The organism is Pseudomonas sp. RIT409, from assembly GCF_003052515.2.
GTDB lineage: Bacteria > Pseudomonadota > Gammaproteobacteria > Pseudomonadales > Pseudomonadaceae > Aquipseudomonas.
Map to the genome: position 1 here is coordinate 1 of NZ_QARE02000009.1, position 57,671 is coordinate 57,671.

At 61.3% G+C, this 57,671-nt stretch carries 46 protein-coding genes and 1 pseudogene (1 of these 47 running past the window's edge); 31 read left to right on the forward strand and 16 right to left on the reverse strand.

Going from position 1 to position 57,671, the window contains the following annotated elements; genetic code table 11:
- The 13 genes from DBP26_RS12995 to DBP26_RS13055 form a co-directional block, all read left to right on the forward strand.
- Positions 1–486: energy transducer TonB (locus DBP26_RS12995; RefSeq protein WP_146752951.1), on the forward strand; the 486-nt coding region annotated here is incomplete at its 5' end.
- Between the two features lie 47 nt (positions 487–533).
- Entirely contained in the window at positions 534–1,241 is a 708-nt protein-coding gene (locus tag DBP26_RS13000; protein WP_108238146.1) for a MotA/TolQ/ExbB proton channel family protein, read from the forward strand.
- The gene (locus DBP26_RS13005) at positions 1,241–1,642 is read left to right on the forward strand and encodes a biopolymer transporter ExbD (protein WP_108238145.1); all 402 of its coding nucleotides are present in this window, start codon (positions 1,241–1,243) and stop codon (positions 1,640–1,642) included. The genes DBP26_RS13000 and DBP26_RS13005 overlap by 1 nt, the downstream gene beginning before the upstream one ends.
- Positions 1,643–1,837: 195 nt before the next feature.
- Positions 1,838–4,573, forward strand: coding sequence for a TonB-dependent receptor (locus DBP26_RS13010; RefSeq protein ID WP_177411052.1), 2,736 nt, complete (start codon positions 1,838–1,840; stop codon positions 4,571–4,573).
- A 143-nt stretch (positions 4,574–4,716) separates the two neighbouring features.
- Positions 4,717–6,678 carry an extracellular solute-binding protein gene (locus DBP26_RS13015; protein WP_108238144.1) on the forward strand — a complete coding sequence of 654 codons (1,962 nt, stop codon included), beginning with the start codon at positions 4,717–4,719 and terminating at the stop codon, positions 6,676–6,678.
- A gap of 1 nt (position 6,679) precedes the next feature.
- Positions 6,680–7,750 (forward strand): microcin C ABC transporter permease YejB, encoded by a 1,071-nt coding sequence (gene yejB / locus DBP26_RS13020; protein ID WP_108238143.1) that lies wholly within the window; start codon positions 6,680–6,682, stop codon positions 7,748–7,750.
- The gene (locus DBP26_RS13025) at positions 7,750–8,772 is read left to right on the forward strand and encodes an ABC transporter permease (RefSeq protein ID WP_108238142.1); all 1,023 of its coding nucleotides are present in this window, start codon (positions 7,750–7,752) and stop codon (positions 8,770–8,772) included. Before yejB ends, DBP26_RS13025 begins: the two co-directional genes overlap by 1 nt.
- Positions 8,773–8,783: 11 nt before the next feature.
- Positions 8,784–10,400 (forward strand): ABC transporter ATP-binding protein, encoded by a 1,617-nt coding sequence (locus DBP26_RS13030; RefSeq protein ID WP_108238141.1) that lies wholly within the window; start codon positions 8,784–8,786, stop codon positions 10,398–10,400.
- 223 nt (positions 10,401–10,623) lie between these two features.
- The gene (mexE, locus tag DBP26_RS13035; RefSeq protein WP_108238140.1) at positions 10,624–11,865 is read left to right on the forward strand and encodes a multidrug efflux RND transporter periplasmic adaptor subunit MexE; all 1,242 of its coding nucleotides are present in this window, start codon (positions 10,624–10,626) and stop codon (positions 11,863–11,865) included.
- A 12-nt stretch (positions 11,866–11,877) separates the two neighbouring features.
- On the forward strand, positions 11,878–15,069 hold the full coding sequence (locus tag DBP26_RS13040; protein ID WP_108238139.1) for an efflux RND transporter permease subunit: 3,192 nt from the start codon (positions 11,878–11,880) through the stop codon (positions 15,067–15,069).
- Positions 15,069–16,466 carry a TolC family protein gene (locus DBP26_RS13045; RefSeq protein ID WP_108238138.1) on the forward strand — a complete coding sequence of 466 codons (1,398 nt, stop codon included), beginning with the start codon at positions 15,069–15,071 and terminating at the stop codon, positions 16,464–16,466. Before DBP26_RS13040 ends, DBP26_RS13045 begins: the two co-directional genes overlap by 1 nt.
- 143 nt (positions 16,467–16,609) lie before the next feature.
- The gene (locus tag DBP26_RS13050) at positions 16,610–17,707 is read left to right on the forward strand and encodes a tetratricopeptide repeat protein (RefSeq protein ID WP_108238137.1); all 1,098 of its coding nucleotides are present in this window, start codon (positions 16,610–16,612) and stop codon (positions 17,705–17,707) included.
- Between the two features lie 371 nt (positions 17,708–18,078).
- Positions 18,079–18,444 carry a histone-like nucleoid-structuring protein, MvaT/MvaU family gene (locus DBP26_RS13055; RefSeq protein ID WP_108238136.1) on the forward strand — a complete coding sequence of 122 codons (366 nt, stop codon included), beginning with the start codon at positions 18,079–18,081 and terminating at the stop codon, positions 18,442–18,444.
- Between the two features lie 436 nt (positions 18,445–18,880).
- Here the strand turns inward: DBP26_RS13055 and DBP26_RS13060 are convergent, their stop codons facing one another.
- Entirely contained in the window at positions 18,881–19,369 is a 489-nt protein-coding gene (locus DBP26_RS13060; protein WP_108238135.1) for a DUF4946 domain-containing protein, read from the reverse strand.
- 196 nt (positions 19,370–19,565) lie between these two features.
- On the opposite strand from DBP26_RS13060, the gene gloA reads away from it, so the two are divergent.
- Complete coding sequence (gene gloA, locus DBP26_RS13065; RefSeq protein WP_108238134.1) at positions 19,566–20,093, forward strand: lactoylglutathione lyase; 528 nt, start codon at positions 19,566–19,568, stop codon at positions 20,091–20,093.
- Between the two features lie 166 nt (positions 20,094–20,259).
- Here gloA and ahpF read toward each other — a convergent pair whose 3' ends face one another.
- Together ahpF and ahpC are read right to left on the reverse strand one after the other, a co-directional pair.
- Positions 20,260–21,822 (reverse strand): alkyl hydroperoxide reductase subunit F, encoded by a 1,563-nt coding sequence (gene ahpF, locus DBP26_RS13070; protein WP_108238133.1) that lies wholly within the window; start codon positions 21,820–21,822, stop codon positions 20,260–20,262.
- A gap of 141 nt (positions 21,823–21,963) precedes the next feature.
- Positions 21,964–22,527, reverse strand: coding sequence for an alkyl hydroperoxide reductase subunit C (ahpC, locus tag DBP26_RS13075; RefSeq protein ID WP_108238132.1), 564 nt, complete (start codon positions 22,525–22,527; stop codon positions 21,964–21,966).
- Between the two features lie 378 nt (positions 22,528–22,905).
- Here ahpC and DBP26_RS13080 point away from each other — a divergent pair, with 378 nt between their 5' ends.
- Positions 22,906–23,589 (forward strand): DNA-binding protein, encoded by a 684-nt coding sequence (locus tag DBP26_RS13080; protein ID WP_256601491.1) that lies wholly within the window; start codon positions 22,906–22,908, stop codon positions 23,587–23,589.
- On the opposite strand, the gene DBP26_RS27485 is transcribed toward DBP26_RS13080, so the two are convergent.
- The 4 genes and pseudogenes from DBP26_RS27485 to galU form a co-directional block, all read right to left on the reverse strand.
- Positions 23,580–24,011, reverse strand: a complete 432-nt coding sequence (locus DBP26_RS27485) for a response regulator (RefSeq protein ID WP_349254551.1) — start codon at positions 24,009–24,011, stop codon at positions 23,580–23,582. The two genes, DBP26_RS13080 and DBP26_RS27485, sit on opposite strands and share 10 nt — an antisense overlap.
- A gap of 12 nt (positions 24,012–24,023) precedes the next feature.
- Positions 24,024–25,292 (reverse strand): annotated as a pseudogene (locus tag DBP26_RS13085) (ATP-binding protein); the annotation flags it as partial.
- 87 nt (positions 25,293–25,379) lie between these two features.
- On the reverse strand, positions 25,380–26,735 hold the full coding sequence (gene gorA / locus DBP26_RS13090) for a glutathione-disulfide reductase (protein ID WP_108238130.1): 1,356 nt from the start codon (positions 26,733–26,735) through the stop codon (positions 25,380–25,382).
- 138 nt (positions 26,736–26,873) lie between these two features.
- Positions 26,874–27,716: a UTP--glucose-1-phosphate uridylyltransferase GalU gene (gene galU / locus DBP26_RS13095; RefSeq protein WP_108238129.1), complete on the reverse strand. Its 843-nt coding sequence runs from the start codon at positions 27,714–27,716 to the stop codon at positions 26,874–26,876.
- A gap of 356 nt (positions 27,717–28,072) precedes the next feature.
- Between galU and DBP26_RS13100 the strand changes: the two genes are divergently transcribed.
- The gene (locus tag DBP26_RS13100; protein WP_108238128.1) at positions 28,073–28,258 is read left to right on the forward strand and encodes a hypothetical protein; all 186 of its coding nucleotides are present in this window, start codon (positions 28,073–28,075) and stop codon (positions 28,256–28,258) included.
- A gap of 148 nt (positions 28,259–28,406) precedes the next feature.
- A complete protein-coding gene (locus tag DBP26_RS13105) occupies positions 28,407–28,688 on the forward strand; it encodes a hypothetical protein (protein WP_108238127.1) in 282 nt (93 codons plus the stop codon).
- Positions 28,689–28,698: 10 nt separating this feature from the next.
- Here the strand turns inward: DBP26_RS13105 and DBP26_RS13110 are convergent, their stop codons facing one another.
- Positions 28,699–29,055, reverse strand: coding sequence for a hypothetical protein (locus tag DBP26_RS13110; RefSeq protein ID WP_108238126.1), 357 nt, complete (start codon positions 29,053–29,055; stop codon positions 28,699–28,701).
- Positions 29,056–29,223: 168 nt separating this feature from the next.
- On the opposite strand from DBP26_RS13110, the gene DBP26_RS13115 reads away from it, so the two are divergent.
- From DBP26_RS13115 to alkB, 3 genes are all read left to right on the forward strand, one after another.
- Positions 29,224–29,529 (forward strand): DUF1883 domain-containing protein, encoded by a 306-nt coding sequence (locus DBP26_RS13115; RefSeq protein WP_108238125.1) that lies wholly within the window; start codon positions 29,224–29,226, stop codon positions 29,527–29,529.
- Positions 29,530–29,601: 72 nt separating this feature from the next.
- Positions 29,602–29,781 carry a hypothetical protein gene (locus DBP26_RS13120; RefSeq protein WP_108238124.1) on the forward strand — a complete coding sequence of 60 codons (180 nt, stop codon included), beginning with the start codon at positions 29,602–29,604 and terminating at the stop codon, positions 29,779–29,781.
- 18 nt (positions 29,782–29,799) lie between these two features.
- The gene (alkB, locus tag DBP26_RS13125; RefSeq protein WP_108238159.1) at positions 29,800–30,477 is read left to right on the forward strand and encodes a DNA oxidative demethylase AlkB; all 678 of its coding nucleotides are present in this window, start codon (positions 29,800–29,802) and stop codon (positions 30,475–30,477) included.
- A gap of 15 nt (positions 30,478–30,492) precedes the next feature.
- On the opposite strand, the gene DBP26_RS13130 is transcribed toward alkB, so the two are convergent.
- Genes DBP26_RS13130 through gnd form a run of 4 tightly spaced genes read right to left on the reverse strand, consistent with a single transcriptional unit; the run spans position 30,493 to position 35,666 of the window.
- Positions 30,493–32,304 carry a glycoside hydrolase family 15 protein gene (locus DBP26_RS13130; RefSeq protein ID WP_108238123.1) on the reverse strand — a complete coding sequence of 604 codons (1,812 nt, stop codon included), beginning with the start codon at positions 32,302–32,304 and terminating at the stop codon, positions 30,493–30,495.
- A 28-nt stretch (positions 32,305–32,332) separates the two neighbouring features.
- Positions 32,333–33,139 (reverse strand): HAD family hydrolase, encoded by an 807-nt coding sequence (locus DBP26_RS13135; RefSeq protein ID WP_108238122.1) that lies wholly within the window; start codon positions 33,137–33,139, stop codon positions 32,333–32,335.
- A gap of 8 nt (positions 33,140–33,147) precedes the next feature.
- Positions 33,148–34,671 (reverse strand): glucose-6-phosphate dehydrogenase, encoded by a 1,524-nt coding sequence (gene zwf, locus DBP26_RS13140; protein WP_108238121.1) that lies wholly within the window; start codon positions 34,669–34,671, stop codon positions 33,148–33,150.
- 17 nt (positions 34,672–34,688) lie between these two features.
- Positions 34,689–35,666, reverse strand: coding sequence for a phosphogluconate dehydrogenase (NAD(+)-dependent, decarboxylating) (gene gnd / locus DBP26_RS13145; protein ID WP_108238120.1), 978 nt, complete (start codon positions 35,664–35,666; stop codon positions 34,689–34,691).
- Positions 35,667–35,980: 314 nt separating this feature from the next.
- Between gnd and DBP26_RS13150 the strand changes: the two genes are divergently transcribed.
- The gene (locus tag DBP26_RS13150) at positions 35,981–36,154 is read left to right on the forward strand and encodes a DUF6026 family protein (RefSeq protein ID WP_108238119.1); all 174 of its coding nucleotides are present in this window, start codon (positions 35,981–35,983) and stop codon (positions 36,152–36,154) included.
- 326 nt (positions 36,155–36,480) lie between these two features.
- The gene (locus DBP26_RS13155; RefSeq protein WP_108238118.1) at positions 36,481–38,226 is read left to right on the forward strand and encodes a phosphoethanolamine transferase CptA; all 1,746 of its coding nucleotides are present in this window, start codon (positions 36,481–36,483) and stop codon (positions 38,224–38,226) included.
- Positions 38,227–38,399: 173 nt separating this feature from the next.
- Here DBP26_RS13155 and DBP26_RS13160 read toward each other — a convergent pair whose 3' ends face one another.
- Together DBP26_RS13160 and DBP26_RS13165 are read right to left on the reverse strand one after the other, a co-directional pair.
- Positions 38,400–39,947 (reverse strand): TerC family protein, encoded by a 1,548-nt coding sequence (locus DBP26_RS13160; protein WP_108238117.1) that lies wholly within the window; start codon positions 39,945–39,947, stop codon positions 38,400–38,402.
- 375 nt (positions 39,948–40,322) lie between these two features.
- Positions 40,323–40,814: a GNAT family N-acetyltransferase gene (locus tag DBP26_RS13165; RefSeq protein WP_108238116.1), complete on the reverse strand. Its 492-nt coding sequence runs from the start codon at positions 40,812–40,814 to the stop codon at positions 40,323–40,325.
- Positions 40,815–41,415: 601 nt separating this feature from the next.
- Between DBP26_RS13165 and glgA the strand changes: the two genes are divergently transcribed.
- The 8 genes from glgA (at position 41,416) to DBP26_RS13205 (ending at position 54,942) form a co-directional block, all read left to right on the forward strand.
- The gene (gene glgA, locus DBP26_RS13170; protein ID WP_108238115.1) at positions 41,416–43,002 is read left to right on the forward strand and encodes a glycogen synthase GlgA; all 1,587 of its coding nucleotides are present in this window, start codon (positions 41,416–41,418) and stop codon (positions 43,000–43,002) included.
- A gap of 27 nt (positions 43,003–43,029) precedes the next feature.
- Positions 43,030–44,841 carry a malto-oligosyltrehalose trehalohydrolase gene (treZ, locus tag DBP26_RS13175; protein WP_108238114.1) on the forward strand — a complete coding sequence of 604 codons (1,812 nt, stop codon included), beginning with the start codon at positions 43,030–43,032 and terminating at the stop codon, positions 44,839–44,841.
- Positions 44,834–46,903, forward strand: a complete 2,070-nt coding sequence (gene malQ / locus DBP26_RS13180) for a 4-alpha-glucanotransferase (RefSeq protein ID WP_108238113.1) — start codon at positions 44,834–44,836, stop codon at positions 46,901–46,903. The genes treZ and malQ overlap by 8 nt, the downstream gene beginning before the upstream one ends.
- A gap of 8 nt (positions 46,904–46,911) precedes the next feature.
- Positions 46,912–49,695, forward strand: coding sequence for a malto-oligosyltrehalose synthase (locus tag DBP26_RS13185; protein ID WP_108238112.1), 2,784 nt, complete (start codon positions 46,912–46,914; stop codon positions 49,693–49,695).
- 17 nt (positions 49,696–49,712) lie between these two features.
- Positions 49,713–50,120, forward strand: coding sequence for a DUF2934 domain-containing protein (locus tag DBP26_RS13190; RefSeq protein WP_108238111.1), 408 nt, complete (start codon positions 49,713–49,715; stop codon positions 50,118–50,120).
- 186 nt (positions 50,121–50,306) lie between these two features.
- Positions 50,307–52,496 carry a glycogen debranching protein GlgX gene (glgX, locus tag DBP26_RS13195; RefSeq protein ID WP_108238110.1) on the forward strand — a complete coding sequence of 730 codons (2,190 nt, stop codon included), beginning with the start codon at positions 50,307–50,309 and terminating at the stop codon, positions 52,494–52,496.
- Between the two features lie 208 nt (positions 52,497–52,704).
- Positions 52,705–53,679: a GlxA family transcriptional regulator gene (locus DBP26_RS13200; RefSeq protein ID WP_256601484.1), complete on the forward strand. Its 975-nt coding sequence runs from the start codon at positions 52,705–52,707 to the stop codon at positions 53,677–53,679.
- Positions 53,680–53,943: 264 nt separating this feature from the next.
- Entirely contained in the window at positions 53,944–54,942 is a 999-nt protein-coding gene (locus DBP26_RS13205) for an alpha/beta hydrolase (RefSeq protein WP_347881570.1), read from the forward strand.
- Positions 54,943–55,034: 92 nt separating this feature from the next.
- On the opposite strand, the gene DBP26_RS13210 is transcribed toward DBP26_RS13205, so the two are convergent.
- Positions 55,035–55,223 (reverse strand): hypothetical protein, encoded by a 189-nt coding sequence (locus DBP26_RS13210; protein ID WP_108238157.1) that lies wholly within the window; start codon positions 55,221–55,223, stop codon positions 55,035–55,037.
- 211 nt (positions 55,224–55,434) lie between these two features.
- Between DBP26_RS13210 and DBP26_RS13215 the strand changes: the two genes are divergently transcribed.
- Complete coding sequence (locus DBP26_RS13215) at positions 55,435–57,252, forward strand: monovalent cation:proton antiporter-2 (CPA2) family protein (RefSeq protein WP_108238108.1); 1,818 nt, start codon at positions 55,435–55,437, stop codon at positions 57,250–57,252.
- Positions 57,253–57,322: 70 nt separating this feature from the next.
- On the opposite strand, the gene DBP26_RS13220 is transcribed toward DBP26_RS13215, so the two are convergent.
- Positions 57,323–57,671, reverse strand: partial view of a LysR substrate-binding domain-containing protein gene (locus DBP26_RS13220; protein ID WP_108238107.1) — the end only. The gene runs 527 nt beyond the window's last position; 349 of the gene's 876 nt are visible here — the last part of the coding sequence; its start codon lies beyond the right edge, outside the window; it ends in the stop codon at positions 57,323–57,325.

Consider the following 57,671-nt stretch of genomic DNA (forward strand, 5'->3'; position numbering starts at 1 on the left):
CCTGACGCCGTCAAGCCCCCGCCCAAGCCGGTGGAAAAGCCCAAGGTGGAGAAGCCCAAACCGGTCAAGAAGCCGGAACCGGTGAAAAAACCGACGCCGCCCGCGCCGCCCACACCGCCAGCGCCTAGCACGCCAGCGCCACCGACGCCGGCACCGACACCTGCGCCAGCAGCGCCCGCGGCACCTCCTGCGCCGGTGAAGGAGTCGGCGGCGATCTCCGGGCTGGCAAGCCTGGGCAACCCTCCGCCGGAATACCCGGGGGCGGCTTTGCGCAAAGGCATGGAAGGCCGGGTCATCCTGCGCATCAAGGTGCTGCCGAACGGCCGAGCCGGGTCGGTGGAAGTGACCAAATCCAGTGGCAAACAGGTGCTCGACGATGCTGCCGTGGAAGCGGTGCGCAACTGGAAATTCATCCCGGCCAAGCGTGGCGATACGCCCATCGAGGGCTACGCGACCCAGACCATCGATTTCAAGTTGCCGGAATGACCCGGCGAACCAACAGACAACCTTTATAGAGTGGGTAAGGTGCAACCATGAACGAATCGCTTTCTTCCATGATCGTCCCCGGCGTGCTGTGGGCCCTGGTGCTGTTCAGCGTCCTGAGCTGGGCCATGTTGCTGATCAAATCCGCGCAATACATGCGGCAGAAAACCCAGAACCGGCAGTTCAGCAAAGTCTTCTGGACAGCGCCTGACCTGATGACCGCCGCCGAACATGCCAGCCAATACCCGGGCTCCCTGGCACGTATTGCCAACAGTGGGTTCGAGGCCATGTCGGTGGAAGACAACCCGCGCACCACCCAACAACTGGCCCATACCATCAACCGCGCCGACCGCCTGGAGCGCAATCTGCGCCAACAGATCCAGAAGGAACGCCGTGCCCTGGAAGCGGGCCAGGCCATCCTTGCCAGTATCGGCAGCACCGCGCCGTTCATCGGCCTGTTCGGTACCGTGTGGGGCATCATGGAAGCGCTGCAAAGCATCGGTGCCAGCGGCTCGGCCAGTCTGGAAACGGTGGCTGGTCCCATTGGCCATGCGCTGATCGCCACTGCGGTGGGCATCGCGGCGGCCGTACCGGCGGTGCTGATCTACAACTTCTTCCTGCGCCGCCTCAAGGCTGCCGTCGCCGACATGGATGACTTCGCCCACGACTTCGATGCCCTGGCTCAGCGCAGCGCCTTTGCCGTCAACCGCCAGCCCATCGCGCAGAAGAACGGCCAAGCCGTTCGGGAGGCGAGCTGATGTCGTTCTCCACCCAAGACAGCGATGAAGTGCTCAGCGAAATGAACGTCACCCCGCTGGTGGACGTGATGCTGGTGCTGCTGGTGGTGTTCATCGTCACCGCCCCGCTGATGACCAATGCCATCAAGGTCAACCTGCCGAAAACCGACGCCGTGGCCCCTGCCGAAAAGAAAGACCCGGTGGTGGTCAGTGTCGATCAGGACGGCAAGTTCTACCTCGCCAAGTCCGAGATCGCACCGGGGTCTCTGGAAGTCAGCCTCAAGGACGTCAAGGCCAAGGACCCGGACGTCCGCGTGCAGTTGCAGGCAGACACCAGCGTCAACTATGGCCAGGTGGCGAAAGCCATGGCGTCGATCGAGCGCTCGGGGATCACGAAGATTTCCGTGATGACTTCCAAATGACGCACCCATAGACAAGCGGGGCCGCATCTGACGCGCCCTGCTCACCCTACTCCCAATGTAATGGCCGTCCGTGGCGATGCCACGGAGGGGAGCGGCTTGCTTGAAAAAAGGAATTCCCGACCGCCACGACCGCGTCGGAGCAACGAGGGCTCACAAGGCCATTTCAATCACAACTGGAATAAGTCGGAAATTACCATGCTGATGAGTTTTCCCGGTTTTACCCTCAAGCCTTTGGTTTTGGCCGTGCGGCGCCAGCCTCGAGCACTCATCTGTGCCTTGGCGGTGGGCATCAGTCCGGCGTACGCCGCCGAGAGCACAGAGAGCAGCGTCGAAGCCGCGCCCGCCAGCGAAGCGGCGGTTCCGGCCGCGGCTGCCGCCGTCCCGGCCACGACACAGTTGAAACGTGTAGAGGTGACGGGTTCTGCGATACGCCGTGCGGATGCCGAGACGGCCGTGCCGGTCACGATTCTGCGGGCCGATGAACTGAAAAAACAGGGCGTGACCACCACTGAGCAGTTGGTCTCACGCATCACCGGCAGCCAGTCGCTGTACAACAGCTCGGGCTCGGTGGGGGCTTCGACCGGCGGCGCGTCCTATGCGGACATGCGCGGCATCGGCGCCAACAAAACCCTCGTGCTGCTCAACGGGCGTCGGCTGGCCAACAACGCCCTGTCCGGGGTCGGCACGCCCAATGGCAGCGCCATTGACTTGAACATGATTCCGTTCGCCGCGATCGACCGTGTGGAAGTGCTGCGCGACGGTGCTTCGGCCCTGTATGGGACTGACGCGATCGGCGGCGTGATCAACTTCATCACCAAGAAGTCCCTCACCGACGGCACCCTCAGCCTGGGTGGCGACACCCCGACCGCCAGCGGTGGTGGCGCCAGCAAAGACACCAGCGCCAGCTGGGGTTTCGGTGACCTGGACGAAGACCGCTTCAACGTGATGGGCGTGTTCAATTACAGCAAACAGCAGAATCTGGACGCCAACGATCGCTCCTTCGCCAAGGATTACGTGCCCGGCCGTGGCCTCAACCAGACCTCAGGCACCGCCTTCCCCGGCAACTACTACCAGAACGGCAACTCGGCCAATCCCCTGGGCCCGAACTGCGTAGGCCCCAGCCTGGTGGGCGTTGACGGTATCTGCCGATTCAGCACCCGCGAATACATCGACCTGATCCCGGAAACCGAGAAGACGTCGTTCTTCGGTCGCGCCACCGGCAAGCTGGCCGAGGATCACAACGTCAGCCTGGAGTACTTCTGGGCGCGCAACAACAACGCCACCAACATTGGCCCGGCTCCATTGACCGGCCTGAGCGTCGATCCGTCCTCGCCCTACTACCCCGGCAACGGCATCACACCCGGCCCGACCAACTTCGCTCTGGACCCGACCCAGCCGGTGGACACGGCCTGGCGGGAAACGGCGGCCGGGCCGCGGGGCAACAAAGACCAGAACACCAGCCAGCGCTTGCTGCTGACCTTCGACGGCAACGTCGGCGGTTGGGACTACAACCTCGGTGCTTCCTACAACCAGAACAAGGTCTTGTCTTCGGTGACCTCCGGCTATGTCAGCGACTCCGCCCTCAGGTCAGGCCTGGCCAGCGGCCTGCTGAACCCGTTCGGACCACAATCGGCCGCGGGGCAGCAGTTCATCAATGACAACACCTACCACGGCCAGTACTCCAGCGCGGTGGGCCGCGTCTATGGCTTCGACGGCAAGGTCAGCCGAGAAATCGGTGACTGGTTCGGCGCAGGTCAGGCCGGTCTGGCGCTGGGCGGTGAATACCGCAAGGAAAAACTGCATCAGGATTACGAGGCATTCGTCGATGACATCAGCAGCCTGGGCCTCGACTCGGCAGGCAGTGTGTCGGGGGATCGCAGTGTCAAGGCCGAGTACGCCGAGCTCAACGTGCCGGTGCTCGACAGCCTCGAGCTGAGCGCCGCCGTCCGCCACGACAAATACAGCGACTTTGGCAGCACCACGAACCCCAAATACTCGTTCCGCTTCCAGCCATTCAAGGAGCTGGTGATGCGCGGCGCGTACAGCGAAGGTTTTCGTGCACCGTCGTTGTATGAACTGTATGCCCCGCAAAGCCTGAGTTACAGCCAGGGTTACTACGACGATCCGGTGCTGTGCGCCGGGGGCACCGTGCAGCCCGGCGGCCAAGCCGGTCGCGACTGTAATCAGCAGTTCCTCAATTTGAGTGGCGGCAACCAGAACCTGTCGCCGGAAAAAGCCCGCAACGTGACCTTGGGCTTTGTTTATCAACCGACCAACAGCCTGTCCATGGGGCTGGATTTCTGGTGGATCCACATTTCCAACCAGATCCAGTCGTTCCCGGAATCCACGGTGTTCGATCAGGCCGATCTGTACGGCGACCGCATCATCCGCAATGCCGACGGTTCGATTGCCAATATCGTCACCGGCAACGCCAACCTGGGCATCGTCAAGACCAACGGTGTGGACGTAACACTGGACTACCGCTTCCCGAACACCCCTTACGGGCAATTCGGTCTCGGCCTGACCGGCACTTACGTCGATCGCTATGACTTCCAGAACATCATCGACGGCCCCTACACCGACAAGGTGGGCGACTTTCAGGGTGATGGGGTGATCGCGCGCTGGAAACACGTCCTGATCGGCACCTGGAACCTGGGCGACAGCCGCGCCTCGCTGACCAACCGCTTCACCACGGGCTACAACGACTATGACCGGTCCGCCAACGACCGTGTCCCGTCGTATTCGGTCTGGGACCTCTCGGTAGGCCACACCTTCGAGAAAGTGCTGGATATCGACGCTGGGGTGAGAAACCTGTTCGATCGCGATCCACCGTTCAGTAACCAGGCCTACAACTTCCAGTCCGGCTATGACCCGCGCTACGCCGACCCACTGGGACGCACGCTGTTCGCCCGCGCCACGTACCACTTCTGAGCCCTGCCCTGACGCGCGTCGCTCCCGCGCGTGAGGGGCAGTTCTGCGAAATCGCGCCCCCGGCCCACAGGTCTCATCCACCTTCCCCGGCCGGGGGATTTTTTCTCAGGCTCAGGTTCCCGTACACCAAGGACTGTCCGACCATGTGCGTCCCTCCTCTTTCATCGCGACGCCTGCTTTGCGGCATCGCGTTGCTGTACACCGTCGCGTTTTTCGCTTCCTTCCTGTGTGACGTGCCGCTGGCCATCGCCACCCCGTCCCATGCCTTGACCGTGTACGGCGAAGCGCCGAAATACCCGGCGGATTTCAGCCATTTCGACTACGTCGACCCCTATGCACCCAAAGGCGGGTCACTGAGCCGCTCGGCCGAGGAAATCGGTCAGTTCAACTACCTCTCGCCCTACGTCGATCAGGGCATTTCCGTCAGCCAGATCGACAGTTGGGTGTATTCGCCGCTGGCTTACCGCTCGCTGGACGAGCCGTACACCGTCTATGGGCTGGTGGCCGAAAAATTGGAGCGCGATCCGAACAACCTCTGGGTCCGGTTCTACCTCAACCCCAAGGCGCGCTTCGATGACGGTACGCCGATCACGGCCGAGGACGTGCGGTTCACTTACCAGACTCTGATGACCCAGGGCAGCTTCAGCTACCGCCCCCTGTACGCCGACGTCAAGGACGTGGTGATCGAGGCGCCCGACCAGGTGCGGTTCGACTTCAAGAACAACCTCAACCGCACCCTCGCGCTGGACCTGGCGAGCATGCGGGTACTGCCCGAGCACTGGTGGAAAACCCGGGACTTCACCAAGGGCGGCGGGTTCGAACCCCCCTTGGGCAGCGGGCCCTATCGGGTCTCGCGGGTGGATGCAGGACGCAGTGTGAGCTTCCAGCGGGTGAACGACTGGTGGGCGAAGGATCTGCCCGTCAGCCGTGGGTTGTACAATTTTGACACCCTGACCGTGAATTTCTATGGGGACATCGACGTCGCCCGGCAACTGGTACAGGCCGGCAGTTTCGACTTTAACCGCGAGTATTCTTCCGCCGGCTACGTGGTCGGCTATTCCGCCCCGACGCTGCAGGATGGTCGTTTGCAGAAGACCATCTTGGCGCAGTCGCGCCCGGTCGCCGGGCAGGGCTTCGTGTTCAACCTCGACAGGCCGATGTTTCAGGATCGCCGGGTGCGCGAAGCCCTGGCGATGCTGTGGGATTTCGAATGGATCAACGGCCAGATCATGCGCAACTTCTATGTGCGCGAAGAAAGCTATTTTCCCAAAAGCGAGCTGGCGGCCACCGAATTGCCGGACCCGCAGGAATTGAAGATTCTCGAACCCCTGCGCGGGCAGATTCCGGACGAAGTCTTCACTCAGGTCTGGCACGCGCCGAAGACCGACGGCAGCGGCTACATTCGCGACAAACAGCTCAAGGCGCTGAAGCTGCTGGCGCAGGCCGGATGGCTGCCCAAAAACAACCGATTGGTCAATGCGGCCGGGCAACCGCTGACGTTCACCTTTCTCGACGGCCAAGGCGGTTTCGACCGATTGGTCCTGCCTTACAAGCGAGTGCTGGCGCAGATCGGCATCACGCTGAACTTTCGCCGAGTCGATTCGGCGCAGTACATGAACCGGCTCAACGCTCGCGATTACGACATGATCGTGGTCACCCTCCCCAACACCGGCAATCCGATCCTCTCGCCCGGACGTGAGCTGTACAACCTGTTCGGCTCGCAGAGCGCCAGACAGGTGGGCAGCTCCAACGCGATGGTGCTGCGCGACCCGGCCGTGGACGCCCTGATCGATGGGCTGGTGGCCGCCAATAGCCGCAACGACATGGTTCACTACGCGCGGGCGCTGGACCGCGTGCTGCTCTGGGGCTTCTACATGATTCCGAATTACTATTCACGCGGCATCCCGGTGGTGTACGCCAATCGTTTTGGGCAACCGAAAGTCGCCCCGACCTACGACGTGGGGCTGGACACCTGGTGGCAGGTCAGCCCCGTACCGCTGACCGATCAGCAGATGGCCGAGCGCACGGCACCGCAGACCAGCGCATCGGTCCATGCGCCGCGCGCTGCACAGGTGGCGGCGCCGTCCACGTCGGGAGCGCACTGAAATGCTGGCCTATGCGATGCGGCGCCTGGCGCTGATCCTCCCCACCCTGTTGTGCATTCTGGTGGTCAATTTTCTTATCGTGCAGGCGGCGCCGGGCGGTCCGGTCGAACAGGCCATCGCACGGGTACAAGGTCTCGGCGCGGCCGCGGGCGTGGGCGGCGGTGCAGGCGAGATTGCCGCCACCGGCAATGTCAGCCGCAGCGCCCAAGGGCTGGATCCGGCTTTGGTGGAGGCCATCAAGCATCAGTATGGCTTCGACAAGCCGCTGCATGAGCGCTTATGGCTGATGCTCACGCACTACGCTCGACTGGACTTCGGCGACAGCTTTTTCCGGGGCACCACCGTCACTGGCCTGATTGCGCAGAAACTGCCCGTGACCCTGTCCCTGGGCCTGTGGGCCACGCTGATCACCTACCTCGTCTCGATTCCGTTGGGCATTCAGAAGGCGGTGCACCACGGCAGCCGGTTCGACGTCTGGAGCAGCAGCCTGATCATCATTGGCTACGCGGTGCCTGCGTTCCTCTTCGCCATCGTGCTGATCGTGCTGTTCGCCGGTGGCAGTTACTGGAGCTGGTTCCCGGCGCAGGGGCTGTTTTCCGACGACTTCGACCGCCTGTCGATGATGGGCCAGGTACGGGATTACCTGTGGCATCTGGTGCTGCCCGTCAGCGCGCTGGTCATCGGCGGGTTCGCGACCCTGACCCTGCTGACCAAGAACAGCTTTCTCAACGAAATCAGCCGCCAATACGTGGTCACCGCTCGCGCCAAAGGCCTGAGTGAACGCCGGGTGCTTTACGGTCACGTGTTTCGCAATGCGATGTTGCTGGTCGTGGCGGGCATCCCCCAGGCGCTGATCGAGGTGTTTTTCGCCGGCTCCCTGCTGATCGAAACCATCTTCGGGCTCGACGGGATCGGCCGCATGAGCTACGAGGCCGCCGTGTCACGGGACTACCCGGTGGTCTTCGGCACGCTGTTTCTGTTCACTCTGTTCGGCCTGTTGATCAAGCTGGTGGGCGACCTGTGCTACACGCTGGTCGACCCGCGCATCGACTTCTCCGCGAGGAACGCCTGATGTTCGAGTTTTCACCGCAAAGCAAACGACGCATGGCCCTGTTCAAGGCCAACCGGCGAGGCTGGTGGTCGTTGTGGATTTTCGCGGCACTGCTGTCGGTCTGCCTGTGCGGCGAACTGATTGCCAATGACCGCCCGCTGATCGTCAGCTACCAGGGCAACCTCTATTACCCGACGCTGCATCAGTACCTGGAAACCGATTTCGGTGGCGAACTGCCGTTCGAGCCGGACTACAGCAGTGATTACGTGCGCAAACTGATCGCCGACAAAGGCGGCTGGATGCTGTTCGCGCCGATTCCGTTCAGTGATGACACGGTCAACTACGACCTCAGGCAACCCTCCCCCAGCCCCCCCAGCGCACGCAACTGGCTGGGCACCGACGATCAGGCCCGGGACGTGATGGCCCGGGTGCTGTTCGGCACGCGAGTGTCCATTCTGTTCGCACTGGCGTTGACCTTGATCAGCACGGTGATCGGCGTACTGGCCGGCGCTGTGCAGGGCTACTACGGAGGGCTGGCGGACTTGATCGGCCAGCGTCTGCAGGAGATCTGGTCCGGCCTGCCGGTGCTGTACTTGTTGATCATCCTGTCAGGGTTCGTGGAGCCGAATTTCGGTTGGCTGCTCGGCATCATGGCCTTGTTTTCCTGGCTGGCGCTGGTGGATGTGGTGCGTGCCGAGTTCCTGCGAGGGCGCAACCTGGAATACGTCAAAGCCGCGCGGGCGCTGGGCCTGACCGACAGCGCGCTGATGCTGCGGCACATTCTGCCCAACGCGATGACCAGCACCCTGACCTACCTGCCATTCATCGTGACAGGCGCGATAGCCACGCTGACCGCACTGGATTTTCTTGGCTTCGGCATGCCCGCAGGCAGCGCGTCGCTGGGCGAATTGATCGGTCAAGCCAAACGCAATCTGCAGGCGCCTTGGCTGGGGCTGACCGCCTTCTGCGCGCTGGCACTGATCCTGACCTTGCTGGTGTTCATCGGCGAAGCCTGCCGTGACGCCTTTGATCCGCGAACCTGAGGCCCGATGCGATGGACGAACAACAGTCTGAAACCCTGATCGACATCCGCCAGCTGCGGGTCGCCTTCAACGGCGTTGAAGTGGTGCACGGCATCGACCTGAGCATCCGGCGCGGCGAGTGCCTGGCGTTGGTGGGTGAATCCGGCTCTGGTAAATCCGTGACGGCACATTCGATCCTGCGCTTGCTGCCGGCAAAGACAGTCAGCACCCAAGGCCACATTCGTTACAACGGTGTCGACCTGCTGCACGCCACCGACGGGCAATTGCGCGCACTGCGCGGCAACCGTATTGCAATGATCTTCCAGGAACCCATGTCCTCGCTCAATCCGCTGCACACGGTGGCCAAACAGATCGGCGAAATCCTCGCCATGCACAAGGGCCTCAAAGGCAAGGCGGCCCATGAACGAACGCTGGAGCTGCTTGAGCTGGTAGGGATTCAGCAGCCGCTCAAGCGGCTCAAGGCCTACCCGCACCAGTTGTCCGGCGGCCAGCGCCAGCGGGTGATGATCGCCATGGCGCTGGCCAACGAGCCGGATCTGTTGATCGCTGACGAACCCACCACCGCGCTGGACGTCACTGTGCAGGTAAAGATCCTCGAGCTGCTCAAGTCCCTTCAGGTGCGGTTGGGCATGTCGTTGCTGTTGATCAGCCATGACCTCAACCTGGTGCGTCGCATCGCCCAGCGCGTGTGCGTCATGCGTAGCGGGGAAATCGTCGAGCAGGCCGACTGCCAGACCCTGTTCAGCCAACCGCAGCACCCTTACAGCCGATTGCTGATCGATGCCGAGCCCGACGGTGAACCGGTGGCCAGCGAGCACCCGCACACGCTGCTCTCCGTCGACGCGCTGAAGGTGTGGTTCGCTCTGCCGAAATCGGTGTTCAGCCGCGAACGCCATTACATCAAGGCCGTGGACGGCGTGAGTTTCGATCTACTCAAGGGCACGACACTGGGAATCGTGGGCGAGTCCGGCTCGGGCAAGTCGACGCTGGGCCAGGCGATCCTGCGCCTGATCGATTCCGAGGGCAGCATCCGTTTCGCCAACAAGGAACTGAGCCTGCACAGCCAGCACCTGATGCGCCCGCTGCGCAAGCGGATGCAGGTGGTGTTTCAAGACCCGTTCGGCAGCCTGAGCCCGCGCATGACAGTGCAGCAAATCATCGCCGAAGGCCTGTTGACCCACGACGTGGGCACGCCTCTCGAACGCGAGCAGACAGTGATCCGCGTGCTGCGGGAAGTGGGGCTCGACCCGGAGACCCGCCACCGCTACCCCCATGAGTTCTCCGGCGGTCAGCGCCAACGGATATCGATCGCCCGCGCCTTGGTGCTGGAACCTGACCTGATCCTGCTGGACGAACCCACCTCGGCGCTGGACCGCACCGTACAAAAGCAGATCATCGCGCTGTTGCGCGACTTGCAAGTCCGGCACGGCCTGACGTACCTGTTCATCAGTCACGACTTGGCGGTGGTGCATGCGCTCGCCCATCAGTTGATCGTGATCAAGGACGGCAAAGTGGTCGAGCAAGGGCCGTCCCGGGAGGTGTTCGCCGGGCCACGACATCCCTATACTCAGGCGCTGCTGAAGGCCTCGGGCCTGGTGTTCGCTCCCCCTTCGCCATCGGCTCACTGATCCGTCAAATACAGCAAAAACCCGTCATGGGTATGACGTTTGGTGAGGGGATTCGCGGATCGGTGGGAGAAAATTCCCCTTGGCCCGCTGAAAGCCGCGTCCCAGAGCCTTCGAGGTCGGACATATCATTCACACTGATATTTACCTTCGCCGTATTCGATTCGTGCAATAGAACCCCCGGGAACAGAATCCGCCAATCTCAATAACATCGGCGGATTTTCCCATGGTTCAGTCACTTACTCCTCTGCGCTACCCCCTTGCCGCGTTGGCGCTGGTGGTGCTCAGTGCTTGCGGCAAAGGCCCTGAAACGGCAGCCCAGGCTCCGGCGGCGGCCAAGGTCAATGTGGCCAAGGTGCTTGAGCAGCCTGTCAACGAATGGGACGAGGTCACGGCCCGGCTGGAAGCCCCGGAAACCGTGCAGGTTCGTCCGCGCGTCTCCGGCCAGATCGACTCGGTGGCGTTCACCGACGGTGAACTGGTGAAGAAAGGCGACCTGCTGTTCCAGATCGACCCTCGCCCGTTCGAAGCGGAAGTCCATCGCCTCGAGGCGCAGCTGCAACAGGCCAAGGCAGCGTCGGTGCGCAGCAACAACGAAGCGCAACGTGGCGAGCGTCTGCGCACCAACAACGCGATCTCCGCCGAACTGGCTGACTCGCGGACCACCACCGCCCAGGAATCCAAAGCCGCGGTCGCCGCCATTCAGGCACAACTGGACCTGGCCCGACTGAACCTGAGCTTCACCCGCGTCACCGCGCCGATCACGGGCCGCGTCAGCCGCGCGGAAATCACCGCAGGCAACATCGTCACCGCCGACCAGTCGATCCTCACCAGCCTGGTCTCCACCGATAAGGTCTACGCCTACTTCGACGCAGACGAGCGCGTGTTCCTGAAGTACAACCAATTGGCCCGCGACGGCAAACGCAGCGCAACCACGCCGGTGTACATGGGCCTTTCCAATGAGGTCGAAAACCCGCACCTGGGCCAGATGAACTTCGTCGATAACCAGGTCAACCCGCGCACCGGTACCATCCGTGGTCGCGCCGTGTTCGACAACAGCAAGGGCGAATACACCCCCGGCCTCTATGCTCGCTTGAAACTGGTGGGCAGTGGCACCTACAACGCCACCCTGATCAAGGACGAAGCGGTCGGCACCGACCTGGGCAAGAAGTTCGTGTTGGTGGTGGACAAGGACAACAAGGCGACGTACCGCAATGTTGAGCTGGGGCCGAAACTCGAAGGCTTGCGCATCGTACGCAGCGGCCTCGCCAAAGACGACCGCATCATCGTCAGCGGCTTGCAACGCGTTCGTCCCGGCTCGCCGATCGATCCGCAAGACACGCCAATGGCCAGCCCCGAGACCCTCGCGGCCCTGCAGCAACAACGCCAAGCACTCGAAGCCAGCAACCAGCCTCAGGCCCAGAAGAAACTGGACGCCAAGGTTGCCGCTGCTGCGTCACGCGGTTAAGGGACTTACTTCATGAATTTTTCCAAATTCTTCATCACGCGACCGATCTTCGCAGCGGTGCTTTCACTGCTGATCCTGATCGGCGGCGCCATCTCGCTGTTCCAGCTACCGATCAGCGAATACCCGGAAGTCGTGCCGCCGACCGTGGTCGTGCGCGCCAACTTCCCCGGCGCAAACCCCAAGGTCATCGGCGAAACCGTTGCCGCTCCGCTGGAGCAGGCCATCACCGGGGTCGAGAACATGCTCTACATGTCCTCGCAAGCCACCGCCGATGGCAAACTGACCCTGACCATCACCTTTGCGCTGGGCACCAATCTGGATACCGCGCAGGTCCAGGTGCAGAACCGTGTCACGCGAACCGAACCGAAGCTGCCTGAAGAGGTGACGCGCATCGGTATTACCGTGGACAAGGCCTCGCCCGACCTGACCATGGTGGTCCACCTGACCTCGCCCGACCAGCGTTACGACATGCTCTACCTCTCCAACTACGCCGTGCTCAACATCAAGGATGAGCTGGCCCGTCTGAACGGTGTGGGTGACGTGCAATTGTTCGGTATGGGTGACTACTCGCTGCGTATCTGGCTGGACCCGAACAAGACCGCATCGCGCAACATCACCGCCACCGACGTGGTCAACGCCATTCGCGAGCAGAACCGCCAGGTCGCTGCCGGTCAACTGGGCGCACCGCCCTCGCCGAGCGCCACCAGCTTCCAGATGTCGATCAACACCCAGGGCCGCCTGGTCACTGAAGAAGAGTTTGAAAACATCATCGTTCGCTCAGGCGAAAACGGCGAAATCACCCGCGTCAAAGACATTGCCCGTGTCGAGCTGGGCTCCAGCCAATACGCGCTGCGTTCGTTGCTGAACAATCAGCCGGCGGTAGCCATTCCGATCTTTCAACGCCCGGGCTCCAACGCCATCGACATTTCCAACGAAGTGCGCGAGGAAATGGAGCTGCTCAAGAAGAGCTTCCCCGAAGGCATGGACTACAGCATCGTCTATGACCCGACCATCTTCGTGCGCGGCTCCATCGAAGCGGTGGTGCACACGCTGTTCGAAGCGCTGATCCTGGTGGTCCTGGTGGTGATCCTGTTCCTGCAGACCTGGCGTGCCTCGATCATTCCGCTGGCTGCTGTGCCGGTGTCGCTGATCGGTACCTTCGCGGTCATGCACCTGTTCGGTTTCTCGCTCAACGCGCTGTCGTTGTTCGGTCTGGTACTGGCCATCGGTATCGTCGTGGACGACGCCATCGTCGTGGTGGAGAACGTCGAGCGGAACATCGAACTCGGCCATAAGCCGATGGAAGCCACGCAGATCGCCATGCGCGAAGTGACCGGCCCCATCATCGCGACGGCCCTGGTGCTGTGTGCGGTGTTCGTACCGGCGGCGTTCATCTCCGGCCTCACGGGGCAGTTCTACAAGCAGTTCGCGTTGACCATCGCCATCTCGACGGTGATCTCGGCCTTCAACTCGCTGACCCTTTCCCCGGCATTGGCGGCCGTGTTGCTCAAGGGCCACGACGAACCGAAGGACGGCTTCTCGCGCTTCCTCGACAAGCTGCTGGGCGGTTGGCTGTTCGGTCCGTTCAACCGCGTGTTCGTGAAAGCCAGTAACCGCTATGTGGGTGCCGTGGGCCGCGTGATTCGTGTCAGCGGTGTCGCGCTGCTGGTTTATGCGGGCCTGATCGTGATGACCTGGCTGGGCTTCTCGACCACACCGACCGGTTTCGTGCCGCAGCAGGACAAGCAGTACCTGGTCGCCTTTGCGCAACTGCCGGATGCCGCGAGCCTGGACCGCACCGAAGACGTGATCAAGCGCATGTCGGACATCGCCCTCAAGCAACCGGGCGTGGAAAGCGCGGTCGCCTTCCCGGGTCTGTCGATCAACGGCTTCACCAACAGTCCCAACTCCGGCATCGTGTTCGTGACCCTCAAGCCGTTCGACGAACGCACAGCCGCCGATGAATCCGCCGGAGCCATCGCCGGGGCGCTGAACGGCAAGTACGCCGCGATTCAGGAAGCCTACATGGCGATCTTCCCGCCGCCGCCGGTACAGGGCCTGGGCACGATCGGCGGTTTCCGCCTGCAGATCGAAGACCGCGGCAACCTGGGCTATGACGAGCTCTATAAAGAGACGATGAACGTCATCGCCAAGAGCCGCAGCGTGCCGGAGCTGGCAGCGCTGTTCACCAGTTACACCGTGAACGTGCCCCAAGTCGATGCCGCGATCGACCGGGAAAAGGCGAAGACCCACGGCGTGGCCATCAGCGACATTTTCGACACCCTGCAGGTGTACCTCGGTTCGCTGTATGCCAACGACTTCAACCGTTTCGGTCGGACCTATCAGGTCAACGTTCAGGCTGAGCAGCAGTTCCGTCAGGACGCCGAGCAGATCGGCCAACTGAAAGTGCGCAACAACCTGGGGGAGATGATTCCGCTGGCAACCCTGCTCAAGGTCACCAACAGCTCGGGGCCTGACCGGGTCATGCACTACAACGGCTTCATCACCGCCGAGATCAACGGCGCCGCCGGGCCCGGCTACAGCTCGGGCCAAGCGGAAGCGGCCATGAACAAGCTGCTCAAGCAAGAGCTGCCCAACGGCATGACCTACGAGTGGACCGACCTGACCTACCAACAGATCCTGTCGGGCAACACCGCCCTGCTGGTGTTCCCGCTCTGCGTGTTGCTGGCGTTCTTGGTGCTGGCGGCGCTGTATGAAAGCTGGAGCCTGCCGCTGGCCGTCATCCTGATCGTGCCGATGACCCTGCTGTCCGCCATCGCCGGCGTGATCATTGCCGGCAGCGACAACAACATCTTCACCCAGATCGGCCTGATCGTACTGGTGGGCCTGGCGTGCAAGAACGCGATCCTCATCGTCGAGTTCGCCAAGGACGAGCAGGAAAAAGGCAAGACCCCGCTGGAGGCGGTCCTTGAGGCCTGCCGCCTGCGTCTGCGCCCGATCCTGATGACCTCCTTCGCGTTCATCATGGGCGTCGTCCCGCTGGTGCTGTCCAGCGGCGCAGGTGCCGAGATGCGTCATGCCATGGGCGTGGCGGTGTTCTCCGGGATGCTTGGCGTGACCTTCTTCGGTCTGCTGTTGACCCCTGTGTTTTATGTGCTGATTCGTAACTACGTTGGACGCAAAGAGGCGCGTAAGGCAGCCAAGGCTCAACGCGTTCAAAACATCGCCCCGGAGGCTCATTGATGAAGGCTGCAAAACTCTTCCTGCCGAGCCTGTTGGTCCTGGCGCTGGCGGCATGTGCCGTCGGCCCCGACTACAAGACGCCGGATACCGCGGCGGCCAATATTCAGGCCGCCGCACAGGGCAACTACGACCGCGGCCGCACCGAAACCATCTGGTGGCAGCAGTTCGAAGACCCGACGCTGAACAAACTGGTGGCCCAATCGCTGCAAGGCAACCGAGAGCTGCGCGTGGCGTTCGCCCGCCTGAAGGCCGCTCGTGCCATTCGCGACGACATCAGCAACGACGCCATGCCGGTGGTCACCAGCCGTGCCAGCAGCGAGGTCGGTCGAGCTCAGGTCCCTGGAGAAACCGAGCACCGGGTCAACCAGGAGCGCTATGACCTGGGCCTGGACATGGCCTGGGAAATCGACCTGTTCGGCCGTATCCAGCGCGAGCTGGAAGCCAGTGAGGCCGATCAGCAGGTGGCCGAAGCCAACCTCTATCAATTGCAGGTGACCATGATCGCCGAACTGGTGGACGCTTATGGCCAGTTGCGTGGCGCTCAATTGCGCGAGGACATCGCCAGGGCCAACCTGAAGAACCAGCAGGAATCCCGTGGCGTCACCGCTCAATTGCGCGACGAAGGCGTGGGCAACGAGCTGGACGTGGTACGTGCCGATGCACGGCTGGCCGCCGTGGAAGCGACCATCCCTCAACTGCAGGCCGAGCAGGCGCGCGAACGTAACCGTATCGCCACCTTGCTGGGCGAGCGTGCGGATGCCATGACCATCGACCTGAGCCCGGCAAAACTGCCGGCGATCTCCAAGGCGCTGCCCATCGGGGATCCGACGAAACTCCTGGAAAACCGCCCTGACGTGCGCAGTGCGGAGCGTCAGTTGGCCGCGCAAACCGCACGCATCGGCGTGCAGACCGCCGACCTGTTTCCACGGGTCAGCCTCAGCGGCTTCCTTGGCTTCACCGCCAGCCGTGGTTCGCAGATCGGCTCCAGTGCCGCGCAAGCCTGGGGCCTGGGCCCGAGCATCACTTGGGCGGCGTTTGACCTGGGCAGCGTAAAAGCGCGCATTCGTGGCGCCAACGCGGATGCCGAAGGCGCACTGGCCAACTACGAGCAGCAGGTCTTGCTGGCGCTGGAAGAAACCGAAAACGCGTTCAGTGACTACGACAAGCGTCAGCAGCGCCTGGTGTCGCTGGTACGTCAGAGCGAGTCCAGCCGCAAGGCAGCGGATCTCGCCAACATCCAGTACCGCGAAGGCACGGCGGACTTCCTGGTGCTGTTGGATGCCGAGCGCGAGCGTCTGGCCGCCGAGGACAGCCAGGCCCTGGCCGAGATCGAGCTGTACCGCGGCATCGTCGCGATCTACAAAGCGTTGGGCGGTGGCTGGCAGCCCAACGCCTGATCGCCGACACCTGACGCCAAGGAACGCGATCCGTTAGCCCGCAGAGCCTCGGACTCGCAAGGTCCGAGGCTTTTTATTGCCCCGGCGTTTGACACTCGCCATCGACTCCCCGAAGCTGATTGTTCGCCGCCACGGAAACCCTTATGCCAAAAGCGCCTCTTCCGCCCTCACCTGCCGCAGTCAAAGCACGCCGTCGCTGGATCGTCGGCATCGCCGCGACGGTGGCCGTGATGGTCATCGGGCTGGCGCTGTTGGTGCGCAATTGGCATGCGCCGCCGGCCCCGCCCGTGGTCAATCACAGCTATGCCGAAGCGCTGGAACAAGCGCACGATGGCAAACCCGGCGCCGCCCGAGTGCTCTACCAACAGTTGAGCCGCACCGACCTGTCGGACATACGCCGCGCCGGCCTGCTGGCTGAGCTGGTGAATTACCCCAGTACTCAGGCGCTGAAGATTCTCGACGGCGACCTCAAGCGTTCCGTGCCGCTGGTTCAACAGGCAGCCATCGACACCGTGGCGGCGCTGGTCCCCGAGGCACAGCGCAGCGTATTGATCGGCCCGCTGCTCGAGGACCCCGACGCGAATGTGCGTTACAGCGCCGTTCGCGCGCTGCTGGGTCTGACCCCGGATGATGTCGGTTTGTATTACGGAACGTTGCAGGACGCCGCCACCGATTACGCGCACTTCCTGGCCGCGCAACCGCCCAGTGGTCAAAGCCAGACACAATTGGCCCGGCTGTACATCAACCAGGGCGACATGCCCAAGGCGTTCGACGCGTTGGCCCTGGCACTGAAACTGGAGCCAGACAACGTCCAGGCGGAACTGGCGCTCATCGAGTTGCTGGATCAGCAAGGGCAAAGCGACCGCTCACGCCAGCAACTGGCGCAATGGCTGGAACGGCACCCTCAGTCCTCCCTGCTGCAGCACGCCCTTGGACGCTGGTTGTTGCGTCACCAGCAGCATGAGTACGCACTGCTGGCCCTGGCCAAGGCCGTGGAGCTGGAACCTGAGAACAATGACTATCGCTACGACCTGGCGGTCGCCTTGCACGACCTGCAGCAACTGGAACCGGCGCAGCGACAACTTGAGGACATTCTGCAGCGCCAGCCGGCCAACCGCCGTGCGCGAATTCTACTGATTCGTTATTGGAAAGAGTCCGGGCAACTGCAGAAAGTCCAAGTGCTGCTCGCCGAGCTCGAACAGTTGAATCCTGACGATCCTGCGCTGCAACAGGGCTTGTAAACTGCGCGTGTCACCGTCCGGGGAATTGCGATAGTTTCCCCTGACGACATAGTTCAGGAAATTACTTACACGCCTACTGTCCCGCCTCGACTTATTTTTTCGATCGGATTATCGCGTTGAAGAAGTTTCATATAACAAATGCGCTGCGCCTGTTTTCCAACTCGAAAAAAACGTGCATTATTTGCCCGTAGCGACTTACAACTACCTCGCCACCCATGAGCCGCTGACAACACCCTCTTAGTTTCTTCACGGGTGACAACGCCTAGGCCGGGTAGTCATTAAATGAGCACAAGACCTGCGTCGGCTCCCCGATCACGTCTATGTTGCTTGCGTTGGGCTGACAACAGCCAATTACCGCCGGAGTACTATTTTTGTCCAGACTTGCCGAGTTTCGCGCCGCAGAAAAAGCCCTTCAGGAACAGCTGGCTCAGCTGGAAAACCTGAAGAACGATGCCGGACTGAAGAAGGAGATCGAATTCGAGCAGAAGCTTCAGGCGCTCATGAGCACCTATGACAAGAGCCTGCGTGACATCATCGCTATCCTTGACCCGAATCCTTCAGCTGCGCTGGCCGCGGCCCCTGCCGGTCCGAAGCGTCGTCGGGCCCGGGTGGTCAAGGTTTATCACAACCCGCACACAGGCGAACTGATCGAAACCAAGGGTGGCAATCACCGCGGTCTGAAAGCCTGGAAAGAGCAATACGGCGTCGAAGCTGTCGACTCCTGGTTGCGCGGCTGATCGCTCCCTGTCAATGCGTTATAAAACAGCCCCGGACTTCGGGGCTTTTTTATTAGCGCAATAACTGAGTGAAGAATGATCATTAGCGTTTGGTTTATCCCGCCCTCCCGGTAATGAACGTTGCGGTCCGTCGTGAATGAATATCGTCTTCACCGGGTCAATTTGCCGACTGCCACTCACGCCATCATCCCTCTCGATATCTGCACAATGCAATAATCGCCAGGTGATTATTAATCTGGACGATACACACGAGGCCTTTGAAGCCATGCTCAGGCACATGAAGCAAAGATTTCCAGCGCTCCCCGCCCGTACATTGCCGACCGAAGGGAATCCACCTTCACGTTTTTTTCACACGCGTTTCTACAGGATGAAGACTGCTAATGGAAGAGCACCCCATGCCCGCTTCGGCGGGCTTCTTCTTGCCTGAAATTCGGCGTCAAGGGGACACATCCAAGCGCAGGCTGTCCCGAATACGCATCACCTCATCTCGGTTCGCCGCATAACCTTCCTTTGAACCGGCATACGACAACGACCACGCCAGCGCCTTGCTGGCCGCCGCGACCAGGGTCTGAGTCATGACGTGGACGCCGTTCTGGGTAATGGTGCACGTCGTCTCCGCGGCCGGGACCTCACCCAATGTGCTGGTCTTCATCTGCGTACAGACGCTCTGGAACCCGCCATGGACGAAATTGACCTGTACGGCCTTGCGCATCTCCAGGAGCACCCCCTGAACATTGACCTCATGACCTGGCTGCAGACGGGTCTGTGTCAGCTCCACGACCATCGCCGGATCGCCGTTGGCATCATGCTTGACCGCCCTCTGACGCATCTGCACAGCGGCATCCGTCTGAGGCAGTGCTTCGACCTCCCAGTCACTCGGCCAGATGATGAGCGTATCGGCCGCCCAGGCGCTGCCAAGCGCCATTGATAAAAAGAAACCCACAGAAAGGTAAATGCGCAACCTGAACACCTGACCGATGACCGAACCTGAGTGACGGAAAGTGTGAGCCACCGCGCCCGCCGTCACAAGGGCTGCGGCAATGGCGCCGCACTTTCGGGTTTGGCTCTGGCGCTGTGTCCCGTATCATTGTGCAACATTTACTGCCCCCTTCGGAGTGACCATGAGTCTGCACGAACTGAACACCTTCCCCGGCGTCACGGCCCAGCCAGACGCGGCCACCGCACAATTCGTGTTCAACCACACCATGCTGCGTGTCAAAGACATCACTGCATCGCTGGACTTCTACACACGCGTACTGGGCTTCAGCCTGGTCGAAAAGCGTGACTTCCCTGAAGCGGAATTCAGCCTGTACTTCCTGGCGCTGGTCGACAAGGCGCAGATTCCAGAAGACGCTGCCGCTCGCACCGTCTGGATGAAGGGCATTCCCGGCATTCTTGAACTGACCCATAACCACGGCACCGAAAAGGATCCGGCCTTCAGCTATCACAACGGCAACACCGACCCGCGCGGTTTCGGCCACATCTGCGTTTCGGTGCCGGACGTTCACGCCGCCTGCGCACGCTTTGAGGCATTAGGCGTGGATTTCCAAAAGCGCCTGACCGATGGCCGGATGAAAAGCCTGGCCTTCATCAAGGATCCGGATGGCTATTGGGTCGAAATCATCCAGCCAACGCCGGTCGCTGATTAAGGAGCTCTTGTAGGAGCGCGCTTGCCCGCGACTACGTTGTCACTGCGACAACGAGGTGGCTGACACACTGCTGTCGCGGGCAAGCGCGCTCCTTACAGGGCGGCAGCGGGTAAAAAAAAACCTCATGATCACTCATGAGGTTTTTTTAACGCTGTCGCGACGGCTATCACGCCGGCGCGCTGGTGCGGATCAGGTGATCGAAGGCACTGAGGGAAGCCTTGGCGCCCTCGCCCACCGCGATCACGATCTGCTTGTACGGCACGGTCGTCACGTCACCGGCAGCGAAGACACCCGGGATCGAGGTCTCACCGCGGTTGTCGACCACGATCTCACCCCGTGGCGACAGCTCGATGGTGCCTTTGAGCCATTCTGTATTCGGCAACAGGCCGATCTGCACGAAGATGCCTTCCAGCTCGACCGTGATCTCCTCGCCTGTGACGCGGTTCTTGTAGCGCAGGCCATTGACCTTCTGACCGTCGCCGGTGACTTCGGTGGTCAGGGCGCTGGTCAGCACCGTCACGTTCGGCAGGCTGTGCAGCTTGCGCTGCAGCACGGCATCGGCGCGCAGCGAACTGTCGAATTCCAGCAGCGTGACGTGGGACACGATCCCCGCCAAGTCGATGGCAGCCTCGACGCCCGAGTTACCGCCGCCGATCACGGCCACACGCTTGCCCTTGAACAGCGGACCGTCGCAGTGCGGGCAATACGCCACGCCTTTATTCCGATACTGCTGCTCGCCCGGCACGTTCATTTCGCGCCAGCGGGCGCCAGTCGCCAGAATGACGGTCTTGCCCTTCAGCACGCCGCCGCTGGCGAATTTCACCTGATGCAGCGCGCCGTTCTCGCCAGGGATCAACTGATCGCCGCGTTGCAGGTTGATGATGTCAACCTCGTACTCTTTGACGTGCTCCTCAAGGGCCACCGCGAGTTTCGGCCCTTCCGTATGCTGCACGGAGATGAAGTTCTCGATCGCCATGGTGTCCAGTACCTGACCGCCGAAGCGCTCGGCCGCGACAGCGGTACGGATGCCTTTGCGGGCAGCATAAATCGCCGCCGCCGCGCCGGCCGGGCCACCGCCGACCACCAGAACGTCGAAGGCGTCTTTGGCGTTCAGTTTCTCGGCCTGACGGTGACCGGCACTGGTGTCGATTTTCGCCAGGATTTCATCCAGGCCCATACGACCTTGACCGAACAGCTCACCATTGAGGTAGATGCTGGGCACCGACATGATCTGGCGGTCGGTGACTTCCTGCTGGAACAGGCTGCCTTCGATGGCCACGTGTTCGACGTTCGGATTGAGCACGGCCAGCAGGTTCAGCGCCTGGACCACGTCCGGGCAGTTCTGACAGGTCAGCGAGAAATAAGTCTCGAACTTGAACGCACCGGTCAGCGAACGCGCCTGCTCGATGGTTTCTTCGCTGGCTTTGGACGGGTAGCCGCCGACTTGCAGCAGCGCCAGCACCAGCGATGTGAATTCATGCCCCATGGGCAGGCCGGCAAAACGCAGCTTGATGTCCTGGCCCGGGCTGTTCAGGGCGAAGGACGGCGTGCGCGAGTCGGTGCCGTTGGTATTCAGGGTGATTTGGTTGGAGCTGCTGACGATGTCGTTGAGCAACGACAGCATTTCCTGGGATTTCGCGCCGTCATCAAGGGACGCGACGATCTCGATTGGGCGAGTGATTCGCTCCAGGTACGATTTCAACTGAGCTTTAAGATTGGCGTCCAACATGATTCGGCTTCCTTTCTTGCGGATTCTGGAGATGCAGTGTCTGAAAAAAAAACGCCCAGGCGATGACCGCCCGGGCGTTTTTTGGGGGCGATGCGGTTGACTTGCCTATGGGCTCAACGCCCCCGGTCCTGTCATGAGGACTTAGATCTTGCCGACCAGGTCCAGGGATGGAGCCAGGGTAGCTTCGCCTTCTTTCCACTTGGCTGGGCAGACTTCGCCCGGGTGAGCAGCGACGTATTGAGCGGCTTTGATTTTGCGCAGCAGCTCAGAGGCGTCACGGCCAACACCGCCGTCGTTCAGTTCAACGATTTTGATCTGACCTTCTGGGTTGATCACGAAGGTGCCGCGATCCGCCAGACCGGCTTCTTCGATCAGCACGTCGAAGTTGCGGGAGATGGTCAGGGTTGGGTCGCCGATCATGGTGTACTGGATCTTGCCGATGGCTGGCGAGGTGTTGTGCCAGGCAGCGTGAGCAAAGTGGGTGTCAGTCGATACGGAGTAGATTTCAACGCCCAGTTTCTGGAAGGCGTCGTAGTTGTCAGCCAGGTCTTCCAGCTCGGTTGGGCAGACGAAGGTGAAGTCGGCTGGGTAGAAGAACACCACAGACCATTTGCCTTTGAGGTCAGCATCCGAAACTTCAACGAACGAACCATTTTTGAAAGCGGTCGCTTTGAACGGTTTGACTTGGCTGTTAATGATAGGCATCGGGTGGATCTCCTTAGGGTTGGAAATGAAACGGGTTTGAATTCGATGGGGAGGAGCTTACTCACAAACACGTGTCAGGTCTCATTGGCAAACCTGATGCCAACGATTGGTTTTCGCTATAAAAGAACACTTATATAGAAGCGTTCTGTGACGAACAGGCGAACGTCAGTCTCCATCCGCTCACATCGGTGAGCGCCGCGACTCAGCCTACCGACTTCCTCACGCTCAGTTCAAGCAATCGATCGCTACCACTGGCAGCAGACAGGCGCAGAGATATGCTTCACACTGCCCGCCCCGAACAGTACGTAACACGGGTTACGTAATCAGTATCCTGCAGCAGGTATTTCTATGGCCCGTAGCGGTATAACCCTCGAAGCCGTGCGCAATGCACGCTCGGCTCTCATCGCCAAGGGGGAAAACCCCAGTATCGACGCAGTACGAATAGCACTCGGTAATACAGGATCGAAAAGCACGATTCATCGGCTGATGCGCGAACTCGACGCGACCAGCGGAACACGCACGTCCCCCTCGATCGACGACGAACTCACCGCGTTGGTATCGCGGCTTGCCGATCGGCTACGCGGGCAAGCGCAGGAGCATATCGATGCGGCCAAGGCCAGACTCGATGCCGAGAAAAAAGAGACGCAGGACGCGCTCCACGCCGTACAACGTCAACTGGCCGACCTGATCGACCGTCATGCCGCGCAGACCACCAAGCTCGGCACTCAGACAGCCACGCTGCTGAGCACTCAACAGGCCCTGCAAAAAGAGCAGAAAGAGAATGCACGCCTGACCCAGGCCGCGCTGGACACCACGTCACGGATACAAGACAAGGAGCAGCAGGTCATAGCCCTCAAGGCACAGCATCTCCAGGCCCACACACAATGCGCTTTGCTGGAAGAGCGGCTGAGCAATGCCCGGCAGGAAAACGACAGGCTTAAAGCGCAACTGACCGAGCGCGACCAGCAGAATCGCGTGTTGGAACTGATTCTGATCAAGACCGAAGTCGCGCTCGAAAACGCCCGGGCGGAGCATGCCGCTTCCGAGCCCGATCAGGGCTGATCGGACGCCAGCTCGATCAACCTGCGCACCCGCTGAGCGAGGTCGTCGATATTGAAGGGCTTGATCATCATCTCCATGCCGCGCTCCAGAAGATCGCCGCGCACTTCGGCGTTGCGCGCGTACCCCGTCATGAACAGCACAGGCAGCCCCGGCCGCTGCTGCCGCGCGATTTCCGCCACCTGGCGACCGTTCAACCCCGGCAACCCGACATCGGTCACCAACAGGTCGATGCGGTCGGGGCCGCGCAGGACCGGCAACGCCGCCACGCCATTCGAGGCCACCTCCACCGAATAGCCCAATTCACGCAGAACATCGACCACGAGCATGCGCACTTCCGGCTCGTCTTCGATCACCAGTACCCGCTCCCCCTGGCTGGCCCGCGGCGGCAAGGATTCGACACCGGACGGTGTCGGTCGGTCCACAGGCTCCAGATAGCAAGGCAGATACAAGTCGATGCGCGTGCCCCGCCCTTCTTCACTGTCGATCTGCACCTGGCCGCCGGTCTGGTTGATGAAGCCATAGACCATCGAAAGCCCCAGCCCAGTGCCTTGTCCAATCGGCTTGGTGGTGAAAAACGGGTCGAATGCGCGGGCAATCACTTCGCTGGACATCCCGCAGCCCGTGTCCTGCACGCTGAGCCTGACGTAATCCCCAGGCACCAGCGCGTCGTGCAGTACAGCGATGTGCACCCCTTCGGTCTGGATCAGCAGACGACCGCCATCGGGCATCGCGTCCCGCGCGTTGATCACCAGGTTGAGCAACGCGTTTTCCAGTTGGTGCTCGTCTGTGCTGGTCAAGCGCAAGGCCGGGTTCAGGTCGACTTCCAGCTCGATGTTTTCGCCGATGGTCCGGCGCACCAGCTCATCCATGGACGCGACCATCCGGTTGACATCGACCGGCTGGGGGTTGAGCGACTGACGTCGGGCGAAGGCCAGCAAGCGATGCGTCAATGAGGCCGCGCGGTTGGCCGAACTCATGGCGGCGTCGATGTAGCGATCGATTTCCGACACCCGCCCGGCGGCGACGCGGCGTTGAATCAAATCCAGCGCCCCAAGCACGCCGGTCAGCATGTTGTTGAAGTCATGGGCGATCCCGCCGGTCAATTGACCGATGGCGTCCATCTTCTGGGCATGCCGCAGCACCTCCTCGGCCTGGGCGCGCTCGCTGATTTCGATCTGCAGGCGCTCGTTGATCTCGGCGAGCTCGCGGGTCCTCTCGGCCACCCGGCGCTCCAGGCTTTCATTGAGCTCGCGCAAGGCGTCTTCAGCCTTGACCTGGGCTGTGATGTCCGTATTGGTGCCAATCCAATAGGTGATACTGCCTTGAGCGTCGCGAATGGGCAGCGCCCGGGACAGGAACCAGCGATAGAGACCGTCCTGCCCCCTCAACGGGAAGGTGTCCTCCCAGATCGACCCGGTCGCGAAGCAATGTTGCATTCGGGCATTGACCCGTTCCAGATGATCCGGGTGGTGCAATGAACGCCAACCCAGCGCCAGCATGGCCTCCATCGACGTACCGGTGTAGCTGTACCACCGGGCGTTGTACCAGTGAATCTGGCCCGCCGGATCGGCAATCCAGGCCAGTTGGCTCATGTTATCGGCCAGTGTCCGGAACTGCCGCTCACTTTCGTGGTGGGGCTCGCTGTGTTGAGCGGCCTGAGCGTCGTCGAGACGGCCATCAGGGGCAATGGGGTCGAGAGGCATGGCTGCCGGAAAGCTCTTGCTGGTCAAAAAAGGGTCCTTCCCTAAACGATTGCAGGCCGACGCCTTCCGTGGCGCCGGTATTGGCGATCAGCGCGTGACGGTGCGCATCGTGACGAATTCTTCCGCGGCGGTCGGGTGAACGCCGATCGTATCGTCGAATACCCGCTTGGTAGCGCCCGCCTTGATGGCGATGGCCATGCTCTGGATGATTTCGCCCGCATCCGGTCCCACCATGTGGCAGCCTAGGACACGATCGGTTTTCGCGTCCACGACCAACTTCATCAGGATACGCTCCGGGTTGTCGGTCAACGTCAGCTTCATGGGCCGGAAACGGCTCTCGAAGATCTGCAGTTCATAACCGCCCCGCTTTGCCTCTTCCTCGGTCAGGCCCACCGTACCGATGTTCGGCATACTGAACACGGCGGTGGGAATATGGTTGTAATCCACTGGCCGGTACTGCTCCGGTTTGAACAGTCGACGCGCCACGGCCATGCCTTCTGCCAGTGCCACCGGTGTCAACTGCACGCGCCCAGTGACATCGCCGATGGCGATGATCGAAGGTTCGCTGGTCTGGTAATTGCCGTCGACCTTGATGAAACCCTTGTCATCGAGTTCGACATTGACCGTTTCCATGCCCAGGTTATCGAGCATCGGCCTGCGTCCGGTCGCATAGAACACACAATCGGTGTTGACCGTGGTGCCGTCGTTCAGGGTCAGGTCGAGGGTGCCATCCGTTCGCTTTTCGATCCGCTCGATTTGTGCATTGAACCGCAGGTTCAGGCCGTGCTTGGTCAACTCGTCGCGCAGGTGCTCGCGCACACCGTCGTCGAACCCACGCAGGAAAAGCTCGCCCCGGTACATCAAGGTGACGTCACTGCCCATGCCATTGAAGATCGAAGCGAACTCAACGGCGATGTAGCCGCCCCCGACCACTACGATCCGCTTGGGCAGCGTTTTTAGGAAAAAGGCTTCGTTGGAAGTGATGGCGTGCTCACGGCCCGGAATATCGGGAACCTGAGGCCAGCCACCGGTGGCGATCATGATGTGCTCGGCGGTACAGACCTGACCGTTGATTTCCACTTCATGGGGCCCGCGCAGCTTCGCATGACCTTCCATGAGGGTCACGCCACTGTCGTTCAACAGCTTGCGGTAGATGCCGTTCAAACGGCTGATTTCCTGATTCTTGTTGGCGATCAGGCGTGCCCAGTCGAATTCGGTTTCGCCCACCGTCCAGCCGAAGGCCCGCGCGGTTTCGAAATCCTCGGAAAAGTGTGCGCCGTAGACCAGCAACTTTTTCGGTACACAGCCAACGTTGACACAGGTGCCTCCCAGGTAACGGCTTTCGGCAACCGCCACCCGAGCACCGAAGCCCGCTGAAAATCGAGCGGCGCGAACACCACCGGATCCGGCGCCAATGACGAAAAGGTCGTAGTCGTAGCTCATGTCTATCTCCTAGGCAGGAGGGCTAGCATAACCGCTTCAGCGCAACGGGCAAGGGCTGGCGCCCAGAAACGACAAAGCCACCCGGAGGTGGCCTTGTGCTGCGATACAGATGACCGATTCAGGATCGGCACAGTGGTATCACTGGGTCGACTTGCCCGTCTTGTAGAAGTGTTCGAAGCAGAAGTTGGACGCTTCGATATAGCCTTCCGCACTACCGCAGTCGAAACGCTGACCTTTGAACTTGTAGGCCAGCACGTCGCCTTTGGCAGCCTGTTTCATCAAGGCGTCGGTGATCTGAATTTCACCGCCCTTGCCCGGCTCGGTCTCTTCGATCAATTTGAAGATGTCCGGCGTCAGGATGTAGCGGCCGATGATCGCCAGGTTGGACGGCGCATCTTCCGGCTTGGGTTTTTCGACCATGTGCGACACACGCACCAGGCCAGGCTTGATCTCTTCGCCGGCGATGACGCCGTACTTGTTGGTTTCCTGCGGATCAACTTCCTGGATCGCGACGATCGAGCATTTGTACTTCTTGTACAGCTCGACCATCTGGGCCAGTACGCCATCGCCCTCCAGGTTCACACACAGGTCATCCGCCAGTACGACGGCGAATGGCTCATCACCGATCAGCGGGCGACCGCTCAGAATCGCGTGACCCAAGCCCTTCATCTCGGTCTGACGGGTGTAGGCGAAGGTGCATTCGTCGATCAGCCTACGGATGCCGACCAGGTATTTTTCCTTGTCGGTGCCTTTGATCTGGTGTTCCAGCTCGTAGCTGATGTCGAAGTGGTCTTCCAGGGCACGCTTGCCGCGACCGGTCACGATGGAAATTTCATTCAGCCCCGCAGACAGCGCTTCTTCCACGCCGTACTGGATCAACGGCTTGTTGACAACTGCCAGCATCTCTTTGGGCATGGCTTTGGTCGCTGGCAAGAAGCGAGTGCCGTAACCGGCTGCAGGGAACAAGCATTTCTTGATCATATAAGTCCTTGATGGCGCTTGGGGTGTTGCGGCGCAGTCTAATCAGGAGGCGATCACCTTACAATGCCCCCGCCACTGGCCGTTCGGTGAGTGGGTAGAGGAAGAGTTCCGCAGATAGTTCCGCACGATTTCCGATATTGCGATCACCGAACCCTGCGCACCACCGGGAGACGACGTGCGAAGGATGGACTGCAAGGTTTGACCAGGCCTCGGAAGCTTCGCCGGCCGAGGCCATCCTGGCCCCGGACTGCTTCGGCGATACCCAGGCAAGCCTAGCCGCGTTTACGGCGCCACGCAGGAAATTAATACGCTCGCACCGTATCATGTCGACCTGAGTCACTCATCGAGGCAGATCAATGTCGCAAAGCAACGTCGTAAACGGATATCAGATCCAGAAACTGCAGGACGGCCAATGGTGGCTCGTCGGTCATGATGGGGAAGCAGTGGCCGGCCCACTGCCCAGCGAAGCCATGGCCCGCGAAGTCGCGGCCGTGTTCGAGGATACGGCGGCGCCTCGCCCGCGCAGCGACCGCAAATCCTGATCCATCGCCCGGCAGGGCGGCGCTACGCCGCAGCCGGGTTCTGCGCTGTGAGGAGAAAAATGTTTCCGTGATGCCGGAACGATGGCACCACCGCTCAGTCTGAGAAGTGCTGATATCAACCCCGCCCTCATCGCGAAGCCTTCGAAAAATGATCAAGATCCTGTCCGTCATCGCAGTACTGGGCCTGACCGGGTGCGCGACCGCACAAAACACCTACCTGAAAAACGGCCAACAGGCGCTCAGCATCGACTGCTCCGGCGAAGCGATGTCATGGGCCGCCTGCTATGAGAAAGCCGACGCATCCTGCGCGGGCACCGGCTACAACATTGTCAGCACCAACGGCACACCGCAGCCCCAGGAAACCGACAAGACCCTGGGCGTAGACGTGGGCAACTACAAGACCCGAAACGTGCTGGTGGTCTGCAAATAGAGGCGCTGAATCAATCACCCGAAATGCACGCGGTCACCGCATGCTGAATGTCCTTGGGACGCAGGGGGTTGTTGCCGCCACTTTCGAACAGCTTGATCGAGCTGCCGCCTGAGCGCTTCTCGATGTCGACGATGGCAGTGGGGGTTCCGCTGGAAAATTTCTGCGGCACGATGACGCGCAGACCTTCGCGGTGCGGCTCGATCTGCGGCGGTTTGCGGCTCTCGGCAATTTTCGCGACAAAGCATTCGGCATAGGCTTGCGGGCTCTTGCCCGACATGACGCTCATGGTCGCCGGCGTATGCTCGATGTCCGCCACGCTGGCGCAACCGGTCATCGCCAATGCCAGAACAACAACAGCCAGTTTCATACAATCCCTCCAGTAAAGCTGCTACGACAGGCGAGGACCGGATTAAATCCCCACCCTCACGCATTTTTCGGCATGTTCGCCGCGATAAAAGCCTGCTGGCCGTCAATGCCCAAGCGCGTCGTGGTATCGTTGCGGGCTTCAAAGCCTGCCTGTTTTCCGGAGACACCCATGAAGTTCGTACACCAGCGCGAGCACCTTAACGAAGATGACATGGTGGTCATCGAGTGCTCCCAGCTCTGCAACATCCGCCTCATGAGCGACGCGAATTTCCGCAGTTTCAAAAATGGCGGCCGTCACACCTACCACGGCGGCGCGTTCGACCGGTTCCCGGCGAAGATCACCGTGCCCAGCTCCGGCTTCTGGAACATCACCATCGACACCGCCGGCCGCAAGATGGACAGCCATGGGGGGCGCAAGACGACCTTCACCCATTCGATCAAAATCGTCCGCCGCTCCTCTTCCCGGCTAAGCTGACCCATTCAATCGGGCCGAGCGTGAAAGTTTCGTCGTTTCTCTTCGGTCCGGATCGTCTTTAAGGAAATCTTCATGAACCCAACGGCCCCGGTCGTCAAATACGCCATCAGCTATAAGCTCAATGGCGAACGTCGCTTCGAGTTCGCGCTGTTGCAATCTCCCTCTGCTGAAGAAGCACTCGCCGCCCTCCAGAAGATGCACAGCGCGAGCGATGACGTGATCAGCGACGTGAAAGTCAGCAAAGCACTCTGATCCGGACGGTATCCGATGATGCAGCGTAAAGGCACCACGCCCACCACGCTCGATCTGTTCGCCGACGCTCCGCCGCAGCCACCGACGACCGAGCGGATCGGCCCCTGCTCCGTCGTGCTGCGCGGGTTTGCCTTGCCGCTGCTCGACCGCTTGCTGCCCGCGCTGGAAGGGGTTTTGGTTCGCGCGCCCTTCCGGCACATGACCACGCCCGGCGGCTACACCATGTCGGTTGCGCTGAGCAGCTGCGGCGATGTGGGCTGGACCACCGACCGAAACGGATACCGATACGCGTCCATCGACCCACAAACCGGCAAGCCCTGGCCTGAAATGCCTGCCGTGTTTCTGGAGCTGGCGCAAAGGGCTGCGGACTGCGCAGGGTTTGCGGACTTCGTTCCGGACGCCTGCCTGATCAACCGCTACATTCCCGGTGCGAAACTGGCGCTGCATCAGGACAAGGATGAACTCGATCTGCGTTGGCCGGTGGTCTCGGTGTCCCTCGGCATTCCAGCGATGTTCCTCTTTGGCGGCCACGCGCGCGGCGACGCCACCCAGCGCGTGCCGCTGTTCCATGGTGATGTGGTGGTCTGGGGCGGCGAAGACAGGCTGCGCTATCACGGGGTCATGCCGATCAAACAGGCCGATCATCCGCAATTGGGCGAACAACGGATCAACTTCACCTTCCGCAAAGCGGTGTGAGCGCGAGGCGGCGCATCAGGCCTCAGCCTGCTGCGCCGCGCGGGTTTTGACCGGGCACACCACGCGGTGCAGATTCAACGCCGTGTTGATGATGCCGATGTGACTGAACGCCTGGGGGAAGTTACCCAGCATGCGCCCGGCGCGAGGATCGTACTGCTCAGCGAGCAGGCCCACGTCATTGCACAAGCCACACAACCGATCGAAAAGGTCACTGGCCTCCTGCTCACGCCCCTGCAAGACATACACGTCGGCCAGCCAGAATGAGCACACCAGAAAGGTGCCTTCGCTGCCGGACACCCCGTCGACACTGCGCTCACCGTCATACCGCAACAACAATCCGTCCTGCATCAGAGCGTTTTCGATTTGCGCGACGGTGCCCGTCACACGCGGGTCATCGATGGGCAGGAACCCGGTCAGGGCGATCTGTAGCAGGCTGGCGTCCAATTCCTTGCCGCCGTAGGTTTGCACGAAGCTGGCCAATTCCGGGTCGTAGCCATGGGCGCAGACGTCGGCATGAATCTCGTCGGCAATCCGTCGGTAGTGCCGCCCCCGCTCGCGGTCGTCCGGGCTGTCACTCTGCGACAGCACCCCCGCATTACGGTCGAACGACACCCACGCCATGACTTTCGAATGGGTAAAGTGCCGAGGCTCGGAGCGGATCTCCCAGATGCCGGCATCCGGCAGGTGCCAGACCTGTTCCAGAAACGGCATGATGACTTTCTGGATTTCCGTGCTGCGGGGCAAGCGCGGGAGACCGCTTTTCAACGCCTGGGTCATGGCGTCGGCCACCTCCCCGTACACATCCAGTTGCGTCTGCGTCGCTGCTGCGTTGCCGACCCTCACCGGACGGGACTGCTCATACCCGCTGAGCCACGGCAGGTGATACTCCGGCAAGCGCCGCTCGCCACCCAAGCCGTACATGATCTGCACCTGGTCGGGGTTCCCGGCCACCGAACGCAACAGCCAATTACGCCATGCAGAAGCTTCCTCGTAGTAGCCCAGGTTCATGAACGCCAGCAGCGTCATCGTTGCATCGCGCAGCCAGCAGAAGCGGTAGTCCCAGTTGCGCTCGCCGCCCAATTGCTCGGGCAGCGAGGTGGTGACCGCCGCCACGATGCCACCGGTGGGGGCATAGGTCATGGCCTTGAGGGTGATCAACGAGCGCTTGACCTGATCGGTCCATGGCCCGACCTCCGGACAACGGTCGGAAAACTCACGCCAGTAGGCGACGGTCTGCTGCAGTGCCTGCTCGACTTCGAACCCGTCGCGCACCGGCTCGTGGGACGGCTGCCAGCTCAGGGCGAAACTCAATCGCTGTCCGGCCTCCACGGTAAACAGGCTTTCAGTGTGATGGTCCATGGGGTGCAGTTCCGACGGCGTTCGCAGCACCAGCATGTCCGGTCCGGCGACTGCGGTCATGGTATGGGGCTCTCGCTTTTCAACCCACGGTACCGTACTGCCATAGTCGAACCGGATCGCCAGGTCCATGGAAAAGTCCATGCGCCCTTCCAGCCCGACGACGATTCGCACCACGCTGTTTTCCTGCCCCATAGGCATGAAGTCCACCAGCATGGCGCGGCCTGTGTCGGCGGTGAACAAGGTTTCGAGCACGAGCGTGCCGTCGCGGTAGTGGCGACGGGTCTGGCACTGACCGTCCGTGGGGGCAATTTTCCAGCGGCCGTTGTCGCTGTCGCCCAGCAAGGCAGCAAAACAGGCAGGGGCGTCGAACCTCGGGAAGCACAACCAGTCCAGCGACCCGTCACGGGCCACCAACGCTGCCGTGTGGCAATTGCCGAGCAGCGCGTAGTCTTCGATCAATACAGCCATGGGTCACCGCCCCCTCGGGTGTCTGGAATCAATGCGGCAGTACGTAACGCTCGATGGCCATGGCCAGCCCGTCTTCCAGATTGCTGCCCGTCACGTGATGAGCGTGAGATTTGACGCCTGTTTCCGCCTGCCCCATCGCGATCGCCAACCCGGCGCGCGCAAACATCGCCACATCATTACCGGCGTCGCCGATGGCAGCGGCCTGTGCGAGCGGGATGCCCAGCGCGTCGGCCAGCGTAGCCAACGCGGCGCCTTTGTTGGCCTCCAGGGCGGTAACGTCAAGGTAATACGCCTGCGAACGGGCAGCCAGGGCAGTGTCCGCGATCAACGGGTTGAGCTGGGCTTCGAGCCGCTTGAGCAGTTCGAAGTCCTTGCTGGCGGCCACGATCTTGTCGATCCGATCGATGTACTCATCGAAATGCTGCACCTGAACGAAGTCGTAGCCCAGGGTAGTGCGCTCATGCTCGACGTAATCTCCGAGCGGGTCGAGCAGCAGCCACTGGTCATCGGCGAACACCCAGACCGACACCGGTTGGTCGGCGAACAGGTCCAGACTCGTGCGCGCCGCAACGGGATCGATACGGTGGGCCTTGAGCAGGCTGCCGTCGGGGTTGACGATGTTGGCGCCGTTGAAACTCACCGTCGGCAGGTCGATGCCCAGCGCCTCGATCTGCTGGCGCATGGCCCTTGGTGGGCGGCTGCTGGCCACCGTGAAGCGGATCCCGGCATCCCGCAGCTTGCGCACCGCGTCGATGTTGGCTTGGCTGAGGCTGTGATCCGGTCGCAACAGCGTGCCGTCGATGTCCGACAGCATGAAACGGATAGGCGAATGCATGGTTTCCCTCATCCGAGACGTTGCCAGTGGAAACCGTCGCGTTCGAGCAGTTCGTCAGCAGCCGCCGGCCCGTCCTCTCCAGCCTTGTAGAACTCCACATGGGGGTCCTTGGACCAGGCATCGATGAACGGTTGCACGGCCCGCCAGCCGTTTTCGATGTTATCGGCGCGCTGGAACAGGGTCTGATCCCCGGTCAGGCAGTCGTAGATCAAGGTTTCGTACCCAGTCGACGGCTGCATTTCGAAGAAGTCCTTGTAGGCAAAGCCCAGCTCGATGGTTTGCATATCGAGGGTCGGCCCCGGCTTTTTCGCTTGCAGGTCGAACCACATGCCTTCGTCGGGCTGGATCTGGATTTTCAGGAAGTTGGGCGCGACACGGTCGACATCGGTGTCGCGGAATTGCGCGTAGGGCGCAGGCTTGAAGCAGATGGCGATCTCGGTGTCGCGCACGCTCATACGCTTGCCGGTGCGCAGGTAGAACGGCACCCCCATCCAGCGCCAGTTATCGACCATTACCTTGAGCGCGACGTAGGTTTCCGTGGTGCTGTCCGCGGCCACCCGGTCCTCTTCGCGGTAGCCGGAAACACGGGTGCCGTTGAGCGTACTGTCGGTGTATTGCCCGCGCACCGAATTGGCCAGCGCTTCCATTTCCGACCACGGCCGAATGGCGCCGATGACCTTGGCCTTCTCGCCCCGCACCGCGTCAGCACCGAATGCAGCCGGCGGTTCCATCGCCACCATCGCCAGCAATTGGAACAGGTGGTTGGGCACCATATCCCGCAGGGCACCGGTGGTTTCGTAGAAACTGCCGCGGGTTTCCACACCGACGGTCTCTGCGGCGGTGATCTGGACGTGGTCGATGTAGTGGTTGTTCCAGAACGACTCGAACAACCCGTTGGAGAAACGGCTGACCAGAATGTTCTGGACCGTTTCCTTGCCCAGATAGTGGTCGATCCGATAGATCTGTTTCTCGCTCATGACTTTGAGCAAGCAGGCGTTGAGCGCCACGGCGCTGGGCAGGTCGTGACCGAACGGCTTTTCGATCACCACCCGGCGAAACTGCTCTTCGTTCTCCGCCATGAGGCCTGACGAGCCCAACCGCTGGACCACCTCACTGAAGAAGCGCGGCGCAGTCGCCAGGTAGAAAACGGCGTTGCGCGTTCCGGTGCGCTTGATCCTGTCGTCGATGGCCGAGTACGTCGCATCGTCGAGAAAATCACCGGTGATGTAGGTAATCCGTTCGGCCAGGTTGCCCCACAGTTCAGGGTCAAGGGGGTCTTCCCCGCCCTGGGCGACCTTGTTGGCCGCCTCCTTGCGAATGAAATCCTCGAGTTTCTGCCCAAACTCGCTGTCGCTGACCGTGTTGTGGTCAACGCCGACAATGTGCAGGTCCTCCCCCACCAGCCCGTCACGAGACAGGTTGTAGAGGGCAGGCATCAACAACCGTTTGACCAGGTCACCGTGGGCGCCGAACAGGAACAGCGTGGTCGCGGGCGCGACCGGGGCATTCTGCTTGCTGCGGGATAAACCCATGGGGGAGGCTTCCTTATTTATTTAGGTTCTTTGTGACCACCGAAACCGAAACGCATGGCCGAGAGCATCTTGTCGCCATAGGTGCTCTGCTGACGCGAGCGGAAACGTGCGAACAGGGAACTGGACAACACAGGCACCGGCACGGCCTGCTCGATGGCCGCTTCGATGGTCCAGCGCCCTTCGCCGCTATCGGCGACCGAACCGGAATATGCGTCGAGTTGCGGATCGGTTGCCAGGGCGTCGGCGGTCAGGTCCAGCAGCCAGGAAGAGACCACACTGCCACGACGCCAGACTTCGGCGATGTCGCCCAGGTTCAAGTCGAAGCGTTGATCGGCTGGCAAGCTGTCGGCGTTCTTGGTCTTGAGGATGTCGAAGCCCTCGGCGAAGGCCTGCATCATGCCGTACTCGATGCCGTTATGGATCATCTTGACGAAGTGGCCAGCGCCCGGCGGGCCCGCATGTATGTAGCCCTGCTCGGCGCGAGGGTCGGCATCCTTGGCGCGATCTCGCGTGCGCGGGATGCTGCCCATGCCGGGCGCCAGGGTTTTGAACAGGGGATCGAGACGATCGACGACTTCGGTTTCTCCACCGATCATCATGCAGTAACCGCGCTCCAGGCCCCAGACGCCGCCAGAGGTGCCGACGTCGACGTAGTGCAACTGCCTGGCCTTGAGCTCGACCGAGCGACGGATATCGTCTTTGTAATAGGTGTTGCCGCCGTCGATGATCACATCATCCGGCTCCAACAGGGTGGCCAGTTGGTTGATGGTGTCTTCGGTAGGAGCTCCAGCGGGCAGCATGACCCAGACAGCGCGCGGTTTTTCCAGGGCGGCCACCAGTGACTTCAAATCATCGGCAGGCGTCGAACCTTCGTTGGCGAGCACGGCACGAGACTGCTCATCGCGGTCGTAGACCACCGTGGTGTGGCCGTCGAGCATCAGACGACGTGCGATGTTGCCGCCCATGCGGCCAAGTCCAACAATCCCGAGTTGCATGTAGAGGTGCTCCTAAAATCGAAAACAGGGTGCCTCATTCTATAGCCCAGTGCCGCTTATTGGGTTAGTCCGGGGAGGCGGATGAAGGTTTCCCGGTGAAAATAGTTTCATTTTGGTGCGCTGGGCGGCTTTAAATCGCCGTTCGTCGCCAGGCGCGCACCTTAGCGACAATTCAAAATAAAAAAGTTCCCTTTTGCGTCAAAAGAAATCAGAATCCGCGCCGACATAGGTAGGAAGCATAGGCAAGTCGGGTAGCGAGGTTGTCATTGCTTGAACCTAATGAAGTTGAATCCCGCCGTTTGCGAGGTGAAGCAATGGGCACAGTACTACCGGCAACCGCTCCACAAACCCTGTATGTCACCATCCGTCGTGATGAGCTGCGCGAACTCAAAGAGCAGCGCGATCAATTGCAAAAGAAAGTCGCTCACCTGACCCTGATGCTGCAACACGCTCAGTTGTCCAGCCAGAGCACCGCGCTCCAGGCCTGATCCCCCGCCGTCTGCCATCCAAGGCAAGTCTTCCTGGCTTGCCTTTCGATCTCCCCTCTCTCCCTACGACAGCCCGTCCTGCGACAGCCCAACACCCGGCCTCTAGTCGGACTCGACACACTCTGTAACGTTCCGCTGCCTTGCAAAATCCCGTGCTTGAGCACCCCAACGCATCGCTCACGCCGTCCTCACGTTTTTTTCACGTCATGCCAACCATACTCGCGCCCCTTTGTAGAGCGCTTGCGGGCCTGCGTACCGCGGTTCGCGCTCTCATGACCCACGTAGCGGCACGCGCGCCGCTCGAAGATTTATAGCGGGAGCGCTTGATGGCAACAACGAAACGGGGCAACACGAGTCCGAAGGGCTTCGACTGGGCAGGCCTGGTCTGGCTGTTCGTCTTCTTTTGGTATTTTTCCGGCATCACCCAACTGTTGATCCAGTTGACCGGAATCACAGGCTTCGCCGGGTTCCGTCAGGCGTTCGTAATGAGCGGTATCTGGCTGGCACCGATGCTGCTATTCCCCAACAAGACTCGCCTCCTGGCCGCGATCATCGGCGTGGTGCTGTGGGCCTGTTCGATGGCCAGTCTGGGTTACTTCTTCATCTACCAGCAGGAGTTCTCGCAGAGCGTCATCTTCATCATGTTCGAGTCGAACATTTCGGAAGCCGGCGAGTACATGACTCAGTACTTCGCTTGGTGGATCGTGCTGGCTTTCATCGCCCATACCGCCTTCGCCATTTTTCTCTGGACCCGCCTGCGTCCCGTGTACATGCCGCGCGGTCGTGCACTGGTGGCCGCGACTGCCTTGTTGGTCGCGATCGTCGGCTACCCGCTGGCCAAGCAGTTGGCCCGTTTCGACACCACCGAAGCCGGGCTCGAAGCGTTCGAATCGCGCATCGAGCCCGCAGTGCCGTGGCAGATGCTGGTTGCCTATCACCGCTACACCCAGCAGTTGGACAGCATGCAGGACATGCTGACCACCAGCAGCAACATCGCCCCGTTGAAAAACCTCAAGGATCAGCAAGCGGGCCTGCCCACCACGCTGGTGCTGGTGATCGGTGAATCCACCAACCGCGGACGGATGCACCTGTATGGCTATCCGCGGCAGACCACGCCCAATCTGGATGCGATGAAGGACGAGCTGCAGGTTTTCAACAATGTCATCACGCCGCGCCCCTACACGATCGAAGCGCTGCAGCAAGTCCTCACCTTCGCCGACGAAGAGCATCCAGACCTTTACCTCAAGACACCCTCCCTCGTCAGCGTCATGAAACAAGCGGGTTACAAAACCTTCTGGATCACCAACCAGCAGACCATGACGAAGCGCAATACGATGCTCACGACCTTCTCCGAGCAGGCCGACGAGCAGGTGTACTTGAACAATAACCGCAATCAGAATGCGCGCCAGTACGACGGCGACGTTCTGGAACCCTTCGCCAAAGCCCTGACGGATGCGGCGCCTCGCAAACTCATTGTAGTGCACCTGCTGGGCACCCACATGAGCTACCAGTATCGGTATCCGCAGGAGTACGAGAAATTCACAGGCCGCGACGGGGTACCAGCGGCCATCGACGACAGCAAGCTGGAGTTGTACAACAGCTACGACAACGCCGTCCTCTACAACGACTTCGTGGTGTCGAGCCTGATCAAAACCTACAGCAAGGCTGATCCGAACGGCTTCCTGTTGTACCTGTCGGACCACGGCGAAGATGTCTACGACTCACCGGGTCGCAACACCCTGGGCCGCAATGAAGCCAAGCCGACGCTGCCGATGTATACCGTGCCGTTCATCGCCTATGCGTCGCCGAAATGGCGCGAAACCCATGACTGGAGCTTCGACAGCATTCACAACCGCCCTTACACCAGTTCCAACCTCATCCACACCTGGGCACAACTGGCCGGGCTGAGTTTCGACGAACTGGACACCAGCAAGAGCTTGGTCAGCCTGGATTTCAAAGCTCGTCCGCGTCTGATTGGCGACCCCTATGCGCAAAAGGGCCTGAGCGATTTCGCCGCGATCGAAAAAGAGGAAAAGCAGCAAAGTGCGGTGCCGGAAGTCGCCGCCAAGTAAGCGTCCCCCTCATGCTGCCGCTCGCGTTGGCGACGGCAGCGGTTGAGGCGGCGCAGGTAGCGTAAAGATGGCGAGGCTCAGCCACCGCTCCCTGCGCCCTGCCGCGCTGAACACTCCGCGCCAAGCGGCCGCTTCAGGCCCGAGGCAGCGGCTTCCCAGCAATGGCGCCGGGATCACGCCTTGCGCAACAACACCCGTGTGACCCGTCGTTCCTGCACCTGAACGACCCGCAGGTCCCATCCGTCCCATCGCACTTGGTCACCCACGACCGGCAAGCGATCCAGCGCACTCATGATCAACCCTGCCAGGGTCTGGTATTCATCCGTGGCGGGCGCCTTGAAACCCAGACGCTCACGCAGATGATTCAGATTGATGGCGGCATTGACCAGCATGCCGTCACCCTCTTCGACCATGTCAGGCGCCTCGGCCTCGCTGGCGTCGGGCAATTCTCCGGCAATGGATTCAAGGATGTCGGTCATGCTGAGGATGCCGACGAAGTCGCCGAACTCGTTGACCACGAAGGCGATGTGCGTCGATTCGGCCCGCATCTGATCCAGTGCATTGAGGATCGAAAAGCTGTCGAGCAGGTTCACGGCATCGCGCTTGAGCCGCTCGAGATCAGGCTCGTTGCCCGCCAACATGGCGTTGAGCAACTCCTTCTTGTGCACGAAACCCAATGGCTCTTCTACCCGACCGTTGCGAATCAGGGGCAACCGCGAGTAGGAAGACGCCATCAACTGTTGGCGGACATGGGCCGCATCATCCGCGAGATCGATCATGTCGACGTCATTGCGCGCAGTCATTACCGTGCGGATGGGGCGCTGTGCAAGTTGCAACACGCCACTGATCATCACGCGCTCGCGACGCTCGAATACGGGCTCTTCGCTGTCGCCGTCGAGCATGTCGACGATGTCTTCGCCCACTTCCTCGACACCGGGCTTGCGCCCACCCAGCAGTCGCAGCACGGCGTGAGCCATGCGCTCACGGCGTGGCAGGTGCCCTTTCAGGCTACGCTTGCGCCGCGATCGGGCAATCTGGTTGAACAGCTCGATCAGGATCGAGAATCCGATCGCCGCGTACAGATAACCCTTCGGAATGTGGAACCCAAGGCCGTCGGCAGTGAGGCTGAACCCGATCATCATCAAGAAACCCAGACACAGCATGATCACGGTGGGGTGAGCATTGACGAACGAGGTCAGGGGTTTGCTGGCGACGATCATGATGGCGATCGAGAACACCACGGCGATCATCATCACCGACAGCTCATCGACCATGCCCACCGCCGTGATGACCGCATCCAGCGAGAACACGGCGTCGAGCACCACGATCTGCGCCACGATTGGCCAGAACAACGCATACGTGGTGCCGCCAGTGCGCTGTGCCACATGGCCTTCCAGGCGCTCATGCAGTTCCATGGTGGCCTTGAACAGCAAAAAGATACCGCCAAACAGCATGATCAGGTCGCGGCCGGAGAACGCCTTTCCAAAGACCTCGAACAAGGGTTCGGTCAGGGTCACCATCCACGAAATACTGGCCAGCAGGCCGAGGCGCATGATCAATGCCAGCGACAAGCCCAGGACGCGAGCCCGGTCACGCTGCTCAGGTGGCAGCTTGTCGGCGAGGATGGCGATGAACACCAGGTTGTCGATGCCCAGCACGAGTTCCAGCACGATCAAGGTCAGCAGGCCAAGCCATGCCGTAGGATCCGCAAGCCACTCCATGGGTCAATGGTTCCTTTTCAAAAGCGGGAGGACAGGCACAGCGAAGCCCGGCGCGCGCCGATGCGGGCCGAGGTTGGAGGTCAATGCAAGAAAGCGCGGGGCTGCGTCAGACTGTGGGTGAACGGCATGACCGCTCGATGCGCCAAGGGGAAAACAACTGGGGGGTTCCAGTGAAGGGGACATGAGGTTCCTGAATTCAATACGGGAGGCGATCCTACATCGCCCACAGAATCGCCTTACAGGATAGAACTGTTACAAATGTTTTGAACGGTGTTGCTCCCGCAACAGCCTTCGCCGTTCCGTCTGCCAGGCTGCGCGTCGCCAGGAGCGCCCCAAACAGGCGCAACCCGGCGAGCCGCACGGCCACCACCATGATTACAGAGCTTTTTGCCAGAACAGCGCGCGCCCCATTCGAGGGTCGAGCTGATAATCGGCATAGCCCATCTTGCGGTAAGCCCCTTGGGCGACCTGATTACCCTCCAGGACTTCCAGGGTGATTTTGCAGCAACCGCGCTGACGGGCGATTTCTTCAACCTTGGCGAGCATCTTCTGACTGATGCCCTGCCCCCTTGCCGAACCCACGACCACCACGTCGTGAACGTTGACCAGCGGTCGACAGGCGAAGGTCGAGAAACCTTCGAAACAATTGACCAACCCCACCGGCTCGCCAGCGATGAAGGCCAGCACGCTGAACGCGTGGGGGCGCTTGGCCAATTCGAACGCCAGTTGCTCACGGGTGTCCATCGACAGTGATTCGCCACCGCCCATGGCGTCTTCAGCGTATTGATTGAGCAGAAAGCCGATGGCTTGTGCGTGAACCGGGTTGCTATAGCTGGCCTGCAGGACCAGCACCTCAGGGGCTTGCATTGACTTCCTCTACACCTCGGGGGTTATCAGGCAGCGAGACTTGAAACGCCTCGTGCCGCGTGCGCCGGATTCTACCGTGGCACGCACTAAAAGATCCCGATACGAAAGTAGGAATTTTCTGTACGAGTAAGCGGATCGGTTCACGCTGCACCGAGAAAAGGCGCGCCGAGGCATACGCTTGCCCCGTGCCCGGAAACAGCGCGCGGGGGGCACAGGAATAAGGCACGGCGGCCAATTGTCGAACAATCCGACCAACGGCATGGACCTCGGGATTTGCGCCTTTATAGCGGGAAGAGAGGCCCAGCAAGCGGCTGGCAAAACTCTGTAGTGGGAATCCACGCTGACTACATTTGGGCGCCATGCCGCGTGCCAGACCTTTCCAACAAAAAAAGTCGAAACTTCTACAGCGGCCCTGGGTCATGTGATTAGAGCGCCTATGCTAAGGGCTGAAGCCCAGGTAGAGGCCGCTTTCACCCTTGTCCTTTCTATGCAGTCGGTAAATGGGTATCGATTTTGCGTAGGTCTTGTGTGTCTGGCCATAGGACATGGCCAAGTAGAACCAAGTGCTGTACCAACACTGCGTATCGAATGGGAGAAAACGATGATTAGTGCCGCTGTCAAAACCCAGAAGGGAGAGAGTTTTAATCAGCCGGCCAGCGAGCTGACCCATCTGCCGGTCTTCGCAACGACGAGCGTACCTTTGCTGCAACTGCCCCCTGTCCAACCAGGCATGTCGATGGCGAATCGGAAAAAAATCCTTTTCGTCACCTCGGAAATGGCCGATCTGGTGAAAACCGGCGGCCTGGGTGATGTGTCTGCTGCACTGCCGCGCGCCATGCGCCACCTTCACGATGTACGCGTGCTGATTCCCGGCTATCCACAGGTCATCAATAGCGGAAACCCGATTCACATCATTAGCCAGTTGAACGGCCACGCCGCCCTGCCTCCCTGCAAAATCGGCCGGATGGACATGAAAGACGGCTTGGTCATTTATGTGCTGATCTGCCCGGAGCTCTACGAGCGCGAAGGCACCCCCTATGGCGACAACCAGGGTCGAGACTGGTCCGATAACCACATTCGCTTTGCCCGTCTGGGCCTGGCAGCGGCGGACTTCGCCGCCGGCGCCGTGAAAACCCAATGGTGCCCCGAGCTGGTCCACGCCCATGACTGGCCTGCTGGCCTGGCCCCTGCGTACATGAAATGGCGCGGCCAGAGCACGCCCAGCATCTTCACTATTCACAACCTGGCTTATCAAGGCTTTGTCAGCACGGCGTCGAGTCGTGAACTGGGCATCCCGGATGAGGCGCTGGGCCCGGATGGCATGGAGTTCTACGGGCGCCTGTCGTTCATCAAGGCGGGCATGGCCTACGCCAGCCACATCACCACCGTCAGCGCGACCTACGCCGAGGAAATCACCACCCCTGACTTCGGCTGTGGTCTGGAAGGCTTCCTGCAGAGCAAGGCCATGCGCGGCCAACTGAGCGGGATTCCCAACGGCATCGACGAAAGCTGGGATGCGGCCACCGATGACCATTTGATTTGCAACTTTGCGCCGAATGAATGGAAGCGCAAGGAAATCAACGCCGATTACGTGCGCGAGCTGTTCGAACTCGAACCCTCGACCGGCCCGTTGTTCGCCGTGGTCTCCCGACTGGTCTACCAGAAGGGCCTGGACCTGACCATTGGCGTGGCTGAGTTCATCGTCAATAACGGTGGGCAGATTGCGATCATCGGTCGCGGAGAACCGGACGAAGAAGACGCCATGCGCGCCCTCGCCGATCGCTTCCCCGGTCAGATCAGCGTGCGCGTGGGGTTCAATGAGACCGATGCCCGTCGCATGTTTGCCGGCAGCGATTTCCTGCTCATGCCTTCTCGTTACGAGCCTTGCGGCTTGAGCCAGATGTACGCCCAGCGTTTTGGCTCCTTGCCCGTGGCGCGTCGGACCGGCGGCCTGGCAGACACCATCGAAGACGGCTGCACGGGCTTCCTGTTCGACGAATCTACGGTGGAAAGCTACACCGAGGCGCTGACCCGCGCCTTCAACGTCTTTGCCAACCCGACGCTGCTCAATGCCATGCGTTGCCGTGCAATGGCGGCGCCTTTCGACTGGCACAAAGCGGTGGAACCCTACGCCGATCTCTATCAGGAACTGCTGAAAAAGAACGTGGGAGCGGCACTGCATTACTGATTCTTGAACTGAAAAAAGGGGTAACGGATGCCTTTGCGCACGGAAGAGAGGTGGCGCCATGGCGCCGCCCTGTTGGATCCCGCACATACCCGGTTCGCCCTGTGGGCACCGGATGCGAAACGCGTCAGCGTAGAAATCGAAAACGGGCCGTCGCAGGCCCTCCTCGGGCAAGAGGACGGCTGGTTTGTCCTCGATGCTCAGTGCGCTGCCGGCACGCGCTATCGCTACAAAATCGATGACGATCTTCTCGTACCTGACCCGGCCTCCCGGGCTCAGGTCGACGACGTGCAGGGCTACAGCCAAGTGATCGATCAGGCCGCCTTTGCCTGGCAACAGCACGCCTGGCAGGGCCGACCCTGGCACGAGGCAGTCATCTGTGAAGTGCATGTGGGCGCCCTCGGCGGTTTCGTCGGCGTCGAACAGCACTTGCAGCATTGGGCCGACACTGGCTTTACCGCAATCGAATTGATGCCCATCGCGCAATTTCCGGGCGATCGCAACTGGGGCTATGACGGCGTGCTGCCCTACGCACCGCAGTCTTCCTACGGCTCGCCGGAACAACTCAAACATTTGATCGACACCGCCCACGGGCTGGGGCTGGCAGTGATCCTGGACGTGGTCTACAACCATTTCGGGCCTGATGGCAACTACCTGGGCCACTATGCCAAGCACTTCTTTCGCAGCGATAAAAAGACGCCCTGGGGTGACGCCATCGATTTTCGGCGACCCGAGGTGCGCGACTTTTTCATCGACAACACACTGATGTGGCTGCAGGACTACCGCTTCGACGGCCTACGCTTCGACGCGGTGCACGCCATCGAAGACCCGACCTTTCTCAAGGCGCTCGCCGAGCGCGTGCGGCAGGAAATTGCGCCGTCGCGTCACGTCTGGCTGGTGCTGGAAAACGAATTCAACGAAGCCCATCGCATGGAACAGGGCTTCGATGCGCAATGGAACGATGACGGCCACAACACCTTGCATGTGCTGCTGACCGGCGAGACGGATGCCTACTACACCGATTTCGCCGAACAACCGACGCATAAGCTGGCCCGCCTGCTGAGCGAGGGGTTTGTCTACCAGGGCGAATCGACGCGCCATGGCCATGGACGCGGCGAACCCAGCGCACACTTGGCTGCGACCTCGTTCGTGCTGTTTCTGCAGAACCACGACCAGATCGGCAACCGTGCGCTGGGCGAGCGTCTATCGCAGCTTTGTCCGCCTGAGGCCCTGCGTGCGGCGACAGCCTTGCTGCTGCTGTCACCGATGATCCCGCTGACGTTCATGGGCGACGAATGGGGGGCGAGCGAGCCCTTCCTGTTCTTTACCGACTTTCATGACGAACTGGCCGATGCCGTGCGCGAAGGCCGCCGCGGCGAGTTCAAGGACTTTGCCGCGTTCGCCGATCCAGAGCAGCGCGAACGCATCCCTGACCCCAATGCTCTGCAGACCTTCCAAGCGTCGCGTCCGGCCTTCGATGCCTTGCTGCTGGAAACGGACAAGGGCCAGGATCATCGGAACTGGCTGTCGCTGTACAAAACCCTGTTGGGTCTGCGCCATCGGCACGTTGTTCCGCGCCTTGAGGGGGTGCAAGCCCTGGGCGCTCAGGTACTGGGCGATAAGGCGGTCAGCGCGCGCTGGCAGATGGGCGACGGCACTGTGTTGCGCATCGACCTGAACCTCAGCGCACATCCGCTGGAGAGCGAGGCGTACAGCGCGCAACAGGTCATTCATGAATCACATCCAAAATCGGCAGAACTTTCCCAATCCGGCACCCTCAATCCCTACACGGCCATTGTCAGCCTGATATCGAGTGACGTTGTGGAGGAACAGAATGAGTAATGACTCATTGGAAATGCTGGCGGTCGAGGCCGGGCTGTCAGTCGATTGGAAAGACGCCAACGCCCGACCGCAAAGGGTTAGCCCGGAGGTGCTGCGCAAGGTACTGAACGGACTGGGCTACCCCGCCGACGACGACGCACAGATCGATGAAAGTCTGAAACGCCTCCAGGAACAAAGCCAGTCAACAACGCCTCCGCCGCTGCTAACGGTCGACCACGGCAGCAATCTGGATCTTTCGGCATGGTTCAAGCCCGGGACACCCTTCGTGCTGGAGCTCGAGGACGGCTCGCGGCTGGATGCCAAACTGACCGCCAACGGCGAGTTGCCCGCGTTGGCAACGGTGGGTTACCAGCAACTGGCGATCGCGGGTCAGCACCTGACCATCGCGGTCGCACCCAAGACGGCCTACACCCTGGCGATGGCCATGGACACCGGCGTGCCCCGCGCGTGGGGCCTGACCTTGCAACTGTATTACTTGCACCGCAAAGGCGATGGCGGCTTCGGCGATACCCAGGCGCTGGAAACCTTCGTTCGCTCGGCAGGCGAACGGGGCGCGGCGGCCGTGGCCATCAGTCCGGTGCATGCAATGTTTTCCAACGACAGCGAGCGCTTCAGCCCCTATTCCCCTTCCAGTCGCCTGTTTCTCAACGCCCTGTATGCAGCCCCCGGCGCCATCCTTGGCGAGCGAGCGGTGCGCGCCGCCGTCGAGCAGACCGGGTTGGGCGAGGAACTGCAGCGCCTGGAGGGCTTGCCCCTGATTGACTGGCCCGCCGCAGCGGCGGCCAAATGGAAACTCTACCGGGCCCTGTATGCGTCGTTCATCGGCGGCGCCCATCCACTGCACGAGGATTTCAACAGCTTCCGTCATGCAGGCGGCGAAGCGCTGGAAAATCACTGCCGCTTCGAGGCCCTGCGCGATGAAGCCGATGCGTTGGGTATCGGAGGCAACTGGCACGAATGGCCAGACGCGTACAAAAACCCGCGCAGCCCCACCCTCAACGAGTTTGCGTCCCGACATGGCGAGCAAATCGGCTTCCACGCCTTCGCTCAGTGGCTGATCGCGCGAGGCCTGGAGCGAGCACAGACCGCAGCCAAAAGCAGTGGCATGAGCATTGGCCTGATCGGGGATCTGGCGGTGGGCGCAGACGGCGCCGGTAGCCAGGCCTGGAGTCGTCAGGACGAGCTGCTGTCGGCACTCACCGTAGGTGCCCCGCCGGACATCCTCAACCGCTCGGGGCAGAGTTGGGGCATCTCCGCCTTCTCGCCCACCGGCCTGAAGCGCAACGGGTTTCGCGCCTTTATCGAGATGCTGCGCGCCAACTTCGCCCACGCAGGCGGGTTGCGCATCGACCACGTGATGGGTTTGCAGCGGCTGTGGGTCGTTCCGTTGGATTCCCCCCCGAGTGAAGGGGCGTACCTGAATTACCCGCTGGACGACATGCTGCGGCTGTTGTGCCTGGAGTCCTGGCGCCACAAGGCCGTGGTGCTTGGCGAAGACCTGGGCACAGTGCCGGATGGCCTGCATGAGAAACTCTCGAGCAGGGGCATCCTGGGCATGCGGGTGCTGCTGTTCGAACAGGACAACGCCCATTTCAAACCCATTATCAAATGGTCCGACGATGCGCTGGCGACCACCAGCACCCATGACCTGCCCACCCTGACCGGCTGGCTCAGCGAGCTGGACATCGACTGGAACAAGACCCTGGGCCACATCGACGAAGAGACCGAGCAGCAATGGCGCACTGCGCGCGAGCGTGAACGCCAAGGGCTGCGCGCAGCCATGCAGCACAATTACGGCATGCACGGCGCCGACGACACCGATCTCATCGATGGCAGTGTGCGCTATCTGGGCCACACCCGTGCGCCGTTGGTCCTGCTGCCGATCGAGGACGCGCTGGGCATCGACCAGCAAGCCAACATCCCAGGCACCACTGACAGTCACCCTAATTGGCGTCGGCGCCTGCCCGGCGACAGCGCCGCGCTGCTGGATAACCCAAATGCCGCTCGCCGCCTGGAAATCCTCGCCCTCGCACGGCGCCAGGCTGCGGAGCGCGATCAATGAGCTCATTCATGCCTGCCTTGAAATCACTGCGCGCCACTCAGCGCCTTCAGTTCCACAAAGACTTTACCCTCGACGACGCCACGGCCCTGGTGCCCTACTTCGCTGCACTGGGCATCAGCCATGTCTACGCATCGCCCCTGCTCAAGGCGCGCGCCGGGTCCATGCACGGCTATGACGTGGTCGATCCGCGAGTGATCAACCCTGAACTGGGCGGCGAGCCCGCGCTTCGTCGCTTGGTCGCGGCGCTTCGCGAGCACGGCATGGGGCTGATTCTGGACATCGTCTCCAACCACATGGCCGTGGGCGGTGCCGATAACCCTTGGTGGCTGGACTTGCTGGAATGGGGGCAACGCAGCCCCTACGCGAAGTTCTTTGACATCCAGTGGAATTCACCCGACCCCTTGCTCAAGGGCCAGTTGCTGCAGCCGTTCCTGAGCACCGATTACGGGACCGTGCTGCAGAACGGCGAGGTGCCGGTGCGCTTCGACGCCGAGCAAGGCAGCTTCCGGGTCGAACACTACCAGCATCACTTTCCGATCAACCCGGGGACTTACGGCCCGTTGCTGTCGGCAGCGAATCGGGCAGCGCTGGACGAGTTTGCCGAGCGCTTTACCCAGCTTGACAGCCAACCCGACGCCTACGAACGTGCCAAGGCGGCCAGAGCGGATCTGATTGCGCGGATCAAGGCAGATCCGTCCCTGGCCGAAGCCATCGAATCAGGCCTGGCGCAATTCGATTCACGAGAGCCGGAAGGCTTCGAGCGACTGCATCGACTGCTGGAGCGCCAAGACTACCGGCTGGCCAGCTGGCGTACCGCGGGCGACGACATCAACTGGCGGCGGTTCTTCGACATCAATGAACTGGGCGGCCTGAAAGTCGAGCGCTCGCAGGTGTTCGAAGCCACCCATGCGAAGATTTTCCAACTGATCGCCGAGGGCCTGGTGGATGGTTTGCGCATTGACCACATTGACGGCCTGGCAGACCCTCGAGGCTATTGCCGCAAACTGCGTCGCCGGGTCGACAGCCTGCTGAAGCTGCGTCCGAAAGGCACCGAACTTAGCCATGTGCCGATTTTCGTCGAAAAGATCCTCGGCCCTGATGAGCCCGTACGCGCCGACTGGAACGTGGACGGCACCACCGGCTACGAGTTCATGAACCAAGTGTCGCTGCTGCAGCACGATCCCAAAGGCGAAGCGGTGCTGGGGGACCTGTGGAGCCGCATCAGCGGGCGCACCGCCGATTTCAACCAGGAAGTGCTCGAAGCACGCGATCTGGTGCTGCATGGCTCCCTGGCCGGGGATTTCGAAAACCTCGCCCAAGCGCTGCTCCAAGTGGCTCGCAGCGACGTGATGAGTCGCGACCTCACCTTGGGCGCTATTCGACGTGCCCTGCTGGCGCTGGTGGGCAACTTCCCGGTGTACCGCACCTATATCACCGCCTGTGGGCGCTCGGAGGAAGACGAACGCTTCTTCCAACAAGCGATGGAAGGCGCTCGAGAAACGCTGAGCGAGGGTGATTGGCCAGTGCTGGATTCCCTGGCGCGCTGGCTGGGCGGCGAGCGGCTGCGCGACTACCCCAGCGGCCCCCTGCGCGAAATGCGGCGCAAAGCGTGCAATCGCTTCCAGCAACTGACCTCGCCGGTGGCGGCCAAATCGGTCGAGGACACCTCGTTCTATCGCTCGGCCGTCCTGCTCTCGCGCAACGACGTCGGCTTTCACCCGCAACATTTCAGTGCACCGATCACCGCATTTCACGATGCTTGTATCGAACGCGGTGCGCATTTCCCCAACAACCTGCTGACCACCGCCACCCACGACCATAAGCGCGGAGAAGACACCCGTACCCGCCTGGCCGTGCTCAGCGAGCACGCTCCCTGGTATGCCGAACAAGTGGAACGCTGGCTGCAACTGTCTGCACCCCTCAAGGGGGGCGAGACCCAGATCAGCCCTGGCGACGAACTGATGCTGTATCAGGCCATACTGGGCAGTTGGCCCTTTGGAATCGAGGGGGACGAGGCCTTCGAAGCCTATTCGAAACGTTTGACGCAGTGGCAGGAAAAAGCCTTGCGCGAAGCGAAACTGCATAGCAGTTGGAGCGCACCCAACGAGGCGTACGAGACGGCTTGCCGTGAATTTCTGCAAACGGTGTTGATGAGTCCGGATGCCCTGGCCTTGCGTCAATCCATTGGTGCGACTGCCAATCGGATCGCCCCCGCAGGCGCATTGAACAGTCTGGCGCAAACTTTGCTGCGGATGACCGTGCCCGGTGTCCCTGATCTGTATCAGGGCACTGAATTCTGGGATTTCAGCCTGGTGGACCCGGACAATCGTCGTCCGGTGGACTACCCCGCTCGCCAACGCGCGCTGAGTGACACCACGGCGCTCACCGAGCTGCTCGCCCAGTGGCAGGACGGTCGGATCAAACAGGCGTTGATCGCACAGGTGCTCATGCTGCGCGATCAGTACCCGACGCTGTTCAGCGACGGCCGCTATCAACCCCTCGACGTGGTCGGCGAACAGGCCGAACACGTCTTGGCCTTTGCCCGAATTCAGGAGGATAAGCGGGCGATCGTTGTGGTTCCACGTTTGCCGGCTGAACTATTGGGCACCGCGCAAACTCCATTCATCAACGCGGCAAATTGGGGCGATACACGAATTATCCTGCCGTTCGCTGATTCAAATCCAAATTGGAAGGGACTTTTTGCGCAGACTACAGTCACAACCAACAAGGAATTGTCGCTCAGCGCAGCGCTCAAGGAATTTTCCGTCAATCTGCTTTTTCAAACCTTGTAATACCTGGGAGTGTCGAGATGAGTGCCGACGAAAAACGAATCAGCGAGCTGGCCCACCAGATTTGGGAATCTGAGGGCAAGCCTCATGGTCAAGACGCGCGCCATTGGGAAATGGCTCGCAAACTGGCAGACGCGGAAGCCAAGTCGCCTAAAAAAGCGGCGTCGGCCAAAGCGGCCAAGCCTAAGGCTGAACCTAAAACTGCGGCGTCCAAGCCGGCGGCAAAATCCGCCGATAAATCCGCCGCTAAACCGGCTTCCAAACCCGCTGTGAAGGCGGCCGAGAAGCCTGCTGCCAAACCCAAGGCACCGGCCAAACCTAAAGCCGCCGCCAGCACCGCCGATTCCGGATCGGCCAAGCCGGCGCCCAAGCCTGCTGCCAAACCTGCCGCGAAGAAGGCGCCGGCTGCCAAGCCTCCCGCGCCGTGAATCGCCCACGGCGAGTGATCGTCGTGCTGCAAGCCTTTACCGCAGGGATCGCCTGAAAAAGATCGTCCCCCTGCGGTAGCCCCTTTGCCCCAACCCAATTCGATTACGCAGTTCGGCGGTTAACGCTCCGCCAACGGCACGGGCGCTGTTCGCCTTCAGGAAATCACTCGAACTTCAGGAACCACCATGAGCAAGCAAGACAAGAACACCGCCCCCGAGAAAAAAGAAGCAGCGAAAGCCGACGCACCGGAAACCCCGACTTCGCGTATTCGGGAAGGGCTGCCCTTCCCGCTTGGCGCCAACTGGGACGGACTGGGCGTCAACTTTGCGATCTTTTCCGCCAACGCGACCAAGGTCGAACTGTGCCTGTTCGATGCCACCGGCGAAACCGAGCTGGAACGCATCGAGCTCCCCGAGTACACCGATGAGATCTTTCACGGCTACCTGCCCGACGCCCATCCAGGGCTGATTTACGGCTATCGCGTGTACGGTCCGTACGACCCCAAGAACGGTCACCGCTTCAACCACAACAAGCTTTTGATCGACCCCTACGCCAAGCAGTTGGTGGGCGAACTCAAATGGTCCGAAGCCTTGTTCGGCTACACCATCGGCCACCCCGATGGCGACCTCAGCTTCGATGAGCGAGACAGTGCGCCGTATGTGCCCAAAAGCAAGGTCATCGACCCCGCATACACCTGGGGCCGTGATCAACGCGTGGCGGTACCTTGGGAAAAAACCATTCTCTACGAGACCCACACGCGCGGGTTCACCATGCGTCACCCGTCCGTCCCGGATGAGCTCAAAGGCACGTTTTCCGGGCTGATGGTCGATGACGTGATCCAGCACATCAAGGGGCTGGGCGTGTCATCCGTGGAACTGCTGCCGATCCATGCCTTCGTCAACGATCAACACCTGCTGCAAAAGGGCATGACCAACTACTGGGGCTACAACAGCATCGCGTTCTTCGCCCCGGACCCTCGTTACCTGGCCCATGGCAAGATCGCCGAGTTCAAGGAAATGGTCGCGCACATGCACCATGCGGGCCTCGAAGTCATTCTCGACGTGGTCTACAACCACACTGCCGAAGGCAATGAGTTGGGCCCGACCCTGTCCATGCGCGGCATCGACAACGCCTCGTATTACCGGCTGATGCCCGATGACAAGCGTTACTACATCAACGACTCCGGCACCGGCAACACACTCGACCTCAGCCACCCCTGCGTCCTGCAGATGGTCACCGACTCACTGCGGTATTGGGCGAGCGAAATGCACGTCGATGGTTTCCGCTTCGACCTGGCCACTATCCTGGGCCGCTACCACGACGGTTTCAACGAGCGGCACAGCTTCCTGGTCGCTTGCCGTCAGGACCCAGTGCTGCGTCAGGTCAAACTCATCGCCGAGCCATGGGACTGCGGCCCGGGTGGCTATCAGGTCGGGCACTTCGCGCCGGGTTGGGCGGAATGGAACGACAAGTTCCGCGACACCGTCCGCGCATTCTGGAAGGGCGACGAAGGTCAGCTGGCGGACCTGGCCAGCCGTCTGACGGCCTCTGGCAACCTGTTCAACCATCGCGGGCGTCGGCCGTTCGCCTCGGTGAACTTCGTCACCGCCCACGACGGCTTCACGCTGCACGACCTGGTGTCGTACAACGACAAGCACAACGAAGACAATGACGAGAACAACCAGGACGGCAGCAACGACAACCGCTCGTGGAACCATGGCGTAGAGGGCCCGACCGAGGACCCGGACATCAATGCATTGCGTCTGCGCCAGATGCGCAACTTCTTCGCCACCCTGCTGTTCTCCCAAGGCACGCCGATGATCGTCGCCGGCGACGAATTCGCGCGTACCCAACACGGCAACAACAACGCGTATTGCCAGGACAGTGAAATCGGTTGGGTCAACTGGGATTGGGACGCCGACGGCAAGGCACTGCACACCTTCGTCAAGCGCCTGATCAAGCTGCGCCTGACCTACCCTGTGCTGCGTCGCGGACGTTTCCTGGTGGGTGATTACAACGAGGAGCTGGGGGTCAAGGACGTTACCTGGCTGTCACCCAACGGTGACGAAATGGGCATCGAGCAATGGGAAGATCGCAACGCCAAGTGCCTGGGCATGTTGATCGATGGACGCGCTCAGGAGACCGGCATCCGCCGCCGCGGTGCCGACGCCACGATGCTGCTGGTGGTCAACTCGCACCATGAAGGGGTCAACTTCACCCTGCCGGAAGTGCCGGAAGGCGTGAACTGGATCGGCCTGGTCGATACCAACCAGCCGGATATCAAAGGCAAGGAGCGGTTTGAATTCGGTACCGAATACACCGTCACCCCTCGTTCGCTGCTGCTCTTCGTGTTGCAGAAAGAGGATGAGGCGTGATCGCTCCGGCAGCCTAGCCTGATCCCACCTCAATCGGCGCCCGAACCCTCCGTCACAGGAAACGGTTCGGGCGTCCGCCTCCTTGCTCCCCTCCCCAATCGCCCGCCGCTGTACCGAAATGCCTCTCAAGTGCCTTAAACTGCCGCCTGGCAATGGATGAAACCCCGACGGCACCCGCCGCGCGGGCCAGGATCAAGGCGGTCGCTGCATGCAAGGTACGAAAACGCATAAAACGGTAGTGATGGTGCTGTTCAATGACGTGCTGTTGCTGGATGTCACAGGCCCGATGGATGTCTTCTCCATCACCAACCGCATGCTCCCCCCAGAAAAACATTACCGACTGCTCACCGTCTCCGAACACCCCGGCTGGGTCCGCGGCTCTTCAGGCTTGAAGGTGCAGGCCGACTTGCCGTTGCATGGCTGCCCCTCAGACATTGACCTGCTGCTGGTGCCTGGCGGGCCAGGCGCTTATGGGACCCGCCATCCGCAGTTGAACGAGTGGCTGCCTGATGCGGCTCGCCGGGCGCGGCGCTTCGGCGCAATCTGCACCGGGATTTTCCTGCTGGCCGACGCCGGGCTGATCGACGGATACCGCTGCACGACGCACTGGAACTACGTCGAACGTTTGAAGCGTGGCTACCCCGCAGCGCGGGTGGACACCGAGCAGATCTACGTGATCGATCGAAACTTGATCACGTCCGGCGGCATTACCGCCGGTATTGACATGGCCCTGGCGGTCGTCGCCGAAGACCATGGCAAGGACATTGCCCTGGAGGTGGCGAAAGTCTTGCTGGTCGCGATGAAGCGCCAGGGCGGCCAGACGCCCTATGGCCCGTTGTTGGCGGCCGTCCCACGGGACGGCTCGGCGATTGCCCGGGTGCAGGCCTACGTCGTGGATCACATCGACCAGGCCTACAGCATTTCCCGAATGGCGGAAATCGCCGCCATGAGCCCGCGCAATTTTGCCCGTGCGTTTCAGCGTGAAGTGAACATGACCCCCATGCAATACGTGCAGAACGCGCGCATCGATCACGCGCGCAAGCTCCTGGAAGCCTGCGATGTGCCGCTCAAGGTGCTGGCCTCGCGTTGCGGGTTCGGCAGCGCTCGGCACATGCGCAAGGTGTTCAACGAGCGTATCGGGCTGTCGCCGAACCAGTATCGACAGCAATTCGGTGGCGGGTGATCGTGCTCCTCGCCTCAGCCACGGCGCTTGACGTCGGGCTGGGCGCGGCTGACAGGCGTGTGTATCACCGTGTATCCCGGCTCGACACGCATACGCCGTGTTGCAACGCCCGCCCCCCTGGGACACATCGCAGATACACAGGCGCGCTGAAATGCACCCAAGGCACCCGAGGAGGAATGGCCCTTCTCGCCCCTTGATCAGCATGGAGACGCTCCCGTGAAACGGACTGAACACCGCACAAGCCCTTGGTTACACCCACGCCGGATCTTCAACGCATCGTTTTTCGCTCTGGGGCTGATGGGGGCAGCGGACTACGCAGCGGCGCAAGACGCCGCACCTGTCCCAGTCAGCGCCGTCATGGCAACACCTTTCGGGCCGCTCAAACACATCAACGCCGGCTTGTTGAACGTGGCGTACGCGGAAACCGGCCCGGCCGATGGCCCGGTGGTGGTGCTGCTGCACGGCTGGCCCTACGACATTCACAGCTACGACGAGGTCGCCCCCCTGCTCGCCGCGAAAGGCTACCGCGTGTTGATGCCCTACGCCCGAGGCTACGGTGACACCCGCTTTCTTTCTGACCGAACGCTGCGCAACGGCCAGCCAGCGGCACTGGCCAGCGATGTCATCGACTTCATGGATGCCCTGAACATCAAGACTGCGGTGCTGGGCGGTTACGACTGGGGCGCGCGCTCGGCGGACATCGTCTCGGCGTTGTGGCCCGAGCGCGTCAAGGCACTGGTTTCAGTCAGCGGTTACTTGATCGGCAATCAGGCGGCGGGAAAAAATCCGCTGCCGCCCAAAGCCGAACTGCAATGGTGGTATCAGTTCTATTTCGCCACCGACCGCGGCCGTGCGGGCTACGAAAAAAACACCCACGACTTCGCCAGGCTGATCTGGCAAACGGCCTCACCCCAGTGGGCGTTCGACGATGCCACCTACGATCGCAGCGCCAAGGCGTTGGACAACCCGGATCATGTCGCCATCACCGTCTTCAACTATCGCTGGCGCCTGGGCCTGGTGCAGGGCGAAGCCCGCTACGATGCCCTGGAGCAGAAACTGGCCACCACGCCCGCCATTGGCGTTCCGACCATCGCCCTGGAAGGTGATGCCAACGGTGCGCCTCATCCGGCGCCAGAGGATTACGCCAAGCGCTTCACCGGAAAATACGAATTTCGTCTGATCCGCGGTGGCATCGGGCACAACCTGCCGCAGGAAGCGCCGCAGGCGTTCGCTCAGGCCGTCATCGATGCCGATCATCTGTGAGGCAGCAGTGTTGAGGGGAAGGTGAATGGACGCGGCCCCAAGCGAGCCGCGGATGTCGAAGCCGGCACGAGGGCCGTGCCGGTTTCAACACCTCAGCGCTTGACCTTGCGCCGCAGGATGCCGTTCAGCACCACCACAACCACCGCAATGAACATCGCGATGTACTGAAAAGTCTTCTGGTCCAACACACCGATGGTCTGCAGGTGGGACATGCCAAGCATGATAACCAGGACGCTCAAGGCGATGATGATCGAATAAATCAGACGCTGTTTGTGGGTCATTGCGGGGTCCTGAAAAACGGAAAAGAACATCTGCACCAAGGCAAAAGCGTGCGCCATCTTACGCGCTCACAAAGGTGATATCACCCCGCGCACGCAGATCCCATACTGCGACGAAGCGTCTCGCCGACGAAACCCTTCGGCTTGAGCGTGGTTTAATACCCGCGCGTTACGTGCCGTGCATGCCATTTTTCGTTGTTGGAAGGAGTCCCCAATGCCTCATGAAGGCAGCCTGCTGCAAGCCGCAGTCGTGTTTCTGCTCGCCGCCGTTTTGACTGTGCCACTGGCCAAGCGCCTGCAACTGGGCGCGGTCATCGGTTACCTCATCGCCGGAGTCGTCATCGGCCCGTCAGGCTTGGGCCTGATCGGCAATCCGCAAAGCGTTGCCCACATTTCCGAGCTGGGCGTGGTGCTGTTGTTGTTCATCATTGGCCTGGAGCTTTCGCCCAAACGCTTGTGGGTCATGCGTAAATCGGTGTTCGGGGTGGGCTTGGCCCAAGTGTTGCTGACCGGGCTGGTGATCGGCACCGTCGCCCTGCTCGGCTTCGGCCAGCCGCTCAACAGCGCGGTCATCCTCGGCCTCGGCCTGGCGCTTTCTTCCACGGCCTTCGGTTTACAAAGCCTGGCGGAGCGCAAAGAGTTGAATGCGCCTCACGGGCGGCTGGCGTTTGCCATCCTGTTGTTTCAGGACATCGCCGCCATCCCGTTGATTGCGCTGGTGCCCATGCTTGCCGGCGGGAACCATGACGCATCCTCCAGCGACTCCCTGCGCCACGGCCTGCAAGTGCTGGGCGGTATCGCAGTGGTGGTGATCGGCGGCCGGTACCTGCTGCGTCCCGTGTTTCGGATCGTGGCCAAAACCAAGCTGCAGGAGGTGTCCACCGCGACGGCCCTGCTGGTGGTCATCGGAACGGCCTGGCTGATGGACTTGGTGGGTGTGTCGATGGCACTCGGCGCGTTTCTCGCCGGTTTGCTGCTGGCGGACTCGGAATACCGGCATGAGCTGGAATCGCAGATCGAGCCCTTCAAGGGGCTGCTCCTGGGGCTGTTTTTCATCAGCGTCGGGATGGGCGCCAACCTTGGCTTGCTGTTGAGCTCCCCAATCACCGTTCTTGCGCTGACCCTTCTGCTGATCGCACTCAAACTGCCGCTGCTGTTCTTCGTCGGGCGCTTGGCCGGCGGGCTCGGCGCACAAAGTGCGTTGCGGCTGGGGCTGGTGCTGGCGGCTGGGGGCGAATTCGCCTTTGTGGTGTTCAAGATCGGTCGCGATCAGGGTCTGTTCGACGCCAGCCTGTATGACACGCTGGTGCTGACCATCACCCTGTCGATGGCCCTGACCCCGCCACTGTTGCTGGTGATGTCCCGCTGGCTCAAGCCCAAGCCGGTGGTCAAGGAAGTGCCCGAGGAATATAAAGAGATCGAATCCGACGCGCCGCGCGTGGTCATCGCCGGTATGGGCCGGATGGGGCAGATCGTGGCGCGTATCCTGCGGGCGCAGAAAATCCCTTTCATCGCCCTGGACACCTCAGTGGAAACCATCGAGTTCACACGCAGTTTCGGCAACGTGCCGGTGTTCTATGGCGATCCGTTGCGCCCGGAAATCCTGCGCGCCGCCAAGGTCGACCAGGCCGAGTACTTCGTCATCGCCACCGACGACCCCGACACCAACATCAAGACTGCCGAATTAGTGCGCAAGCTTTACCCGCACCTGAAGATCATCGCCCGAGCCCGGAACCGCCAGCACGTGCATCGTCTGATGGATCTGGACGCACAGGCCGTACGTGAGACCTTCTATTCCAGCCTGGAGATGACCCGGCGCACGCTGATCGGGCTGGGCTTGAGCGAAGCGCAGGCCGCGGCGCGCATCAACCGTTTCAAACGGCATGACGAACAAGTGCTCAACCGCCAGCATTTGATCTATGACGATGCGGCGAAGGTCATGCAGAGCGCGCTGGAAGCACGAACGGAGCTGGCGGAGCTGTTCGAATCCGACCGCATGGACGAAGCAGCCGACGAAGCCGCCAAAGGCTGACAGCCGCTTCGCTCATCGGCCTGACAGCTAAGGACGACGACGCACTCGAGAAAGGCGCGCCTTCACCGGATCACGGCTCCCGAGAGCGCTTCACATGGTCGATGAAGCGCGCTACCGCGGGGGCCTTTTCGTAGCGCCGATGGATCAGCGAGAGACAGGAGGTGGGCTGACAGTCGTCGATGCGTCGGTACACCACGTTCGGCAACTGAACATGGTCCACCACCGAGGCGGGGACGACGGCCACACCCTGCCCCAGGCTCACCAGGGCAATCACTGAGACCAGCCCTCCCGGCTGCGGCCCGAGCGTCGGCGTGAACCCGCCATGGGCGGCGACGTCCAGGGTGCCGGAAATCTGTTCGGGCAGGATGAACGTCTCGTTCTGCAAATGCCGCGCGTCGAGGGTGCTCAGCCCGCATAGC

Bases quoted from the DNA above. Each gene is read 5' to 3' on its own strand.
- DBP26_RS13000 (WP_108238146.1), top strand. From the start codon at position 534: ATGAACGAATCGCTTTCTTCCATGATCGTCCCCGGCGTGCTGTGGGCC.
- DBP26_RS13005 (WP_108238145.1), top strand. From the start codon at position 1,241: ATGTCGTTCTCCACCCAAGACAGCGATGAAGTGCTCAGCGAAATGAAC.
- DBP26_RS13010 (WP_177411052.1), top strand. From the start codon at position 1,838: ATGCTGATGAGTTTTCCCGGTTTTACCCTCAAGCCTTTGGTTTTGGCC.
- DBP26_RS13015 (WP_108238144.1), top strand. From the start codon at position 4,717: ATGTGCGTCCCTCCTCTTTCATCGCGACGCCTGCTTTGCGGCATCGCG.
- yejB (WP_108238143.1), top strand. From the start codon at position 6,680: ATGCTGGCCTATGCGATGCGGCGCCTGGCGCTGATCCTCCCCACCCTG.
- DBP26_RS13025 (WP_108238142.1), top strand. From the start codon at position 7,750: ATGTTCGAGTTTTCACCGCAAAGCAAACGACGCATGGCCCTGTTCAAG.
- DBP26_RS13030 (WP_108238141.1), top strand. From the start codon at position 8,784: ATGGACGAACAACAGTCTGAAACCCTGATCGACATCCGCCAGCTGCGG.
- mexE (WP_108238140.1), top strand. From the start codon at position 10,624: ATGGTTCAGTCACTTACTCCTCTGCGCTACCCCCTTGCCGCGTTGGCG.
- DBP26_RS13040 (WP_108238139.1), top strand. From the start codon at position 11,878: ATGAATTTTTCCAAATTCTTCATCACGCGACCGATCTTCGCAGCGGTG.
- DBP26_RS13045 (WP_108238138.1), top strand. From the start codon at position 15,069: ATGAAGGCTGCAAAACTCTTCCTGCCGAGCCTGTTGGTCCTGGCGCTG.
- DBP26_RS13050 (WP_108238137.1), top strand. From the start codon at position 16,610: ATGCCAAAAGCGCCTCTTCCGCCCTCACCTGCCGCAGTCAAAGCACGC.
- DBP26_RS13060 (WP_108238135.1), bottom strand. From the start codon at position 19,369: ATGGCGCTTGGCAGCGCCTGGGCGGCCGATACGCTCATCATCTGGCCG.
- gloA (WP_108238134.1), top strand. From the start codon at position 19,566: ATGAGTCTGCACGAACTGAACACCTTCCCCGGCGTCACGGCCCAGCCA.
- ahpF (WP_108238133.1), bottom strand. From the start codon at position 21,822: ATGTTGGACGCCAATCTTAAAGCTCAGTTGAAATCGTACCTGGAGCGA.
- ahpC (WP_108238132.1), bottom strand. From the start codon at position 22,527: ATGCCTATCATTAACAGCCAAGTCAAACCGTTCAAAGCGACCGCTTTC.
- gorA (WP_108238130.1), bottom strand. From the start codon at position 26,735: ATGAGCTACGACTACGACCTTTTCGTCATTGGCGCCGGATCCGGTGGT.
- galU (WP_108238129.1), bottom strand. From the start codon at position 27,716: ATGATCAAGAAATGCTTGTTCCCTGCAGCCGGTTACGGCACTCGCTTC.
- DBP26_RS13100 (WP_108238128.1), top strand. From the start codon at position 28,073: ATGTCGCAAAGCAACGTCGTAAACGGATATCAGATCCAGAAACTGCAG.
- DBP26_RS13105 (WP_108238127.1), top strand. From the start codon at position 28,407: ATGATCAAGATCCTGTCCGTCATCGCAGTACTGGGCCTGACCGGGTGC.
- DBP26_RS13110 (WP_108238126.1), bottom strand. From the start codon at position 29,055: ATGAAACTGGCTGTTGTTGTTCTGGCATTGGCGATGACCGGTTGCGCC.
- DBP26_RS13115 (WP_108238125.1), top strand. From the start codon at position 29,224: ATGAAGTTCGTACACCAGCGCGAGCACCTTAACGAAGATGACATGGTG.
- DBP26_RS13120 (WP_108238124.1), top strand. From the start codon at position 29,602: ATGAACCCAACGGCCCCGGTCGTCAAATACGCCATCAGCTATAAGCTC.
- alkB (WP_108238159.1), top strand. From the start codon at position 29,800: ATGCAGCGTAAAGGCACCACGCCCACCACGCTCGATCTGTTCGCCGAC.
- DBP26_RS13130 (WP_108238123.1), bottom strand. From the start codon at position 32,304: ATGGCTGTATTGATCGAAGACTACGCGCTGCTCGGCAATTGCCACACG.
- DBP26_RS13135 (WP_108238122.1), bottom strand. From the start codon at position 33,139: ATGCATTCGCCTATCCGTTTCATGCTGTCGGACATCGACGGCACGCTG.
- zwf (WP_108238121.1), bottom strand. From the start codon at position 34,671: ATGGGTTTATCCCGCAGCAAGCAGAATGCCCCGGTCGCGCCCGCGACC.
- gnd (WP_108238120.1), bottom strand. From the start codon at position 35,666: ATGCAACTCGGGATTGTTGGACTTGGCCGCATGGGCGGCAACATCGCA.
- DBP26_RS13150 (WP_108238119.1), top strand. From the start codon at position 35,981: ATGGGCACAGTACTACCGGCAACCGCTCCACAAACCCTGTATGTCACC.
- DBP26_RS13155 (WP_108238118.1), top strand. From the start codon at position 36,481: ATGGCAACAACGAAACGGGGCAACACGAGTCCGAAGGGCTTCGACTGG.
- DBP26_RS13160 (WP_108238117.1), bottom strand. From the start codon at position 39,947: ATGGAGTGGCTTGCGGATCCTACGGCATGGCTTGGCCTGCTGACCTTG.
- DBP26_RS13165 (WP_108238116.1), bottom strand. From the start codon at position 40,814: ATGCAAGCCCCTGAGGTGCTGGTCCTGCAGGCCAGCTATAGCAACCCG.
- glgA (WP_108238115.1), top strand. From the start codon at position 41,416: ATGATTAGTGCCGCTGTCAAAACCCAGAAGGGAGAGAGTTTTAATCAG.
- treZ (WP_108238114.1), top strand. From the start codon at position 43,030: ATGCCTTTGCGCACGGAAGAGAGGTGGCGCCATGGCGCCGCCCTGTTG.
- malQ (WP_108238113.1), top strand. From the start codon at position 44,834: ATGAGTAATGACTCATTGGAAATGCTGGCGGTCGAGGCCGGGCTGTCA.
- DBP26_RS13185 (WP_108238112.1), top strand. From the start codon at position 46,912: ATGCCTGCCTTGAAATCACTGCGCGCCACTCAGCGCCTTCAGTTCCAC.
- DBP26_RS13190 (WP_108238111.1), top strand. From the start codon at position 49,713: ATGAGTGCCGACGAAAAACGAATCAGCGAGCTGGCCCACCAGATTTGG.
- glgX (WP_108238110.1), top strand. From the start codon at position 50,307: ATGAGCAAGCAAGACAAGAACACCGCCCCCGAGAAAAAAGAAGCAGCG.
- DBP26_RS13200 (WP_256601484.1), top strand. From the start codon at position 52,705: ATGCAAGGTACGAAAACGCATAAAACGGTAGTGATGGTGCTGTTCAAT.
- DBP26_RS13210 (WP_108238157.1), bottom strand. From the start codon at position 55,223: ATGACCCACAAACAGCGTCTGATTTATTCGATCATCATCGCCTTGAGC.
- DBP26_RS13215 (WP_108238108.1), top strand. From the start codon at position 55,435: ATGCCTCATGAAGGCAGCCTGCTGCAAGCCGCAGTCGTGTTTCTGCTC.